Source organism: Nostoc sp. 2RC, assembly GCF_014222165.1.
In the GTDB taxonomy this organism is placed as follows: Bacteria; Cyanobacteriota; Cyanobacteriia; order Cyanobacteriales; family Nostocaceae; genus Nostoc; species Nostoc linckia.
In genome coordinates this window covers 1-56,629 of the sequence record NZ_JACKZU010000008.1, presented here as the reverse complement: position 1 = coordinate 56,629, position 56,629 = coordinate 1, and the positions used below count along the sequence as shown (strand labels likewise).

Below are 56,629 nucleotides of genomic sequence, written 5' to 3'. Positions count from 1 at the left end.
CGTGCTAGTTGCAGTACTTGTAATAGTACACAAATACTATGATTTAGCGATCGCCTGTGCCAGTTGCGTAAGTCCTGAACTTTATAACAGGTTTCACCATCAAAGACAGTTATTAAACTGGTTAACCCTAAATCAATTCCTGATATCTTCCCTTGCTTGTTGTTTGTTAAATCTCCGGTTTCAAATAAGATTGCAGCAAAATATTTATCTGTACTTGTTTTAGAAACACTTACAGATTTAATCTTACCATTAACATTCTTTGAAAGACTCGCTTTAACAATACCAAGCTTAGGTAGCTTTAGTCCATCATCTTTAATTGAACAACTCTCAGGGAATCGAATTGATTGCTTGGAATGTTTACTCTTGAACTTAGGGAATCCACTACGTTTTACAAAGAAGTTTTTAAACGCAGTTTCTAGATTCTTGAGTGATTGTTGTAGAACAGCAGCAGTTGGTTCTTGTAACCATTCATAATCAGCCAGTTTCTTCAGCTGGGTAAGGTCTTTAGCCATTTGGCAGTAAGTCATGCCTTTACCCGTTTGTTCGTATTGAGCATTAGTTTTATTGAGGTAGAAATTCCAAACAAAGCGGGAACATCCAAAGCTTTTAGCCAAGGACATCTCCTGTTCTTTGTTGGGGTAAATTCTGACCTTCAATACATCTAACATCAATAAGATTTTGAGAAACTATCGTGAGGCAGTGTGCAGAACAGGGGGTTTCCCCCATGTAGCTTGCTTCCCCGTTCGCGGTAGCGTCCCGTAGGGAAGGGGTACAACTGCCGTGTTAACATACTACTTACCGCTATGTCTTGTCAATACATGTACAATCATGGTTTCAGGTCTGTTTATAGGCTTAACGCTCATATCGTTCTAGTTGTGAAGTACCGCACAAAGGCTATTAATGCAGAAATACTAAACAGGTTAAAAGAAATAATCACAGATACCCTCAAAAAGTGGGACTGTGAATTACTGGAATTTAATGGCGAACCAGACCATGTACACTTATTAATTGATTACAAACCAGACAAACCACTCTCAACACTGATTGGAAATATCAAGACAGTGAGCAGTAGATTAATCCGCAAAGAGTTCCCCTGGTTGGCTAAAAAATACTTTTACAACAAGCCTTATTTTTGGACTGGTGCGTACTTTGTGGCTAGTTGTGGTGGTGTCACAGTTGAGCAATTAAAGAATTACGTCGAGAACCAAGAACAACCAAAACAATGATTCGCTGCGCTCAATTTTATATTGGTCGCAATTCATCATCCCGTTAAGCTTTGCTGTAACGGGAGTCCTCTTGCTCCATTAAAATAGAGAAAGATTACTTCATTTTGCTTGTGACAATATCCACTCAAATACTACCACTAGTTAAAGAGCCGGAACGACTGGAAAACCGTCTTGCAGAAATTCCACCAGAACCAGGGGTTTATTTCATGCGGGACAAAAGCGATCGCATTATATACATAGGTAAATCGCGTAAGTTGCGATCGCGGGTGCGTTCCTATTTCCGGGATGGATACAACAAAAGCGAACGCATCGCCACAATGGTAAAATTGGTGACAGAAATTGAGTTCATAGTCACTGATACAGAATCCGAAGCCTTGGCCCTGGAAGCTAATTTAATTAAGCAACACCAGCCATACTTTAACGTCCTGCTCAAAGATGATAAAAAATATCCGTATCTCTGCATCACTTGGTCGGAAGATTATCCACGGATTTTTATCACTCGAAAACGCCAGTTAGGCAAAGAAAAAGATAAGTTTTATGGCCCTTATACCGATGCTGGTTTGTTGCGAGAAATTTTACGTTTGTGTAAGCGCATCTTTCCCCAGCGACAACGACCCCAACCACTTTTCAAAGACCGTCCTTGTTTGAATTATGATTTAGGACGTTGTCCGGGTGTGTGTCAACAGCTAATTTCACCAGAAGAGTATCGCAAAATTGTCCAAAAAATCGCGATGGTGTTCCAAGGTCGGACTCAAGAGTTAATTGATATTTTGACTCAACAAATGAACACTGCTGCTGAGGACTTGAATTTTGAATCAGCAGCACGAATTCGCGATCAAATTTCTGGGTTAAAATCGCTGACGGCTGACCAAAAAGTATCCCTACCAGATGATACAGTTTCGCGGGATGCCATTGCCTTAGCAGCTGACGCCCAACACGCCTGCATTCAACTCTTCCAAATTCGTGCAGGACAATTGGTGGGACGCTTGGCGTTTGTGGCGGATGCTCATGCAGAACCAGGAGCAATTTTACAACGAGCCTTAGAAGAACATTACCAAACTGCTGACTCTGTGGAAATACCCACAGAAATTTTAGTACAGCATGAATTACCGGATGCAGAAATCTTGGCAGATGTGTTAACTGAACGTAAAGGTAGAAAAGTGACGATTTTGGCTCCTTTGCGGCAAACTAAGGCAGAATTGATAGAGATGGTAGAGCGAAATGCCCACTATGAATTACAAAGAATGCAAAAACTGGGCGATCGCAATCACCAAGCAATGCAAGATTTAGCGACTATTCTAGATTTACCAGATGTACCCCACCGCATCGAAGGTTATGACATTTCGCACATCCAAGGCTCAAATGCTGTAGCTTCCCAAGTCGTGTTTATCGACGGGTTACCCGCCAAACAGTACTATCGCCATTACAAAATCAAAAATCCCACAGTTACAGCCGGACATTCGGATGATTTTGCTAGTCTAGCGGAAGTTATTCAACGTCGGTTTCGCAAGTATGCTGAAGATCCGCAATTAACACGTTTGGGTAATCCTGACTGGCCCGATTTAATTATGATTGATGGCGGTAAAGGTCAATTATCTTCAGTTGTTGCTGTTTTGCAAGAAATGAATTTATTGGAAGACTTGCGAGTTGTGAGTTTAGCGAAGCAGCGAGAAGAGATTTTTTTACCAGGAGAATCTCAACCATTAACCACTGACGCAGAACAACCAGGGGTACAGCTATTGCGACGACTGCGGGATGAAGCGCATCGATTTGCAGTGACTTTCCATCGTCAGCAACGCAGTGATAAATTAAAGCGATCGCGTTTAGATGAAATTCCCGGTTTAGGACATCATCGACAAAAGCAGCTACTAGGACATTTTCGCTCGGTTGATTATATTCGCCAAGCAACAACCGCCCAACTCGCCGAAGTTCCCGGAATCGGGCCGCGTTTGGCTCAAGAAATTTACGATTATTTTCATCCATCTTGATATAAGCCAAACAATGCAAGGATTTTAGATTGGCCTCATACCTGTTCCTTGCACGTTACTGCTGTTTAATAGAGAAAATTCTCACTGGGGATGCCCACAATTTTGTAAAGTATTTTCAAAATGCGTTTCAAATGCTCTTTTATTACCCGTTTCATCTAAATAACGCACTTTGAATTTGATAACTATGACATCAGGAGCATCATATCCAAATATCCGATTTAAAAATGAAGCCTGTCGAATCTCATAAGGCCCACCAGGATTGATAGAACAGCAGTCTGGATTTTCTTTGATATATTCATCAAAACTTTCATATTTGATGTAGTTGTAACTGCTTCGTCCTAAATCTGTTCGCTCATTTTGATAATCAAAAACCATTCGGAACCTTTCTTCATCGCTTAGATAACGCATCTTGGCGAAGCAGAATCCTGAATAATTCAACCCAAAGTATGCGAATAAAACGCTTAATGGTATTCCTATCAAAACTAGAACAGGTAAAAGAAAGGTACGGTCTATCATTATATTTTGGCAATGAAATTATTACAGCGTTTTTCATCTATTTGAACCACAATTTTCGATAGGGACGCACAGCTAGCTGTGCGCCCCTACAACGTGGTCTATTTACCTGAAAATTGCTGTAAGTTAAATAGTATCTAAAAAGCAATAAGGTTCAATTAAGGATTTTTACTACGAGCCAGAAATTTCAGGACACCATCAGTAGTGAGAGTAAGATTAAAGCGATCGCACTTCTGGAGAATTACCAACGGCGTCGGGAATAAGTACGTTGGAAATTTTGAGTTCGAGATACGTGGAAATTCGGACACGTTGTAAAGTTATGTTACGCAAATTGGCTAAACCGTCTGTACCCACTCCGTATGTTTCTTTCGATGAAATATTATCTGGTCAGAATTTAATCTTATAAATCTCGTTAGTAAATATTAACTAAATCTTAAGACAGATATTTTGTAACCAAAGATACAGTAATTTTTGAATTTTAATTTTTGAATACTAGAATGGCTTTTTTTGTTTTTGCCTACAATCATTAAAAATCAATCTCTCTCAAGGTATTAACCATAGGGATCACTCAATCTCTAAACGAAATTTATTAAAAATTTAATTTATGTATCTAAAGTAGGAGGGTAAAATCACGTAAATTTGAGGATAATAGATTTAAGATATCCAAAATTTTTCAAACATGAAATTTTGTTTAAAATCATTAGCTAATTTCACAGCAGTTTGTTAAGTTGGGTCGAACCAGAATTTTTAACTGGTTTAAGTAGCAGTTTTAGCAAATAAAAAATAATTCCAACCAGGGATCTTAAAATGCAGACAGTACAGAAGATTTACTGCCCAAATTGTGGTAGCCAAGCGGAGCGTTATTTTATTACTGATAATGAATTAACTCGGACACAATGCCCAAGTTGTGATTACTTGATGATTAGCTGCACTCGCACTGGAAAAGTAATTGAGGCTTACGCGCCAGGAATTCTTGCAAGAAAGTAAAAATTAAAAATTACTCACACGAATTTGTGTTGGCTATTGTTGTTGTTGCTGGAGATATCGGAGAGCTTCTAATGTGTTGACCTGGGGAAATTGTGCATAAAAATTACTTACACTCCAGAAAGGTTCCGGTGTTTTCAAAACAATTATGCGATCGCCCCATTGATTCAACCAAGGTAGCAATTTTTGTGGTGCTAGCGGAGTACACAGCCAAATTGCTCTAGGTGAAAGGGCCTTGATGGCACTGGAAGCAACTGCCATAGTCATACCTGTGGCAATGCCATCATCAACCAAAATTGCCGTAGCATCCTTTATATTCACTTGAGGACAAGCAGAAATTAATTGCTCCTCTAGGGACTGAGCTTGCTTAATAGCTTTAGTTAAAGCCGCTTCTCGCCAGCGCGCATCATGTTTGGAGCTAAAGAGTTTTTGCTCAGTCCAAAGAATATTTCCAGAACTAGTGACTGCGCCAATAGCCAACTCTGGGTTTTCTGGATGACTAATTTTTTTAGCTACAACTATGGTTAAAGGACAACCCAAAAAACGTGCTATTGGTGCTGCTACTGGTATACCCCCCCTTGGCAAAGCATAAACGATTGGTATAGGCTTTACCCCAGAATCAATGGTTTGCTGAGTCAAAAGATCGTGAATTACTTGCGCCAATTCTTCACCCGCATGGATGCGATCGGCAAAAAGTGGGGTATATGACATGGTTTCCCCTAGCGTCTTAGGACGGCACTGCCTTTATCATGACTGAATTTTGTCTGAAATTAACTGATAGAATAAGATTTGTATAAATAATTAAGTATTCCCATCAGTCTCTAACTAAGGGACTTCCAAGTAAAAAAATATTCCACTGTTATTGTTGACGGTTAACAGTCAACCTTCAACGCATTAACTGGAATAATTTATTATTTGGAGTTCTCTAAAGACAAACTTAAATCAAATAAGACTGCTGGTGCTGATACCAAAATCATAAATTTTCATGAGCAGCGAAAATCAACTCAGCCTCTTCGACGACTCAAGCTTTAACCAACAAGACCTAATTCCCACAGACGCTAAGATTTCTATCCCTCCCGGCACCTATTCCACCATGACTGAGTTGGCGCAGCATTGCGATCGCTGCCACCGATGTGTACTGGGAAACACTCGTACCCACGCCGTCGTTGGACGCGGTAACCTCAAAGCCCCAATAATGGTTGTAGGAGAAGCCCCTGGCCAAAATGAAGACGAAACGGGTTTACCATTTGTAGGCAAATCAGGACAATTGCTAGAGAAAATTCTCGCATCTGTGAATTTGAGTACTGAGCAAGATGTATACATTGCCAATATCAATAAATGTCTCGGTGGTTATACGAGAATCATCACAGAAGAAGGTTCTAAACGACTTAACTGGATTGTCAAAAATCAGTGGTCAGGTAAAGTGTTGAGTGTCGATCCTAATGGCAGCTTGGTTTGGAAACAAGTAACTGGTTGGTATCGGTCTAGGCTTGCAGGAAGGCAGCTTTACCAAGTCTTTTTTTCAGATGCTAAATCTAACAATAAAGGTGAAGTTGGGTATATTGCCACAGCAGATCATCCAGTACTTACCCGTAGAGGCTGGATTCCCGTTGAAGAATTACAAGACGATGACTTAGTTGCAACTGGTACACCTGCTCCGGGAAGCAGAGGGTTGCAAGTATTACTAGGGTCTTTACTAGGTGATGCTTGTATTAGTTCCACTGGTCAGTTTTTGGAGAATCATAGTATTCAACAAGCAGCTTATTTAAAACTCAAAGCAAGAGTATTAAATGGTTTTCGACCACAGGTAAAAGAATATCTAGCCAAGTCACAAAATGGCAAAACTTATCAATCTCTGAGTATGGGACTGGCAAAAACTTATTATTTGCACGACCTACGCGAGGAATGGTATCCCAATAATAAAAAAGATTTTCCCATAACAGCACTAGAAAAACTAGATAACTTTGGGTTAGCTATTTGGTACATGGATGATGGTTATTGGCGAAGAAAAACCAAAGATGGGCAAATAAGAAAAAGTATCGACGTTGAAATTGCTTTAGGAAACATCACACCAGAAACGGCTCAAAAAGTTGTTAAATATTTTGAGACTCAAGGCTACAAAACATACGCAGTTTTTAAGTCTACTTGGAGACTATTTTTTAGATATGGTGAAGGCATTCGCTTTTTAGAAAATATTGCTGAATACATTCCTGCCTCTATGCGATATAAATTGCCAGAGGAACTGCATAGTATTCCATTTAACATAGAAGTTTATCAAGAAGAAGCAGTTGTCACCTACTGGAAACCAGTTATTAAAAAACTATTACCACCAAAGCCAGATTTTGACGTAGTTTACTGCATTGATGTTGAAGACACAGCCAATTTTGTCACACCCGCAGGTGTTGTACATAATTGCCGCCCACCTGAAAATCGTGTGCCTACTACACAAGAAATAACGGCTTGCAAACCCTACTTACTAGAACAAATTCGCCTAGTTGATCCGAAAATCATTCTGTTAACGGGTGCAACTGCCCTCAAAAGTTTAACTGGCGATAAACGGGCGATTACGAAAATTCGCGGACAGTGGCTAGAGTGGGAAGGGCGTTTGTGTATGCCAATTTTTCATCCTTCCTATTTGCTGCGTAACCCTTCCAAAGAAAGAGGTAGCCCGAAATGGTTGATGTGGCAGGACATCCAAGCCGTGCGTGCCAAGTTAGATGAAATCACAAAAACCACCTGATGTTAGTGGATTCATAGCAGACTTTTTTCACGATAGAACCTTGATAACAGTAATTACACATAATTATTTACGTGTCGATACTGACTCTAAGGGAATGAAAAAAGTCAAAATAAAAATTTTTAACCTGCGTACATTTGGCATAACTTTGGCATAACATCTACATCCTATAAGAGTTTTTAACTAGGTCAAACTCTCACAGCAAAATATCTTTAAGTGCTTTACATCTCCTTTATTACTGACTAGACCTCTCAAGTTTGATGAAATCCGGAAAAACGATTTACGCAACTGAAGCTATACTCTAGCTCTCGTCAGCTTATTAAGCTTGAGAACATTAGCAAAGGAGAATAAGTATGTGGGGCTTAATCGTATTTTTAGTAATTGTGCTGGGTTTGATAGCTTTCATCAAACGTGCTGATTCATCTAGTAAAAAGAGTTATCGTAAAAGTCATAAAGGTAACTTTAGTAATTCTTCTAGTAATAGCAGCAGTACTTCGTCTGTTGATGATACTCAAATATATTATCCCAGTATTTACCAAAGCTACAGTACTAGCTATGATGACCACAAAAATCATAGCTGCGAATCTGGCAACAGTAGCTATGATGACCACAAAAATCATAGCTGCGAATCTGGCAACAGTAACTACAATCACAGTAACTATGACTACAGCAGTAGTTATGATTCCGGCAGTAATAGCTGTGACTCTAGCAGTAGTAGCTATGATTCCGGCAGTAGCAGCTATGATTCCGGCAGTAGCAGCTATGATTCCGGCAGTAGTAGCTGTGATTCTGGCAGCAGTAGCTGGGACTAAAGTGACAGTTATGAAAATCAAACTCTAGGCTTGATTGTCCGGTTACGCACACTTCCAGCCTGACAATCGCGTAACCAAGCTTGAACTCCTTGAGCGATCGCACCATTACTACTATCACGTGGCGGAGATAGTGGCTGTTTTTTTGAATAAGAACCAGTTTGAGAAAACATCATCACTATACGCCAACCAATTTTAGTTTTAGTCAACAATAGCCAATGAAATTCTTGTAATTCTACTGCGGTCTTACCAATATACTGACGCCCTAAGGTGGTAAAAAAAACTTGTTCAACTCCCGACATAGAACTTTCAGGAGCATCTTTACTATATTCTTCAAGGTTAAGGGGTAGGGGAGTAAATTCAGGTTTTCCTGCTACCAGGATATAACTGTATACATCAGCGCTGCGGTTGCGACGGCGGGCGCGTTGAATGACGCGGTTAGTATAACTGGGCAAATCTTGTAATAACTGCGTAGTCAATGTTTCTAAATTTTGCTCGGAACAGGAAGATTTTGCCCCAGTATCTATGTTTCCCTCCTGTGCTAGCAAAGAGGGGTTAGGGTTAAAAAGTAAAAAGTAAAAAGTAAAAAGTAAGAAGATAATCCCCATAAATAAATTTATACGGCTTACTAGATTTTTTATTTATCTATGGGGTTTACCCTTGTTTTATTGCTAATTTCTGGCTTCATGCGATGGCACTCAAATCCTCAGAAATTCTCTTCCAAGCTAGTTCTGGGTTAGCAGCAGTGGTGATGGGACGCCCAATCACTAGATAATTTGCCCCTGCAACAATCGCTTGTGCTGGAGTGAGCGATCGCTTTTGATCCGCTTTATCTGCCCAAGTTGGTCTTATACCGGGACAAACTAACAAAAAGTCATCTCCACAACTTTGCCGTAGTTGTACCACTTCTTGAGGCGAACAAACTACCCCATCTAACCCTGATTCTTGAGCCATGAGTGCCATTTCTAAAGCGTATTCTGGCAACTCTAAGGGAATTTTTAAGTCAAAAGCCAGTTGCCGAGCCGAAATGCTTGTCAATAAAGTAATAGCAATTAACTTCGGTGGTTTTACACCCGCTTGTGCTGCTCCTACTTGTGCCGCCTCTGTTGCTGCTTTCAGAGCTTCTCTACCACATGTAGCATGAATCGTCAATAAATCTACTCCATAACGAGCTGCACTCCGACAAGCACCCGCGACAGTATTGGGGATGTCGTCAAACTTTAAATCCAGGAAAATGCTTTTTTGCCGAGACTTGAGCATTTCCAGAATTTTTGGCCCGGTGCTGGTAAACAACTCTAAGCCGACTTTGAAGAAACTGACATCCTCAAGTCGATCCACAAGGGCGATGGCACTTTCTTCGTCTGGCACATCCAAAGCCACAATCACTCGTTGTTGAGCCAATTCCCCACTCCCCATTCCCTACTCCTTATCTAAAGCACTAAACGCACAAATTTATTTTTGCCGACTTGTAAAACTTTACCTTGTAAATCACTAGTAGCTGCGAAAGTGGTATCGATATCAGAAATGCGATCGCCATCTAAGCGTACTCCACCTTCTTGAATTTTCCGCTTGCCTTCCCCTGTACTTTTACACAAGCCAGTGACATTAAGAAGATAAGCTAACTTCACGGGAAATTGCGACACCCCAGCTAAAGAGAATTCTGGAACTGCACCTTGCTTACCGCCGCTTTGGGCAGCTTCTTTGGCTTCTTGGGCTGCTGTTTCCCCGTGGTAATATTTCACAACTTCCCATGCTAAAAGTGTTTGGCGATCGCGGGGATTTTCTGGCAATTTGTCTAAAGGTAAATCCGTCAATAGTTCAAAATATTGTTCCAATAGCCCATCAGGAACTCCCTGTAATTTTTGATACTTTTGTCCTGGGTGTTCTGATAAGGCAATATAATTACCTAATGACTTGGACATTTTTTGCACGCCATCAGTACCAATTAAAATCGGCAGCAGCATTCCAAACTGCGGCTTTTGACCAAAATGACGTTGTAAATCTCTGCCCACAGCAATGTTAAATTTTTGATCGGTTCCTCCTAATTCCACATCCGCCTTCACAGCAACAGAATCATAACCTTGCATCAAGGGGTACAGGAACTCATGGATAAAAATCGGATTCTCTTTTTTATAGCGATCGGCAAATCCTTCTTTAGCTAACATTTGCCCCACCGTCATGGTGGAAAGTAACTCCAAAATTTTCTCTAAGTTTAGCTGGGAAAGCCATTCGGAGTTATAGCGCACCTCTAACCGTCCTGGTGTGTCAAAATCCAAGATAGGACGTACTTGGTCAAGATAAGTCTGGGCATTGTGGGCTACTTCTGCTTCTGTAAGCTGACGACGCACCTCTGATTTACCAGTCGGATCGCCAATGCGTGCCGTAAAATCGCCAATAATTAGAACTGCTGTATGACCAGCATCTTGAAAAGCTCGCAGTTTTCGTACTGGTATGCTATGACCTAGATGAATATCAGTGCCTGTGGGATCGATTCCTAATTTAATCCTCAAAGGTTGGTTTGTAGTTAATAAGCGCTTTTCTAGACTTTCACTGTTATTATCAGCTGGTTGTGGGAAAACTTCTACTACACCACGACGCAACCAATTCATATCTTGCGTCATACCAGAAAATCCATCGTTAGCTATGCTTTGTACACTAGAAGTTAAGTTGGTTATAAGCACTTGCAATTTATCCACTTTCTCATCTGCCAAACTACTATAATTGCAAAAAATTAACCGCCTTGCTTCGCCCAATTAATTACAGTTAAATTTACAAGTTGAGGAAGTGAAATCGCCGTGTCGTCGTCTAGGACTTTTGAAGATAAGCAGCCGCAACGTCGGGCTTCATCAGGTTTCGAGTTTTTGAAGGGAGTCGGCCAGGTAACTGGCGGTACTCTGCTTTCAATCACCATGCTGGCAAGTTCCATTGTAGCCGGAGGACTGGTTGGTTTAGCCATTAGTTTCCGTAATTTGCCAGATGTCAGACAGCTACGTAATTTCTTTCCTTCAGAAACGACTTACATTTATGACATTAAGGGTAAACTTTTAGCTAGTGTCCACGGGGAAGCCAACCGAGAAGTAGTTCCCTTAGATAGAATTTCCCCAAATCTCAAACGGGCAGTATTGGCAAGTGAAGATAGCCACTTCTACACTCATCACGGTATTAACCCCACTGGTGTTGGACGTGCAGTAGTAGTTAACGCTGTAGCAGGTGGAGTCCGCGAAGGTGGCTCTACTGTTACTATGCAGTTAGTAAAAAACTTATTTTTGACTCGCAAGCGTGCCTTTACCCGGAAGTTAGCCGAAGGAGTGCTAGCAATTCGGTTAGAGCAAATTCTTACCAAAGACCAAATTTTAGAAATGTACCTCAATCAAGTATATTGGGGTCATAACAATTATGGTGTACAGACTGCCGCACGCAGTTACTTTAATAAGTCAGCAGAATATTTAACCTTGGGCGAGTCAGCAATGATGGCTGGTTTGATTCAAGCACCAGAAGAATTCAGCCCGTTTGCGAGTATGAAGCTGGCAAAACAGAAACAAAAAGAAGTACTGGGACGAATGCTGGAAATGAATTGGATTAACCAGCAAGAGTACGACGATGCCCTCAAGCAAGAAATCAAACTTGGCAAAATCAAATCCTTTCAAGGTAGTGCCCTACCTTATATAACCAATACTGTAGCGCAGGAGTTGGCTAAAAAGTTTGGCCGCGAGGCACTGCTCAAGGGTGGAATGCGGGTACAAACTACGGTTGACGCCAATTTTCAGACTATGGCAGAGGAAACTGTCGTCAAGTGGCATAAATCACTGCTGGGGCAGGGATTATCGAAGAATCAAATTGCTTTGGTGGCTATCGATCCGCGCACGCATTTTATCAAAGCCTTGGTGGGTGGTGTAGATCCGAAAGTCAGTGAATTCAACCGAGCAACTCAAGCTCAGCGACAGCCCGGTTCTTCTTTTAAACCCTTCGTCTACTATACTGCTTTTGCTACTGGTAAATATGGGCCGGATACAACAGTGGTAGATTCTCCAGTTAGATATCAAGATGGTAGTGGTTGGTATTCTCCCAGGAATTACGATGGCAGTTTTAGCGGCCCGATGCCAATTCGCACAGCTTTAGCGCAGTCACGGAATATTCCTGTGATTAAAATTGGTAAGGCTGTGGGGATGAATCGAGTTATAGAAACCTGCCGTACCTTGGGGATTATGAGTCCAATGGAACCCGTGACCTCCCTACCTCTGGGGGCAATTGGTGTCACGCCATTAGAAATGGCTAGTGCCTATGCTACCTTTGCTAACTATGGTTGGCAGTCTGCACCTACTGTAATTGCCCGCGTTAGTGATAGTAGTGGAAATGTATTACTAGATAATACTCCTAAACCGCAACTAGTTCTCGATCCTTGGGCTTCCGCAGCTATTATTGATGTGATGCGAACAGTAGTTACCAGTGGTACTGGTAAAGGTGCTGCTATAAATCGTCCCAGTGCTGGTAAGACTGGTACAACTTCCTCGGAAAAAGATATTTGGTATGTTGGTACTGTACCCCAGTTAACTACTGCTGTTTGGGTAGGAAGAGACGACAACAGACAATTAGCTAGCCGTGCTACAGGCGGCGGTATGGTTGCTCCCATTTGGAAAGATTTTATGGAAAAGGCACTCAAAAATGTGCCCGCAGAAAACTTTAAGTCACCTTCCCAGTTTCCCCGTCCCAAGTCTAATTAGAGTTAGGAGTTAGGAGTTAAGAGTTAGGAGTTATTAAGTAACTCCCACCTGATATTGGTTTACCTCTAGTTAAATGAATTTTTCCAAAATTAAGCAAAATTATAATTTTGGATAAATTAAGCAAGTAACAAAGCTTTCAAGACTTGATTCACATAAATTTTAACTCCCAACTCCCAACTCCCAACTCCTAACTCCTAACTCCCAACTCCTAACTCCTAACTTGATGTTAGGGCTGTTTTTCTAGCTCGGCTTTCATCCGTTCTAAAGTGAGGTGCATTTGGTCAAACATTTGTTGGGGAGTAACACCAAACTGACCTAACTGGGTTTTCAGTTGCTCTACTGTCATTTGTGCCATGAAGTCTTCTGATAGCTCGAAGCGCTTCATAAAGATGCGATACCGATCCATCATGGCTTCCATTTGCTCAATAAATAACTTTTTGCCCTCGCGGTCAAATTTCCCATAGCTGTTGCCAAGCTTGATAAGTGCTTGATAATCATCAAACAACTGCTTTGCTTCTTGCTGAACTATTTCAGAATCGAAGAATCCCATGTTGCCTATATAAAACTGAGCGCCCAGACTCAGTAGCTTAATAGTTTGACTTCTATTTTTATTCTAGTCTAGGGGAGTAATCTAGTGGACAAGCTTCGGTTTGAGTACGGTTTATTACCGAAATTTCAACACTTGACTTGAGAACGTTTCCCGTTTTTAAATCCACCTAATAAAGCTGCAATACTCAAAGCTTTAGCAATTGATTTCGGATTGCGGTTTTCACCAGGTTGAATTTTCAATCTGGTAGCGCATTTCAAAGCTAGTGAATGTTGGGGGTCAAGTTTTAATGCTTGAGTAACGTAAACCCTAGCCATCCCTAGTAATTTCTGTCGCAGATGTACAAAACCTAATAAGGCGTGATAATCACTATTATGAGGCTCTAACTTGATGGCATCTCGCAGTTCTTGGACAGCTAGCGTCCATTTTGTTAGTTTAATATATTCAATAGCTCGCTCGTAGTGGCGTTGAGCGTAATTTTTCAAAACTGGTTTGACATTAGTTTCTTCACTTAATGTCACTTGAACTGGTTTAACTTCTACCTTGGAGATAATGGGGAGAGGTTCTTGAGGTAGCAATAGATTAGATTTATGCAGCTGTAAATAAACTAAATTCAGTATCCTGATTTGTTGGGTTACTTGATAAAACTGATGTAGTGATTTGTATTGAGCTTCTGCATAGCAGGCCATCGCTTCTTCGTAAAATAACTCTGCTTGTGGTGCAGTCATTTCCCGAATCTCTTGGAATAGGACACTTTCAGAAGACAAAGCTTGCTCCTTCAACACTCTTGCTTCTGAAAGTAGCATGGCTATGGCACTAAAGCGCTTGTGTTGATTTTTCAACTGCTCGTAAGCTGGATTGATTAAATGGCTAAATATTGCCGTTGCTAATTCTTGGTCTCGGTTGCTGCTTTTGGTATGGCGATCGGGATGTAGCAGTTTTGCTAAAGTGTGATAGCGTTTGAGAATCTGGCGATCGTCAGCAGTCACAGAAATTCCTAGCACAGCATAAGGATCGCAAAGCTGTTCAGTCCATTTCGGTGGTAGGAAAGTTTGTGACATTGTAGTAATCCCATCGCTTAAAAACTAAAAATTACCATCAAAGCCAAATGCCCACTCATGTGACACCTACTCAAGTTGATTGTCAAACTTTAAATCCTGGGGTTTTCCACCCAAAAATCATCAAGACAAGGTAGACTAGTTGACTAAAATAAAATTAGATGACCACTATTTAAGTAAAAACTTAGCAATATATTCAAAATGATTGCCACCATTATATTTCTTGATTGCAAATTTTGAATTCGTAATGGCTATTTTATTGTAGGAACTGTGGTACTGGTATATTTTTTAAGAATATGTTGACTAAGCGCAAGAGCCGAAGTGTTGCTGCTGTTCTAGCTTTTTCTGGCACGCTGACAATTTCCGGATTACATAAATTTTATTTGGGACAGCACCTGTGGGGTATTTTGTATGTCTTGCTTTCGTGGACGCCTATCCCCAAGGTAGCTAGTGCTATTGAGGGAGTTTGGTATCTAGCCCAAGACGAAGAAGCTTTCGATCGCAATTTTAATCTCGGCAAGTCAGCTCTCAGGAATTCACAGCGAGTGAGTAATCAAGTAGGAGCAGTTGCTGATGCTTTGCGCGAACTTGATGCTCTACGCCAAGATGGACTAATTTCCGAATATGAATTTGAGCAAAAACGCCGCCAACTGTTAGACCAAATTTCTTGATATTAGCGACAATCATGAACAATTGGCTACCTTTCAATTTGAAACTGCAAAAACTCCGTGCCAAGTTGCTCAAAGATCCCTACTATCGGTTGCAATCTGGGGAAGAAATCCAGATCGCCGCACAATTAGGCATTCGCATTGATGCTAATCAAGCAACTGTAGATGATTGGTTGCGCTTACCTGGTTTATCAATTCACCAAGCGCGATCGCTTGTGGAACTTTCACGTTCTGGTGTGAAATTTTACTGTATTGAAGATATCGCTGCGGCTTTGAGTGTACCTTCCCCGCGACTCGAACCATTAAAACCGCTATTAAATTTTAATTATTATGACCACGAATCTTTAGATTTTCCAACAAATTTAATTAATCCGAATACAGCAACAGTTGAAAGTTTAGCAAAAGTTCCCTTTATCGATTTGTCTCTAGCGCAAGCAGTGGTGCAAAATCGCCAATCTGCCGGCCCTTTTCATAACTTGGCTGATTTCCAGCGACGATTAGAGTTACCCGGTGATGCGATCGCTCAACTAATGTATTTTTTGCGTTTTTAATTGCTGATTTATAAGTAGCCAGTTTTAATCACAAAGAACTGACTACTTACTAATTAAATCAAGCCAATGCGATCTAGAGGCCAAAAGCGAAATGTTGCCCGACCAATGATATTTTTTCTGGGTAAAAAGCCCCAATAACGAGAGTCGTTACTGTCGTTGCGGTTATCTCCCATAACGAAAAATTGGTCTTCTGGAACTTTGACTGGTTGAAACGGCTGATTTGCTGGTTCAGCAATGTAGTCTTCTGCTATGGGTTGGCCGTTGATATAAACTTGGCCCCGAACAACACTAATTACCTCACCAGGCTGACCAATCACTCGCTTGATGAAGGCTTGGTCTTGGGGATATCCTCGACGTTGTAGTTCTGCGGGTGGCCCAAAAACGATAATATCTCCAGTTATGGGGGGGTGAAAATGATAGGAGATTTTTTCCACCACCAAGCGATCGCCAGTATGTAAGGTGGGTAACATCGAATCAGAAGGTATGTAACGAGGTTCGGCGATAAAAGTCCGAATTAGGAGTGCCAAACATAAGGCGATGGCCACTAAAATTAGATTTTCTTGCCAACTACGCCATACTTTTAAAGGCGCGCGCTCTTTTTGTGCATCACTTTCGTGAGGAATCATAGAAATTTTTAGCCAGTTAAAGAAGTGGAACAAATACCTTGAATATTTTGCTTTCAAAGGTATACTAATAGGCAAACTGAGTTTCTCATTAATTAATACATAGATTAAATAATACAGTTATTACATCTACCAAAACTATGCAAAACTGCCGAAAGTCAACTATGACCTGTTTCAGGGAACATAGGCTGGAGGTTAACCCTCTTAGATAGACAATTAAAAATTTTAATTCTAATTGCTGCAATTATAAGGCAAGTCACTAAATAAATTTCAGCTTTGCTTCCTCCTGCTAAAAAAAGCTAGTTGCCGACTGTAAAACTATATAGCCAGTCGGTTTTTTCTGCGAGAGCAAAAGTTAACTAGATTCAGTGTAATTAGTCAAGAAACATTCGATTTAAATAGAATATTTAATGTTTTAATGGTTTTGTGACAGACTATTAAGATTTTCACAAATTGTCGAAGGAAGTGCGGTGAAGTTACGTAATTTTACGGTAACAACGCATATTAAATTGTAATATCAATAATGTATAAGCCTCTTTAGTTATCAAGAGTAACGATAGCAGATAAAAAGTCAGTAGCAATTTTTACTAAAGTTTCAACATCAAAAATAGAGTTAATCCGCTAATACAATTATTTTTGCTAAATAAGTAAAAAGTATCCAGATTAACGACTAAGTGCCCCTCGGCAATGAGAAACTATATTGAATTAATTTCCGTCTCTGTATTTGATAAAAATTACAAAGTAATATTCTCTGAGGTGAAAATTTAATTTTTTCTTAAAAGGGAACCAATGTCATTAGGCAGTAAAATATATTTTATAATTTTTATAACTAAATACTTTATTAAAGTGTTTTTTCAAACAACTTACACTTTGTGAGTTGTTCTGTAAATTAATTAAATATAACTTTCCTGTAACAATGAGAGCTTGCAAAAGATAAGATTTGTAGCCTTGACAGTTTAAATTGAACTGATTTGGTATCCATCGAAAGTATATTAGTGGCCTAGCTAGTAAAAAACAACAGTACATTCAAAACTTTTCTTAAGAGGATTTACACGTGTGGTGAATTATCTAAATTATGCTCCTTCCAAAGACTAGCAATGGTAACCAGTAAGTGCAGACTCCATTGTTTATGATTCAGTGGAAATTAAACATTTAATTTTCAATTCAACTTGTAAAATCTGTGTCATTGATTCTAATTTTCAGAATTATACAAACCATTGGTTTTTTAAATATCTAAAAAAATATGTGCTAGAACGTACTGTCATATACGTAGGATGGTTTTCTTGGTGAAGGAGCTAGATGGTGGAAAATAATAAGCCGTTTTTTTGGCCAGAAGGGATATTAATTGGGTTACTTGCTTTGGGTGGTGTTTTTAGTGTTGGTGTCATGATGCTTCTCAGACCAAATACTTCGGAAGCTCAGATTAGACCAAATATTAGTGTCAATAATGTATCTGGAAACACAGGAACTCAGCAGCGCATTGAGAAATTTAAGGGTGCGATGTTGACGATTTGGCAACAACAAGCACAAATAAAAGGCTTCTCCTACCCTGTACCATCCCGTTTTCAAGGAACGATAATTAAAGAAGCAAAATTTACTCAACCAGAGAAAGTCATTGCTCTTACCTTTGATGATGGCCCTTGGCCTCAAACTACAAAACAAGTACTAGATATTCTCAAATCAAATAATATTAAAGGGACATTTTTTGTTGTTGGGCAAAACCTAAAAAATTATCCAGAATTAGGCAAAGAAATCGTAGCTCAAGGTCATGTGATTGCCAACCATACTTGGCATCACTGGTATCACTTCTTTAATCAGCAGGCAGCTGCCTTTGAAATCGATCGCACAACAGACTTAATTTATCAAGTTACAGGAGTGAAAACAACTCTGTTCCGTCCTCCCGGCGGGATGATGCACAATGGGCTAGTTGGTTATGCCAAAGCCCAAAAGTATACTGTAGTAATGTGGTCAGCTGACTCCACGGACTATAAACTACCAGCTGTACCAAAGTTAATTAATAATGTCATCAAAGATTCTAGACCTGGCGGCATTGTGCTAATGCACGATGGTGGTGGTAATCGTTCTAGAACTGTGCAAGCTTTACCAGAAATTATTAGTAATCTGAGAAAGCAAGGTTATCGGTTTGTTACTGTTCCAGAACTGTTGGAAATAGAAGATAAAGAGATACAGTTACTTGTTAAGAAAAAGTAATAGTTATTAATTATGAACTTATTGCCCAATAGTAATTGACTAATACTAATTTCCGTTTTATTGAAGTTATAAGCTACAGATCCCCTACCTCTTAAAGAAGTCGGGGATCTTTGTTGTTGGTTAATGACTACTGGTGACTAAACTGAATTCAGTTGTTTCTTTTTGAGGATCGGCCTCTGGACTATCAGCTTCCGAAGGCGGAACCAACTGCCAGAATTTGGGCAAGAATTCTTGCCAATTTTGCAGAATTTTCTTCGCTTTTGAAGAACCAGTACGTTCTGCATGAGTTTTGATTAACTCTTGCAACTGCTTTGCACCTGCTTGGGTAATCACTCGCTGCATTTTGACAATTTCTGGGTTGACTAATTCAGGGAAGGAACCGTCTTCATCTAAAAAGTATGCGAGTCCACCGGTCATTCCAGCCGCGACGTTACGTCCTACTTTACCAAGAACGACAATCACCCCACCGGTCATGTACTCACAGCAGTGATCCCCAGCGCCTTCAATAACTGCTACACCTTTGGAGTTTCTCACAGCAAAGCGCTCTCCTGCTAAACCATTGGCAAATAATGTACCGCCAGTAGCGCCATAAAGACAGGTATTGCCAACTATGACGTTTTGCGATGAATTGTAAATGGCATCAGATGGAGGTTTGATGATGATTTCCCCACCATGCATTCCTTTACCTACGTAGTCGTTTGCCTCTCCTTCCAAGGTCAGAATGATGCCTGGGAGGTTGAAAGCGCCAAAGCTTTGTCCAACACTACCTGTGAATTTGAGATTAATTTGTCCTTCAAAACCGCTATCGCCATACTGGGAAGCGATCGCCCCTGCTAATCTAGTACCTACTGTTCTGTCAGTGTTGACTATGGGGAAGGTCTTGGTAACACTGGATTGGTTTTTGATGGCAGCTTGAATGTCAGCATCAGCAAGGAATTTATCATCCAAAACTACGCCGTTGCTGTGGACTTGTTCATGCACTAACCAGTGACGATTTTCTCTGCTGTCTGGTAGCTGGAGTAAACAGTTGAGATTTAGGGATTGGGTTTTGGTAAGTTTTACCTCTGGACGCATTTTCAACAAATCTGCACGTCCGATAATTTCTGACAAAGAACGGTAGCCGAGTCGTGCTAATAAACTCCGCACTTCTTCGGCAATGAAGTAGAAGAAGTTGACGACTTGTTCTGGGATTCCTGTAAATCGCTTGCGGAGTTCTTCTTTTTGAGAAGCTACTCCCACAGGGCAATTATTCGTATGGCAAATACGCGCCATAATGCAGCCTTCAGCAATCATGGCAATGGAGCCAAAACCGAATTCTTCAGCACCCATCAATGCACCTATTACCACATCCCAGCCACTCTTGAGGCCGCCATCGACGCGTAAAATCACCCGATCGCGCAAACTATTTTCCATCAAAACCCGATGCACTTCACTTAAACCTAGTTCCCAAGGCGAACCTGCATGTTTAATAGAACTGAGTGGCGATGCACCTGTCCCACCATCGTGACCAGAAATCTGGATAATATCAGCGTTGGCTTTAGCTACACCCGCAGCGATCGTGCCGATACCAACTTCTGCAACCAGTTTCACCGATACTTTTGCTTTCGGGTTAATTTGATGTAAGTCAAAAATCAGCTGGGCTAAGTCTTCAATGGAATAAATATCATGGTGCGGTGGTGGCGAAATCAGCGTTACACCAGGCTTAGAGCGCCTTAACATGGCAATGTATTGGCTCACCTTTGGCCCTGGTAGTTGTCCGCCTTCCCCAGGCTTGGCACCTTGGGCAATTTTGATTTCAATTTGCTGGGCGTTGACTAAATACTCTGGGGTGACACCAAAGCGTCCCGATGCAACTTGCTTGATGGCACTATAGGCGCGATCGCCATTTCGCAAGCCTTTTAAATGAGGTAGAGTTGGTGAGTGTCCAGATTCATCTACATCATCTAGGACTGTATAGCGCACTGGGTCTTCGCCGCCTTCCCCAGAGTTAGATTTGCCACCAATGCGGTTCATGGCGATCGCTAAAGTTTCATGTGCTTCTCTTGACAAAGCACCCAAGGACATGCCTCCAGTACAGAAGCGCTGGACAATTTCAGATACTGATTCTACTTCTTCTAGGGGAATTGCAGGGCCATCGCCTTGAAAGTCGAGCAAGTCACGCAAAGCCGTTAGCGGTCTGCCTTGGAGGTGCTGTTTGTAAACTTCGTAGTGGTCGTAGTTTTTGCCATCTAAAGCTTTATGCAACGCCTTCACCATTTCCGGGCTATTCATGTGGTACTCGCCCTTAGGACGATACTGTACAAAGCCCAGGTTTTCTAATTTGTTAGTTGTCAGTTCGGGGAAGGCTTTGCTATGGAATGAAAGCACTTCTAAAGCCAGTTCGCTAACACTCAAACCACCAATGCGGGAAGTCGTACCACAAAATCCCAAATCGATTAAATCTTTACCAATACCGATGGCTTCAAAAATTTGCGCTGCTTGATAGCTGGAGAGTAGGGAAATTCCCATTTTGGAGAGAATTTTTAATAAACCTGACTCTACTGCTTTGCGATAATTTGCTAGTGCTTGCTCCAAGGTAATAGAAGCAACTTTTTTTACTTCCATCAACTTTTTCGTTTTGGGGTCTGACCACCAATCACGCACTGTGTCCAAAGCCATATACGGACAAACAGCACCTGCCCCATAGCCAATTAAACAAGCAAAATGATGCGTACTCCAGCATTGGGCGGTATTGGCAATCAGGGATGTTTTCATTCGCAACCCTTCACGAATCAGGTGGTGATGCACAGCGCCCACTGCTAACAGTGGAGGAATGTAAGTGTATTCTGTGTTGATACCCTCGTAGCCCTGGTTATTAAGGGGGGTTGGGGGTATTTTGTCGCTTAAGATTAAAATCTTGGCACCTGCCCGTACTGATTGTGCGGCTTGTACTTGTAATGCTTCTACAGCAGCTTTTAATCCTTCTGGCCCGTTAGCAATGGCAAATAAAGTTGATAACTCAGCTGTGGCAAATCCTGATAACTTAATCGCTTCTAATTCTGTTTCGTTCAATACTGGCGACTCAAGTTTCAATCTCCGAGCATATTCTGGCTTTGGTTCTAATAAGTTACCTCGTTCGCCCAACTCGACTTTCAAAGACATCACCAGCTTTTCCCGTAGAGGATCGATGGCTGGGTTGGTTACCTGAGCAAAGCGCTGTTTGAAGTAGTCATAAAGTAGGTGGGGCTTTTCTGACAATACTGCTAGGGGAATATCATCTCCCATACAGAAAGTGGGTTCAGAACCTGCGATCGCCATTGGTTGAATCACCATTTCCACATCTTCTGTGGTGTAACCAAAAGCTGTTTGCTGCTGGAGTAAACTTTGCTTGTCAATATGCAATTGCCCTTGCTCATGACCATTGCCATTTGCTGATGAGGTCTGAGTAATGACCAATGATTTCAAGTCTTGACGGTATTGTTGCAGCCATTTTCCATAGGGATGCTGCTTGGCGATGCGTTGCTTAATCTCCCAATTTTTCAGCACTTCATGATTTACTAAGTCCACGGCAATCATTTGCCCTGGGCCTAGTCTACCTTTTTCTATAATCTTGGCTTCTGGGAAGTCCACTACTCCTGCTTCAGAGGCCACAACAATGTAGTCATCTTCGGTAATTAGATAACGAGCTGGTCTTAATCCATTTCTATCTAGTGTCGCTCCGACTTTTTGACCATCACTAAATACTAAAAGTGCTGGGCCATCCCAGGCTTCTTGTAGACCGCTGTAATACTCGTAGAAATCAACAATTTCTGGATATTCGTTTAAAGAAGGCTGATTTTTGTAAGCCTCTGGAACCATAATCATTAAAGCTTCCAAGGGGCTGCGTCCAGAACGCACCAGCAATTCCAGTACGTTATCTAAAGTAGCTGAGTCGCTGTTATCAACGTGGACTAATGGCTTAAGTTCGTTAATGCCATCGCCCCACACTGGATGATTCAGGGTAGCTTCTCGTGCCATCATCCAGTTGATGTTACCCAACAAGGTGTTGATTTCGCCATTGTGACCCAAAAGTCGCATTGGCTGAGCTAGCGGCCACTTGGGCATCGTGTTGGTACTAAAGCGGCGGTGATAAGCAGCAAAGGCACTTTTATAAGCTGGATTTTGCAAATCTTGATAAAACTCACCCAATACAGCCGAACGCACCATACCTTTGTAAACAATTGTCCGGCTTGACAAAGAGCAGATGTAAAATTCTTCTGAGACGTTGTGTCGAGCTTTTTCAATGCGGCGACGAGTAATGTACAACTGACGTTCTAGTTCATCGCCGCTTTTATCTTCACAGGCGAAGATTACTTGTTCGATCTGGGGTTGATTTTCTCTTGCTTGTATACCAAGTAGATTAGGTTGTACTGGCACTACTCGCCATCCCAGTACAGTCAATTTTTCTTGGGCAGCTACTTGTTCAACTAGCTTCCTAGCTTTTTGAGCAGCTTGTTGGTCTTGTGGTAAGAATATCATCCCCACAGCTTTGTTGCTAGTACATCGCAATTCCTGGTCTCTTTGGGAAAACTCTTGTTGCAACAACTCCCAAGGAATAGCTGTCAATACTCCCGCACCATCTCCAGAATCTTGGTCTGCACTACAACCTCCCCGATGTTCTAGACAGGTTAAAGCAGCTAAAGCTTTTTCGACAATTTCGTGGCTGGCATGATTTTGGCGATGAGCAATGAAACCTACACCACAGGCATCTCGTTCCTCTACTAACCACCTTTGCCCCTGGCTGGTATTTCTTGAGTCAATGTCTGCTGTGATTTTCTGGTCTTGATTCATCGATTTATTATTCATACCATGTACCTGAACTATTGAGTTACCAATTTTGCCACTACTTATGAGAAAAATTTTTCAATTTAGCGGAGCCAAAATACATCAACACTACTGAAAATTTAGGGAAAAAAAATTTTAACTTCGGTTTTACTTTTTAGTTAACCTGCGTTAAAATTGTTACGTAATTTTATGTATTTATACTTTGATCCGACAAGTCATTTCTGCCAAGACATTGTGATTGCCCTGACATTTTTTCTCTTATACTGTGAAGCTAAGTATTTTCTCAATTCCCTCTTTCCAGATGCACACTAGCTACTTGCTTTGGCTCATTTTATATAAATCACTTAACGCTGCACTAAGTTTGAAAATCAAAATTATCCCGATCCAGCAATAAAATCAGCGTATTACAACATATACCCATTTGACAATTCCCAAAAATTTCTCTTTACCAGTTGCCACCTGTGTCACTAGCAATTACGCCCCATTGGAGTAGCAACAGTCGCAACTAACAATGAGGATTAAATATCCTAATCCAGTTTTGATAACCAACACTACCGTGTATAGTGCGGCCGCTATTAGTGCCAGTTAGAACACTTGTTTACAGTCGTTTAGGCAGCTAAATTACTTTTTCTCTTTACAAGAGACAACAATCCAATATATAGATTATCATGTTTTTTCGCAAAAAAACTGATATTTTTATCTTTGCAAATAATTAGTTAGTTTATACCTTGGGTGATAGTTTTGAAAAATACCTAGTAAATTATGGTAAAAGTGCCGAATTGTTGCCAACAACAATACTCCTGTGTGATGTCACTAATTGGGAATGCGAAGTTAATGCAAGCTACTTTGTCATCACTACTTTTGACAGTGGTCTGCTTAGCTACTACCCATGTTAACGCCCAGGAGTCCCTAAAAAACGATCGTCAAATACCAAGGTTAACTTCACAGACGCCGACATCTCCTTTACCAGCAGTGTCATCGCCTTTGTCTGGTAATCAAATTTCTCTAAATGGGCGTACCTTGTCAGGAACTTGGTTACAGCGACCTGGAACAGCCAAACAAATCACAACTCACATCAGTGACGGCGCATTCCGGCAATTAATAGGAGTAAATTTTTTAAACAGTAGCGATTGGACTAGGCAACCAATACAATGGTTCTCTTTGGCGAGCAAGCCATTAGTTTTAAGCACTACGCTACTAAAGGGATATCGCTATCTAGATATTACGAATTTTGCCCAAGCAGCGGGATGGCAAATCCAAGCCAATGGTAACACCTTAGCGATCGCCACCCCAAAAGCCCAAGTAACTAACATTGTTCAAAACCAGCAACCTTCAGATGCAAATCTTCCTCCTTTGCAACCAACTCGGATTGTTGTCGATTTAGATCGTCCAACTCCCTGGCAAGTTGCACAAGGAGCAACTGTGAAAACAATTCCCAGTGCATCCCCAGACCCAGACACACCACCACCAAAATCCACCACACCACCAAATCGCGAGTGGACGGTTACCCTGGATGCAATGGCCGATCCCGCATTAATACAACGCTATACTCCCCAACCACCACCAACACTACTACCAGATCTACTCAAACAATTATCGCCACTTACACCACCAATACCAGCCCCAGAACCATTAATTCAAAAAGTAGAAGTGGTGAAGAACCAAACCATTATTCGCTTGAGCGTTCCCTTTGGTTTATCACCTCAAGTGAATACTGTAGCAAACCCCCATCGCCTGATTATTGACATTCGACCCGATCCTTTAGAAGAGCGGGATATTACTTGGGCACCGGGATTACGCTGGCGACAGCGTTATATTAACTTGGGCGCAGAACGCTTTCCAGTGGTTTGGCTAGAAATTAATCCCCGCAGAGTTGGGTTAACCTTAAAACCGATGTGGGTTAGTCCTAACACACTTATTGGTACTGCTCCCTTAATTCAAACAGCACAACGTTACTTAGCGGTAGCTGCAATTAACGGTGGTTATTTTAACCGCAATAACAGATTACCCTTGGGTGCGATTCGCCGAGATGGTCAGTGGTTATCAGGCCCTATTCTCAACCGAGGAGCCATCGCTTGGAATAATTCCGGTCAATTTTACTTCCATCGCCTCACTTTAGAAGAAACTTTGATCGCTACCAATAACCAACGCTTACCAATTCTCTTTCTCAATAGTGGTTATGTCCAAAGTGGTATTGCTCGTTATACTCCTGCTTGGGGAACTACTTACACACCTCTAACAGACAATGAAATTATCCTAGTAGTACAAAAAAATCGAATTACTAATCAGCTACCAGGCGGCAAAGTTGGCGAGCAAGCGATTCCTATTCCTCTGGATGGGTATCTGCTAACCTTACGCGCCAGCGCTACTGCTAGTGCCTCACAGTTACCTGTTGGCACCACAGTCAGCATTTCCAGCAATACAACTCCTGCTGATTTTAATCGTTATCCCCACATTATCGGAGCAGGGCCGCTATTAATCAAAAATCGTCAAATTGTCCTTGATGCCAAAGCTGAAAAATTCAGCAATGCCTTTATTGCAGAAAAAGCTATTCGTAGCGGTATTTGCACAACGCCAACAGGCACACTAACAATCGCTGCTGTCCATAATCGTGTGGGTGGTTATGGCCCTACCTTGGCAGAACACGCCCAACTACTGCAACAAATGGGGTGTGTGGACGCCCTAAATTTAGACGGTGGTAGTTCCACCAGTCTTTACTTAGGAGGACAACTACTCGACCGTTTTCCGAGTACTGCTGCCCGCGTTCATAATGGTATCGGTATTTTCCTACAAAAATGAGGAATTGGTATCGGACAATGTGTATTTGAAATAGGGATTGAGTGTTTGGGATTGAAGAATGTATTTTTAATCAATTTTAACGAATATTATTCTTTATTCCCTATTTCTCAGCCCTTTTTTAAAGTTTACAACAAGCCGTCATTTTGGTTGATGAAGACTTAGTGTAGACCTATATCTTTTAATCAGTGACAGTTTACACCATAGGGATTGATTTTGTTATCTTTAGCAAAGTGCAACAAAATTCTGGTTTTTCAGGTAGCGAGATAGCACCAGAATTGTTCATCAAAATTTTAAGATTACTGATGGTTTGTTATGTCTTCAAATGAGGTTACTATGGCTCGATATCAAGAAATTACACAGACTGAGACTCTACACATATCTCCAGCTATTAGTTCCAAAAGTATTGCTACCACTGAGTTACGTCCTTGGGGTGCTTTTACAGTCTTGGAAGAAGGACGTGGATACAAAATCAAGCGCATCGAAGTCAAGCCTGGACACCGCCTCAGTTTACAAATGCATCATCATCGCAGCGAACACTGGATTGTCGTCTCTGGTACAGCTAGGGTAATTTGTGGCGAGCAAGAAGTATTATTGAGTAATAATGAGTCAACTTATGTACCCCAATGTACAGCTCACCGTTTAGAGAATCCTGGCGTGATTCCTTTGGTGTTGATTGAGGTACAAAATGGTGAATATTTAGGCGAAGACGATATTATTCGCTACCAAGACGATTATGCTCGTACCAAGGATTAGAACCAAAAGAGCGTCATAGAAGCTCTAAATTGAAAATAGAATGTATTTTTGTGCAAATCGTCTTTAGTAACTACTGCATGTTATGAGTTCCTGCCTAGTTAAGGTGGGGAGTGCATTATTTTATTGAAGAAGACACAAAAAGTTAGGCAGTGACGCAATAGCAGTCCTAGCGGTTTACGTCGGTTGCGTTAGCGACGCAGGAGCGTCACTGCCGAACCCAAAGGGTCATATAAATGTAGTAATATGTAATAAGAGCCATAAATCTGTTGAGTAAGTATTTAGTGAAGTCAAAATCGATCGCCTTCATCTGAATAAAGCAAATAACTCAACATTTACCACCTCTAAAACAAAATTGCTCGTTGACAAAAATGTTCATTTGTCCTTTAAAGTTTAAATTTTAGTGTATAAATAAGTTATCTCGATATGCGATTTAAACCGTATTTATACATATATTTTGGTAAGTGGAGCATTTTTGAGTCAACCAATCTGTAAAATAAACGTAGGTTATTCAGTTGCAAAAACGAATTTCATGATTCATCTGAGTCAAGCAGCCGCGAGTGAAATCGTGCGAATTAAGTCCAAGCAGCAGCCAAATGTCTTGTTTCGATTAGCAGTAAAACCAGGTGGCTGTTCAGGTTTTTTTTATGATATGTCCTTCGATGAAGCAATAAAAGTTGGCGATCGCATTTTTGACTTCGACGAACTGCAAGTAATTGTAGATGCCCAAAGCCTAAATCAACTCAACGGTTTGACAGTAGATTATTCAGAAGACTTGATGGGTGGTGGTTTTCGCTTTCATAATCCCCAGGCGATCGCTACATGTACCTGTGGCAATTCTTTTTCCATAAGTAATTAGTCATTGGTAATTACTCATTTGCGCTTTACAAATGACTAGGGACAAATAACAATTGACATAAAACCCAAAAAAAAGATATAATCAGGATTTGTTAAAACTTAGACCATAAGCAGCTTTACGCGCTGTAACTCATGCCAACAATACAGCAGCTAATACGTAATGAACGCGAACAAGCGCGTCAGAAAACCAAGTCCCCGGCTCTGAAACAATGCCCCCAACGTCGGGGAGTTTGTACCAGAGTATACACGACCACACCAAAGAAGCCTAACTCAGCTCTACGCAAAGTAGCAAGGGTAAGACTTACCTCTGGTTTTGAAGTTACAGCTTACATTCCAGGGATTGGTCACAATTTGCAAGAACACTCAGTTGTCATGATTCGTGGCGGTCGGGTTAAGGACTTACCAGGCGTGAGATACCACATTATCCGTGGCACCTTGGATACAGCCGGAGTCAAAGACCGCAAGCAAGGCCGTTCCAAGTATGGAACCAAGCGTCCCAAAGAAGTGAAAAAATAGGATTAGGCGATTAATCGCGCTAAACACGATTAATCGTCTGTTCTAGAAAGGCTCAGGGAAAAAAAAGCGAACGCCACTTGTGTTCTTGCAACAGTCATCAAGACTGTTTTATTTGTTTGAAGCAATCAAGCAAGCTACACCCTACACTCAGCGAGCAAGTGTAGAATTTCTGAGGAGAATGCTGTAAAAATAGCAGAATTCTCGTTTAGACATTAAGGTTTAGAATCTTGTCGCCTTGAGTATTCAGTTGCTCTTAGCAAGTCAAGCAATTTGAGATTTGTGATTTGAGATTGATCGAAATTTCAAGAAAATGAAACTTACACGCTCTTGATTTTTGATTTGTTCTAACCGTTAGGTTAAGGGCATATTAACGAAAAATTTTAATCCAAAATCCAAAATCCAAAATCCAAAATTGGCAGCTGTAACGCTCAAAAAAATGAGGAAGTCTGAGGGTTGGGTTCCACCGCTTTTAGTTTCCGGTGTCTGATAGCATATAAAATCGTTGCCAAATCCGAATTAAAGGTGAAGTATGTCTCGTCGTGGTGTAATTCAAAGGCGCCCAGTTCCGTCTGACTCCGTATATAATAGTCGCCTTGTGAGCATGATGATCAGGCGGATCATGCGTCATGGCAAGAAATCCCTTGCTGCCAGAATTGTTTATGATGCATTAAAGACCATTGAAGAACGCACTGGTAATAATGCCTTAGAAACTTTTGAAAGAGCGGTGCGGAACGCTACGCCTTTAGTAGAAGTCAAGGCTCGACGAGTAGGTGGAGCAACCTACCAAGTACCAATGGAAGTGCGTTCCGAACGGGGAACTACCCTAGCACTCCGTTGGCTGGTGCAATTTTCTCGCTCTCGGCCAGGGCGCACAATGGCGAGCAAACTAGCAAATGAGTTAATGGATGCTGCTAACGAAACTGGAAATGCAATTCGTAAGCGGGAAGAAACGCATCGGATGGCCGAAGCTAACAAAGCATTTGCACATTATCGTTACTAGCTAGAAAAACGATATATCGTAATCCTCAAGCGGTATATCGTCAGATTTACAAAAAAGGCGGTTTTCCGTAAAAGTATAGAATCTTAACAAAGAGTAATATACAAGATATCATGAGGCCAAAACAATAGGAGGTAATTGTGGCACGCACGATCCCGCTAGAGAAAGTACGCAACATCGGTATTGCGGCGCACATAGATGCGGGCAAAACAACAACAACAGAGAGAATATTATTTTACTCTGGGATAATTCATAAGATTGGCGAAGTTCATGAAGGAACTGCCGTCACAGACTGGATGGATCAGGAGCGGGAGCGGGGAATTACCATTACTGCTGCTGCTATCAGTACCAGCTGGAAAGATCATCAAATTAACATTATCGATACTCCGGGTCACGTAGACTTCACCATTGAAGTTGAGCGTTCCATGCGCGTGTTGGATGGTGTAATCGCGGTATTTTGTTCTGTGGGCGGGGTACAACCGCAATCTGAGACAGTGTGGCGTCAAGCAGACCGCTACAAAGTGCCTCGGATCGCCTTCATTAACAAGATGGATCGTACAGGAGCGAACTTTTATAAAGTTCACGAGCAAATGCGCGATCGCCTACGGGCAAATGCGATCGCTATTCAACTACCAATTGGTAGCGAAAACGACTTCAAGGGGATTGTTGACTTGGTAAGGTTGCGTGCCTATATCTATAACAACGACCAAGGAACTGATATCCAAGAAGCAGATATTCCCACCGACTTGCAAGAATTGGTAGAAGAATACCGTACCAAGCTCATCGAAGCAGTAGCAGAAACCGATGACGATCTGATGACTAAGTACTTCGATGGAGAAGAACTTACAGAAGATGAAATCCGTACTGCTCTACGTAAAGGTACAATTGCAGGTACGATTGTGCCAGTACTTTGTGGCTCGGCATTTAAAAATAAAGGCGTACAGTTAATGCTGGATGCAGTTGTAGATTACCTACCTGCACCAAGTGAAGTGCCACCAATTCAAGGCATACTGCCGAATGGCGATACTGTTGAACGGCGGGCTGATGACAACGAACCCCTATCAGCTCTGGCATTCAAGATTATGGCCGACCCTTACGGGCGTCTGACATTTGTTCGAGTTTATTCTGGTGTGCTGAAAAAGGGTAGCTACGTCCTCAACGCTACTAAGAATAAGAAAGAACGGATTTCTCGCTTAGTTCTGATGAAGGCAGATGAACGGCAAGATGTCGAAGAATTGCGTGCGGGCGATTTGGGAGCAGCCCTGGGATTGAAAGATACCTTGACAGGTGACACGCTCTGTGATGATGGTTCGCCAGTCATTCTGGAATCTCTATTCATTCCTGAGCCTGTAATCTCGGTAGCGGTTGAACCCAAAACCAAGAATGACATGGACAAACTGTCCAAAGCTCTGCAATCTCTCTCAGAAGAAGACCCAACCTTCCGCGTCAGCGTCGATCCAGAAACTAACCAAACCGTAATTGCTGGGATGGGAGAACTACACCTAGAAATTCTGGTAGACCGGATGTTACGCGAATTCAAAGTGGAAGCAAATGTTGGTGCCCCCCAAGTAGCTTACCGCGAAACAATTCGTAAGCATGTAACCAGAGTTGAAGGTAAATTCATCCGCCAAAGCGGTGGTAAAGGTCAATACGGTCACGTAGTGATCGATTTAGAACCCGGAGAACCAGGCACCGGCTTTGAGTTCGTCTCCAAAATTGTTGGTGGTGTCGTACCTAAAGAGTACATTAGCCCCGCAGAACAAGGAATGAAAGAAAGTTGTGAAAGCGGGTTTTTAGCTGGATATCCGTTGATTGATGTCAAAGCGACGTTGGTTGATGGGTCATACCACGATGTGGACTCTTCAGAAATGGCTTTCAAAATTGCTGGCTCAATGGCAATGAAAGAAGCTGTGCTTAAAGCTTCACCAGTACTATTAGAGCCTATGATGAAAGTTGAAGTGGAAGTTCCTGAAGATTTTATGGGGAACGTCATTGGCGACCTCATCTCTCGTCGGGGGCAGATTGAAAGCCAAAGCACTGAACAGGGACTCTCGAAGGTGGCATCTAAAGTTCCACTGGCGACCATGTTCGGCTACGCCACTGATATCCGGTCGAAGACCCAAGGTCGGGGTATCTTCACAATGGAGTTCAGCCATTATGAAGAGGTACCCAAGAGCGTAGCTGAAACTATCATTGCAAAAAGCAAAGGGAACGCTTAATTAAAAAAGGAAACAAGGATTCATGGCACGCGCAAAGTTTGAAAGGAATAAACCCCACATTAATATCGGTACAGTTGGTCACGTTGACCACGGTAAAACTACCTTGACAGCAGCCATCACAATGACCTTGGCGGCTCTGGGCCAAGCTGTAGCTAAAGGCTACGACCAAATTGATAATGCGCCAGAAGAAAAGGCACGGGGTATTACCATCAATACCGCTCACGTAGAGTATGAAACCGAAAAGCGGCACTATGCTCACGTAGACTGTCCCGGACACGCTGATTATGTGAAAAACATGATTACTGGCGCAGCACAAATGGATGGTGGCATCCTTGTGGTTGCTGCTACCGATGGCCCTATGCCCCAAACCCGCGAACACATCCTTTTGGCAAAACAGGTAGGCGTTCCTAGTTTGGTTGTTTTCTTGAACAAAGAAGACTTGATGGATGACCCAGAACTTTTGGAACTAGTAGAACTAGAATTGCGGGAATTGCTTTCTAGCTACGATTTCCCTGGTGATGACATCCCCATCATCAAAGGTTCTGGTCTGCAAGCTCTGGAAGCAATGACCAAAAATCCCAAGACCCAACGGGGAGAAAATCAGTGGGTAGACAAAATCTACGAATTGATGGATGCTGTTGATTCTTACATCCCGACTCCAGAGCGGGATATTGATAAGCCTTTCTTAATGGCTGTAGAAGACGTATTTACCATCACAGGTCGTGGTACAGTGGCTACTGGACGTATCGAAAGAGGCAAAGTCAAGGTCAACGATACTGTAGAACTAATTGGTTTGAGAGAAACTCGTACCACCACCGTCACCGGGATCGAAATGTTCAAGAAAAGCCTTGATGAAGGCTTGGCTGGGGATAACGCCGGTGTACTGCTACGCGGTCTGAAAAAAGAAGACGTAGAGCGCGGTATGGTAATAGCCAAACCTGGTTCGATTACGCCTCACACCCAATTTGAAGGTGAAGTTTACGTATTAACTGACAAAGAAGGTGGTCGGAAGACACCATTCTTTGCTGGTTACCGCCCTCAGTTCTACGTGCGGACAACAGATGTGACCGGCACCATTAAAGCCTTTACCTCAGATGATGGCAAAGATGTAGAAATGGTGATGCCAGGCGATCGCATTAAAGTGACTGTAGAATTGATCAACCCGATCGCTATTGAACAAGGAATGCGCTTCGCTATTCGCGAAGGTGGTCGCACCATCGGTGCTGGTGTCGTCTCCAAAATTTTGAAATAGCACCTTTTTGCTCATAACAAAGGAGCAGAGATGGTATACTTCCACTCTGCTCCTTTCTCTTCCTGGAACTAAAGGCAGTAGGGAGTAGATAAATAAAGATACCGAAGCTCCCTTCCCCGTTTACCTGAGTCCCAACTCCCCATTCACCACTCCCCTAATTACGCAGAACCTGGACAACTAAAGATGGCAACTCTACAGCAGCAGAAAATTAGAATTCGCTTACAAGCTTTTGACCGCCGCTTATTAGATACATCTTGCGAGAAGATTGTAGATACCGCTAACCGCACCAATGCTACAGCGATCGGGCCTATTCCTTTACCTACAAAACGCCGAATCTACTGCGTGCTGCGATCGCCTCACGTAGATAAAGATTCGCGGGAACACTTTGAAACCCGCACTCATCGCCGGATTATTGATATTTACCAGCCATCTTCTAAAACTATTGATGCTTTGATGAAATTGGATCTTCCATCTGGTGTAGATATCGAAGTCAAACTTTAATTAGTTATTAGTCATTAGTTATTGGTCATTAGCAATTTGTCAGTAAGGACAAATGACAAAAACTAATGAAATTAGTATGAATATTTACTTTGCCCTGAAGAAATATATCTCAGGGCTTTTTATTTAGCCGCAGAACAAATGATAGAATGTAGACAAAGTACGGGAAAAGCAGAGAAAAATAAATTTTAAAGATTAAGTTTATACCAAGGTAACAATGGCATCATCTTCTAAAATTGCAGTCCGCGAACTACCTCTGTTCCCGTTACCCGAAGTAGTTCTGTTTCCTACTAGACCATTGCCCCTGCACATCTTTGAATTTCGCTACCGAATCATGATGAACACGATTTTGGAAAGCGATCGCAGGTTCGGTGTTTTAATGTTCGATCCAGTTAAAGGTACTATTGCAAACACTGGCTGCTGTGCCGAAATCGTTCATCATCAGCGACTGCCAGATGATAGGATGAAAATGCTGACCTTGGGACAGCAAAGATTTCGTGTATTAGAATACGTTCGTGAAAAGCCATACCGCGTTGGTTTGGTAGAGTGGATTGAAGATCATCCACCAACTAAAGATTTACGGCCTTTGTCTTCAGAAGTAGAACAACTGCTGCGGGATGTTGTACGTCTGTCAGCTAAATTAACAGAACAAAATATTGAGTTACCAGAAGATTTACCAGATCTCCCCATCGAGTTATCTTATTGGGTAGCAAGTAATCTCTATGGTGTTGCCGCAGAACAACAGTTATTACTAGAAATGCAAGATACTGCAACTCGTCTAGAGCGGGAAGCAGAAATTTTAACTTCTACTCGTAATCACTTGGCAGCTAGATCTGTTCTGAAAGATACATTTAATGATAAATGATGAGTAGTTATTAGTCATTGGTTATTTGTCAAATGACAATTGACAAATGACTAAAGAATACTTGCTGGTAAAACATTGTAAGTTCCCAAAATTCTGAGAATTTCTGTATGGCTAGTTAATTCTGCTAAAGCAGATTGCATTTGTATTTCATTAGCGTCTGCTTCTACATCAATAAAAAACAAATATTCCCCTAGCGATCGCTTTGTTGGACGAGACTCAATTCGACTCAGGTTAATTCCTAATTCAGCAAAGATCTGTAAAGGTTTGACTAATGCTCCTGGGATGTTGGCAGGCACACTAAAAGCTAGAGATGTGTGACTATAAGTTAGTTCAGAAATCTGATATTTAGCGTCTGGTATTCCCTGACTTATTACCCAAAAACGAGTAAAGTTTTCTGGATAGTCATTAATACCGCTGGTAAGGATGGGCAGATTGTAGAGTTGAGCTGCTCTACTAGAGGCGATAGTTGCTGTTGTTGGCTCTTGTTCTAATCGCTCTAGTGCTTCGGTTGTAGAATTATTGGCAATAATCTGTACTCTTGGAAGGAATCGCTCTAACCATACCTGACATTGTGCTAAAGCTTGGGGATGAGAGTAAACAGTTTGAATATTATCTAAGCTAGTGGCACAGGAAATTAAATTATGGACAATGGGTAATACCAAAGCCAACTGAATTCGCAACCCATCTAACTGCCAAACTGTATCTAGTGTCATAGTGACGCTTCCTTCAATCGAATTTTCCACAGGTACAACAGCCAAATGGGCTTGACCTTTAGCAACCGCGTGCAGTGATTGGGAAATACTGGGATAAGGGCATAAAATAGTTTCAATTACCGTATTTTTGGCTAGCCAGTTCACATAAATAACAGCAGCTTGTTCGGAATAAGTGCCAGTTGGCCCTAAATGTGCGATCGATATAGTCATGCCATTAGCCTTGAGTTGATAGTTTCACTGGTACTGGATGTTGAAAAGAATTTGTAAAAAAGAATTTTATTCTAGATATTTTTATCCCAAATAAATGAACTCAAAAAAATAAATAACAGCACATGGTCGTTGAGGGATGGTAGTCAACAGTAGTAATTGCATATTTTTTTACTTTAAAATCCGTCAATAAAGTATTCATAGCAATTCTCTAATAGTCAGATTTGCAAATGGTTGTTTGCTTAAATTTATCTGAAGATTAAAGATAAATTTTATTAGCTGATGTAATTTGTATCTGCATAACTGTATATTTTTGTCAATATTTATTTAATCCGAACTTTTTCTCAGAAAAGATAATAATGAGCGTACCAACTTTTTGGCGATCGCGTATAGGTCATCAACAAGTATAATTTTGATGGTAAATAAAGTTTTTACTTTTATGTCATCAGATATAAGTTGTTAAAAAATATTAAAATTAAGAAACATATATTTTTATTCGCTCATGGCTACCCGATTTAGTGCTTCCCAATCGGTTGAAATAGCTGTTCAAGAGGAGCCTATTCCAATTCAGTACTATTTGCGTCAGCCTCAACGTCTAGTTAGGGCGTTGGTTGACAATAGTCGCATTCAGCAACTTTCAGAAGAGATATTTCGCTTAAAAATGCGTCCGCTGACTTTTATGTCACTGAGTATTCAACCGACTGTGGACATGAGAGTTTGGGCAGAATCAAATGACATCATTTATTTGCGATCGCTAGGTTGTGAAATTCTGGGTTTCGAGTACATTAATCAGCGCTTTGCTCTCAATTTAAAAGGGCATTTATCTCCAAAAGAGGTAAGCACAGGTACTCGCTTGCAAGGAAGAGCTGATTTAGAAGTACAAATAGATTTGCCACCGCCATTTTCCTTGACTCCCAAGCCAATTTTAGAGGCTACTGGTAATGCTTTGCTTAAAAGTGTGCTATTAACGATCAAGCAACGCCTATCACATCAGCTTTTGGCAGATTATCGCTATTGGGTGAAATCACAAACGAAAAATCAAGGAATTGACGGTGACAGCAGTGAATTGCCGATATTCAATGCGGAGTAATTATTATACTTCTTGCATAAGTCGGGAAAAAGGGAAGGGGAAAGAGGGTGCATGTTTGGTATTTTCCCTTTCCCCTTTCCCCTTTAACCTTTGACCACAAGAGTCCAAAACGGACTTTTGCACTCTTACTCCATGAGCTGCGCTCACAAGGATATTCTCATGTCCAATGCCCTATTTTTAATGCAGGTCTATTGTATTAATCACCATTAATTACTTTAATTTGGCAAGGACGAAATGACTTGCGATGTAAGGGAGATGCGCCGTATTCTTGCAGAGCAAGTAAGTGCTGTTGGCTACCATAACCCTTGTTACACTCCAGGTTGTACATAGGATATTTTAATGCTAAACGCATTATCAGATCGTCACGCCATACTTTGGCAACAATACTGGCAGAGGCAATAGCAAGCGATCGCTCGTCTCCTTTGACTATTGTTTGTTGGGGTACTGGCAAATCTTTGATTGATTGATTTCCATCAATTAAGCACAGTGCAGGCTGTACTTTTAACTTCAGTACAGCCCGCTTCATCGCTAGCAGCGTTGCTTGCAAAATATTTATCTTGTCAATTTCCGTAGTGGAAGCATACCCAATTTTCCAATCTACAGCTAGCCCACAAATTTGCTGTGCTAGCTGAATCCTTCTTTGACTAGACAACTTTTTACTGTCTTTAATTTTAGCTGCCATTAGTTTTGGCAAAGCATAATCTGGCAGGATTACGGCTGCGGCCACCACAGGGCCAAATAAAGCACCTCGCCCTACTTCATCGACACCTGCAACTAGCCCAGAAATCCCTGAGAAGGTAGAAAACTCCAGCCAACTGGATTCTTCCAGAAGTGCTGGCGAACAATCAGCAGCTGTTTGCTGTGTTTCTACCATAAGGCAAATTAATTGTCGTCCATCGCTGAGGAACGACGGCGACGGCGACGGTTGGCTGTGGTGGTGCTACTTGCATCACTTTCATCTAGGTTTGCCACGGGTGTCGAAGGGCTGTCAGTAAACCCTGATAGTTCAGTTGTCTCTGGGATTGAGGATTTTTGTTCTGGCTCAACAATTTTTGGTATCGGTACTTTACTGGGAGTTAGTTCAGATGTTGCTCTTTGAGCAATAATTGGTTCTGGGATTGATTCAGTCGGCATTGTTGACTGTTGTCCGGGCTGAATCACGTTAATAATCACAGATTTGGGATTTTTAACTTCTTGCTCTAATTTCACCAAGGGAGAGATTCCCATCAAGGCAAACATATCCTGTTCTTGGAGTGTCATTTCTACAGTCCTAATTTCCGGTGGTTCCACCACTGGTTTGATTGGCTCTGCCTTGGTAATTTTAGTGCGCTCTATTCTTTCACTCCAACCTGGCTTACCAAGATTAGGTGAGGGAATTTCTGGTGTCACTCCCAGTTCTGGCTCACCATCAAGGTCTAAGTCTGGCTCGTTGACAAAAGCTAGTGGATTAGTACCAGTCCGGGTTTCATCTTTGCCGTTTAATCCGTTAATACCACCAATTCGACTGCGACGAGTCCGGGTACGACGCTTATTATCGTTAAGTTCTTGATAACTTGGATGATTGATGAGATTGAGATTACTCAATTCCGAATCACCATCAAATGGTTCCCCAAATCCATCATAGGTTTCTCGTGGTTCTGGAATGCGGGGAGATGGCTGACGGGGTTCTCTGTGAGGCAGAGGAGAAACAAAACGCTCGCGCTCTGGCATTTCTGTTGGCGGTGGAAATCGGTTTTCGATTTCTCCCGGCAGACGCACGGTATGTCCTAAACCACCACAGGTGGGGCAAGTTTCACCAAACAATTCGTAAATATTTTGACCCTGACGCTTACGAGTCAACTCTACCAAACCTAGTTCAGTTAGTTGAGCAATCTGGGGACGAGCTTTGTCTGCTTTGAGTGCTTTATTAAAGTGTTCTAGGACTTGCAGCTGGTCGCGTCGTGATTCCATATCTATAAAATCAACGACAATCACCCCAGCAATATTTCGCAGACGTAACTGCCTAGCAATTTCTGTTGCAGCTTCACAGTTTGTCCACAAAACCGTTTCTCTAGCTGTTGCCGATCGCGTAAACGAACCTGAGTTAACATCAATTACTGTTAATGCCTCAGTCGGTTGAATGATGATGTAACCTCCAGAAGGTAGGTCTACCCTTGGTTTGAGGGCTTCTCTAATGGCGGCGTTAATCCGGAAATACTCTAAAATTGGCGAGCGATCGCGATGATGATCGATTAACAGTCCTTGGGGTGTTTGGCCTCCACTCCAGTTCTGTAAATACTGCTTAACTCGCTTCAAACCAGTGCTGGAATCCACAACAATCCGATTCACATCTGCGCCGTACATATCTCGCAATACGCGCTGAATGAAATCATCGTCTCGGTTGAGCAGTGCTGGGGCACGGGTGGAATGGGCTTCCTGTTGGATTGCCTCCCACTGCTTTTGCAGCACCTCTAAATCTTCCATAATCGCTTCTTCTGGCTTGCCTTCTGCTTCTGTACGCACCAGCAAACCCATTCCCGCTGGTTTAATCAAAATTGCTAGCGCCCGCAAACGGTTGCGCTCGCTTTCACTTTTAATCCGTCGGGATAAATTTACGCCTCTGCCATAGGGCATCAGCACTACATAGCGTCCTGGTAAGGTGATATTACCTGTTAGCCTCGGCCCTTTTGTACCCGTTGGCTCTTTCATCACTTGCACCAACACCTTCTGTTGTGGTGCTAATAGTTCTGTAATTGCCGCTGCGGTACGCTTTAGCTTTAATGGCCCCAAGTCTGTAACGTGAATAAAGCCGTTGCGTTCGGGGTCGCCAATGTTGACAAAAGCAGCATCTATTCCAGGTAATACGTTTTCTACTACTCCTAAGTAGATATCGCCTATTTGATGATGACCGGTAGCAACCACCAGTTCCTGTATCTGATCTTCAGAAAAAACCGCAGCAATTTGGTGCTGCTCCGCGATAATAATTTGTTTTGGCATTCAATTTCCTCAAAAATTGGCAGCACTAACAGGTCTAGAGGTTTGTTGTATCAAGTCCGGTTGATTACTTATTAATGAAAGCTCCTGGCATCCCCGTGTCTTTTGAGACAATCTTACTGCTATCATTTCGTACTCCAAAGGGAGAAATCTTTAGCTTTAGCTCAAACCTCTTTTGACACGGCAGCTACCAACCTATCTTGCGGGAACGGAAACGCCAAAGGCAAACAAGTCGGAGAACCCGTTGTTAGCACATGCCTCGTCTTTGCGTCAGTTTTCATTTTCAGTGAAATTCCAGTTCGATATTATACCTTTTATTCCTGTAAGTATCAAAAGACGCTACTGGTAATAACCATCGTCAAGCAATTTTGGATTTTAGATTTACGATAGCGCAGAGTAAAACCTTCTCCTTCCCTAAGGGACGCTAACGCGAACGGCAAGCTTCTCTACGAGACGCCGACGAGTAGCGTCTTTTGGATTGAAGCAGAACACAAGGGTAACAAGCTTAAGGATTTTAGATTGATGATTTAACATTACTTCCACCTATAAAGGCGGGGCATAAACGAAAAAACAATCTAAAATCTGTCTTGAAAAGCTTTGACTAGAGGTTTCCTCCACTCAAATGCCAACCTACAAATACAAAAACCCACCCAAACGACTGACTCAAATTTTGTCTCGGACACGCTACGCGAATGCAAAATCTAAAATTGAAAATTGCAAGTCAACCCTAGCTTCTCAGTTAAATAGCTATTGGTACTCATAAGAGCTTTCACACGCTTGATTATTCCAGAACGGCTGCATATTCATATTGTTTAAGCAATTAAATCAACCGTCAGTGGTTGATTTGTGATGTAATACCCTCTTTCAAAGAGAGTTATCAGTTGAGAGTACTAAATCCTGAGTTAAAAGTTAACTCAGGATATTTGATTTGAGAGTAACCTACTGAAGTCGTTAACAAAAAAAAACTACTTCTATTTTCCATTCCCCAGATTTATCCTTAGGGTTATATTCAGCAATACCAGTTGCTACTCTGCTTGAAGTTGCTCTGGCCTGCGGCAAACTGCGCTTTGGCTTTGCGCGTCTGTGGGCGTCTATAAGTCGGCATAGCCGATGGCAGTTGGTTTCACAGCGAGTTATCCAAAGGAGTACAACTCTACAAGAGTAAAATACTGGCTCTTAGGCACTACTGTGGATTAGACATTCAGCAGTTGTTTAAAAAGCATGGAGTTAGAGAACCTAACCGAGCCTGCTGTTCGTTACTGATTCACAAGTTAGCTATAGAGAGAGTGTGTGTTCTTTAATCTGCCTCAGTTTGTCTGGGATAAAATCCTAGAAGTTGCACTCTAAAATCTTTGCTTTCGCCCCCTGAATGCGAGGGTAGTGAACCAGCTAATTCAATGCAGCGCCAGAAAATTTCTCTTCATCTCATTCTAACGCAACCTTGCTAAAAATCAATTCCTATGATGTGCTATCTTATGACAACTACTAGCAAGTTGCCATAGAGGGATTATACCCCTAAAACTAGGCGATTGCGGTGGATGTGTTGGATTTGAAACTCTACATTGGCTACTGCCTCTAGCATAAACACCATTTGTTCGGGACGTAAGAGCCAACCATTTTGGCGGTAGCTGCCTACATAACGAATAACAGATATAGATTCTGCTGTGTTTTTGTGGGTTTCTACCAATTCCAATTCAAACAAGCGATCGCGCAGATTTATTAACTGGCTTTTGCCTGATTTGGTTGTTTGCTCGTACCAGAATTCGTCTTTGGCTTTAATGCTATCAATCCAGTTGTGCCATTGTGCAGGGGTCACTTCATTTGCTGCTGCCACAGTCATTAAATACTCTGCGGCTTCCAAAAGTTGGCTAGCGGCTTTCGCTTTTACATCAATTTGCGCCACATTATATATAGGTATGTCTATGGGCATTTCTTTCGCTAATTTTTCTTGAAAAGTATCAACTGGTACTGGCATTGTTAATTCAAAATCCGCAATTTCACCACTGCTAGTTGCTCCTAAAGCTAAAGCCGTGGCTAGAGAAATTCGCGGCATTGGATGAAATCCACCAGTGAAGGCAATTGGCAACCCTGCTCGCCGCACAACTCGATCGAATAAACGGATTAAATCGAGATGGCTCACCAAAGCCATGTTTCCTTGTTTACCAAACCAAACTCGTATTCGTTGTGTTCTAGTGGTGTTAGGGACAAATTCGCCAGCGAATTTTGGCACAGCAGGTGGTTCAATGACGATATTGTGGCCAAAATCAGTGCCACAAACGCCACAGTGAGAACAGCCTTCAAAGGAGCAGTCGGGTACAATTGCGGCTGCTAAAGCGCGTTCCAAGTCTTCTTTAAGCCATTTTTTGTCAATGCCGGTATCAATATGATCCCAAGGTAGAGGAGCATCGAAGGAGTGGGGAGTCGCGAGTCGCAAGTCGGGAGTTAGGAATTCTCCACTCTGCTCCTCTTTTTGAAATACATTCCATTCGCCGTTTTCAATTTGGCGGTACTTCCAATCTAGACCAGCTTGGGCGATCGCATCTTCCCAAGCAGTGAAAGCTTTATCTAAATTGTCATACCACGAATCCATACCTGCACCCAATTCCCAGGCGCGGCGTACTACTTTGCCCAAAGTGCGATCGCCTCGCCCGATAAAATCTTCCATTGCCGAAATCCGGACATCGGTAAAATTTGCCTTTGCTCCCTTTATCCGACGGAATTCCTGCCGCAGCAGGTTTTGTTTGCGCTTAAATTCACTGGTAGAAACTGAGTGCCACTGAAATGGTGTATGCGGCTTGGGGGTAAAGTTAGAAATTGTCAAATTAAAGTTTAGGGGTTTTCTGCCTTTGCCCCGACACTCACGCTGTAGCCAACTTACTGTTTCAGCAATGCCTAAGACATCAGCATCTGTCTCACCTGGCAAGCCAATCATAAAATACAGCTTAATTTTGTCCCAGCCTTGCTCCCAAGCGGTTTTCACTCCCCGCAACAATTCTTCATTTGTCAGACCTTTATTCACGATGTCTCGCATCCGCTGAGTTCCAGCTTCTGGAGCAAAGGTCAGTCCACCTTGCCGCGTACCTCCAAGGATATTAGCAATATTTTCATCAAATCTGTCTACTCGTTGGCTGGGTAGAGTCAGAGAAATGTTTTCATTTCTTAAGCGATTTTTAATTTCCATCCCCACCGCTGGTAGGGATAAATAATCAGAACAACTCAAGGAAAGTAAGGAAAATTCATTGTAACCTGTTGCCCGCATCCCTTGTTCAATTGCTTCTACCACTTTATCGGGTTCTACATCCCGTGCCGGTCGAGTCAGCATTCCTGGTTGACAAAAACGACAGCCACGAGTACAGCCACGGCGAATTTCAATGGTCAAGCGGTCATGTACTGTTTCTACATAGGGAACCAAGCCAATAGAATATGCTGGGATGGGAGTTGCAACTCTTCGCAGAATTTGTTTGGGAACATCTGGACGCAGAGGATGAACTGAGCCATCGTCTGCCATCTCGTAAAACTGAGGCACGTATACGCCCGGGATTTGTGCCAAGTCTAGTAACAATTCTTCCCGGCTCAAAAGAGCTTTTTTGCCTTCTTCTAATACCAAACCAATTTCTGGTAGTAATTCTTCTCCATCTCCAAGAGCGAAAAAGTCGAAGAAGTCAGCGTAAGGCTCAGGATTTGATGTTGCTGTCTGTCCTCCAGCAAAAATCAATGGGTAAGGAGAGGACGCAGTGAGGAAGTTGGAGTCTTGGCGGTTCCCGTCGAGTCCAAACTTCCGAACCCGAAGGGGGACGTGGGGATGGAGAGACGCGGTGATATTTTCTTTATTCTCCCTGTCTTCCTGTCCTCGCGTAAGAGCGTCTCTTCTCTCTTGCCATGTTAAAGGAATTCCCGCCAAATCCAACATTTCTAGGATATTTGTTGCACCCAGTTCGTAACTGAGGCTAAAGCCTAAAATGTCGAATTCTGTTAGCGATCGCTTTGACTCTACTGCAAATAACGGTGTATTGGTTTCCCGCAATTTAGCTGATAGATCTTGTCCTGGTAAGTAGGCGCGATCGCACAATTGACTTTTTTGGGCATTCAAAATGTTATATAAAATGATGTGCCCTAAATTCGATGCACCGACTTCATAGACTTCTGGGTAAGTTAACACCCAGCGGATTGTAGTCGTTTCCCAAGGTTTGTGTACTGCTAAGCGCTCGTTACCCAAGTAACGCCCTGGTTTTAAAATATCCGGTGTTATTAGCTTTTCAACTGCAACAGCCACTGTGCTATCTTCGAGCTACCTTAATTACAGTTAGTGAAGTACCTACACTGACTTTCGGTACAGTGTAGGCTTCCCGTGTCATTTGCCGTTGCTTTGTTGGGGACATTGTAAAAACAATGTGCGTTACCAAAAACGCTCCAAGACTTACACAGCATTTGGAGGGGTTTCCCCCTTTATCCAGTCAAAACTGGAACCCAGGCATCCGCCTTCCGCAGGCAGAAACTTTTTGATTTAGCTAAAACCCAACATTAGCATCGAATCAGGGCTTTGAACAAAATTTATTGTTGCAACTTATAACTCCTTTACATAAAGTCCACTCCACACGTGAATTTTGTTTGTTTTAGATAGTTTTTATATGAATTTATGTTGCAGATAAGTCAGCTTCGCTTTCTAAAATTTCAAAAACTCTATCGAGCTGCGTCAGTTCAAAAATAATCTTCACTGAGGGAGCGATATTGCAAAGTCGAAAACTCCTTTCTAAACTCAAAGCTAGTTTGTGTACAGATAATAATGCCATCAACCCTGCGCTGTCTAAGGATTCTACTGCCCCTAGATCTACCATCAAGATGGAAATATCATTTTTTGTTAGCTCTGTGGTCAGATCTCGTTCAACTTCTAAAGCGTTTGCAGCATTCAAAGAGCCTTGTGGTTGAATAACCGCAATTTTGGGATACTGAAGCACTGCTTGCATGGTTACATCCTATGAGAATTATTGAAGCGTCAAGGTAAGAATTATTTGAACATAAACTTTTTTTTGTTGCATCGACCATATGTCTTAGGTTTCTTTGCTGAATCTTTATTGCTTTCCTATGTCTGTTTAAAGATTGTCATAATTCCAGTTTAAAATGTGTTCATATATACTTTTTTTTTATCTCAGTTCAAAAACAATCAACATAGACAGCAGTAAAACAGAAAAATTATCCGTAACTTTCCTGAGGAAACTTGCCTAGTCTATAACTTAAGCTAATTTAGCCAAGTCTTAACGGTAGGTTAAATCTCACACTTTACTGTTACTGATGATATTGATGATATTAGCCAAAATCACCACAAATTGTTTGTCTAGTTAATCTAAATTGTGATCTATATCACTAAAGAAAGTAATATGCGATCGCTTTTTATACTTAGAATTATCTGGAATAATTAATATCATAATAGACGTGGGTTATTACTTATGAGAACTAGGTACGCTATTCGTAAATTAGTAGAAAAAGCTCTTGATATTAAAAAATTAACTCCTGAAATAGAAAATGAAATTAACTTAGAATTGACTCAACTTGGTTATATTTCTGACGTTGACTACGAAGCTTTAGAATTATTAATGTCAGAGATGGATGCTGGTCGGATTCAGTTGGTTTCTAGCCTTGGATACTAATCCTCTGTCTTCAGGTATAGAGGTTTTTAGCTGATGAACTTAATTGAATGATAACCAGAGCAATCAAACTTTAAAAATAGTTATGATGGCTCGCTCATGGCTCAGGAAGAAGATCCTTATAAAGGCGCTGTTAACGGTGTACTTTCTGGAAATACGACGGCAACAGTAAGGGCACAATCATTAGTTTTATTTTTATATGAGATTGATTATTTAAATACTAAGGTGGCGTAAACTGTGCTAAAGACCATCTTGATTGTGCATTCTTCATAAATAGCCATGCAGTTCGCTAAACGCCTAGAAAAAATTCCTCCCTATCTGTTTGCTGAAATAATCCAGAGGCAGAATGAACTCATTGCTCAGGGAGTTGACATCATTAATATGGGTATTGGCGATCCAGATAAACCGACTCCTAATCATATTCTCCAGGTAATGCATCAGGCGATTGAGGATGCTTCTATGCATAACTATCCGCCCTATCGAGGTACGAAGGAATTCCGGGAGACAGCAGCTAAGTGGATGGAAAATCGGTTTGGTGTAACGGGGTTGAACCCCGATACAGAAATTGTTTCTTCAATTGGTTCTAAAGAAGCAATTCATAATACTTTCTTAGCATTTGTGGAACCAGGAGACTATACATTAATACCAGATCCTGGTTATCCTGTGTATCGAACTTCGACAATCTTTGCTGGTGGTGAGTCTTTTGCTATGCCCTTGAAGGCAGAAAACGGTTTTTTGCCTGATTTGAGTAGCATACCCGAAGAAGTAGCTCACAAAGCAAAGCTGTTGTGGATTAATTATCCAAATAATCCCACTGGGGCGTTGGCAACACTAGAATTTTTGGAAGAATTGGTAGCTTTCTGCAAGCAGTATGATATCTTGTTATGCCACGATCATGCTTATTCAGAAATGGCATACGATGGCTACAAACCACCTAGTGTGCTGCAAATTCCGGGTGCCAAAGACGTGGCTCTGGAATTTCACAGTTTGTCTAAGTCATACAACATGACAGGTTGGCGAGTGGGTTTTGTTGCTGGTAATTCTGTGGGAATTCAAGGATTAGCGCAGGTAAAAACTAACGTTGATTCTGGGGTATTTAAGGCAATTCAACAAGCGGCGATCGCAGCTTATTCTAATACCACAGAGACAGAACTCCAAGCCATTATGTCGGTTTACCAAAATCGCCGTGACATTATCATCAACGGATTGCAATCTCTAGGTTGGGCAATTCAGCCTCCTAAAGCTACCCTTTATGTCTGGACACCTGTTCCTGGAGGATATTCTTCAATAGAATTTGTGAATTTGCTACTTGACAAATGTGGCATTGTTGTACCTCCTGGCAGTGGTTATGGTGTATATGGGGAAGGCTTTTTCCGAATTGCTTTAACTATCTCTGATGAACGATTGCGAGAAGGAATTCAACGGATGAGAGATGCTGGTATTCGTTATGTGTGATTGGGGACTGGGGCAAACAGGGCAAAGGGCAAGGGAAAAAGGGGAAAGTAAAGATCCCTGATGTAACCTTTTCCCTTTTCCCTAAGCGAAGGGTTTTACCCAATGCCCTACGCCCCATGCCCCATGCCCAGTCCCTCTTGATATGCTTGCCAAAGTTGATGAATAAACTGATTGAGTTGCTGTTTGGCGGTTGAGTCAAGCTCTGTTTTTGGTTGTTTTGCAAAAATTTGGCTCAATAAGGTGATTACTTCTGTGTCTAAAGCTGGTTGAAATAAATCGGCAGGCCAGAGTAAGTCAGATGCATCGCGTAAATCGGTAATCATGGGGGATTCTTCAATGATGGTGACCATTAATAAAGGACGCACCCAGCACAACTGGCGAGAAACTACAAATTGAATGACTTCTGCATATAGATTTTTCTCACCATGCTTCAAAGACACAATTTGTCCCGGTTGAAGAAAATCTAAGTTAATGTCCATCATTTAGACAGTTTGGGTGGCAATAAAAATTGTTTTGTAAGTTGTTGAATTTAAAACTGAGAATGTGCTCCTTTGAAAGGAAGCTTCTGTAACATTAGGGTAGCACTCTCACGGCAATGATGTCTTAGAGATATGGTTTATCAGTACCTACGCAAAACTAATGGGACTAATCCCCAACAGCAAAGGGTTTTCTGGCATAGTATCTCGACGGAAATACTATAGAATAGGTAAATAACTGTTAAGCCATCGCTAAACAGAGGCTTTGTTGTAGTGAATTAACGATTAAAGAGCAAAGAGCAGTGTCAGTTGAAACCATAGAAAAGCGTTCTACGTCCCGCAAGCTCGCGCCTCGCTATCGCGTTTTGCTCCATAACGATGACTACAACTCTATGGAGTACGTGGTACAGGTATTAATAACCACTGTGCCGAGCCTTACTCAACCCCAAGCTGTTAGCATCATGATGGAAGCCCATACTAATGGAATGGCTTTAGTTATTACTTGCGCTCAGGAACATGCTGAGTTCTATTGCGAAACATTGAAAAGTCACGGTTTAAGTAGCACGATTGAACCTGATGAATAGTTATTAGTCATTGGTCATTGGTCATTAGCGATCGCTGACTGAATTTTGTATGAAAAAAAACCTTGTCCGTTTAGCCGAACGCCCTGCCCCTATTAGGCTGGGTTATTTTATTGGGATTTTATTGCTGCTATGGTTGCCCTTAGCCGCACCAATTTACTTACTAATCAATGATTCAAATTTAGTAAGTATATTGACAATAGTATTATTATATGCATTATTTATTACTCTGTTGAGGCTATGGGGTAAGCATGTCTATCAGCAACCCCAAATTCTCGGACATTATGGCTTAGAATTCACGCGGCAAAACGGTGTGGATTTAATCCGTGGTTTGGCTGTGGGGATAATTAATATTCTGATACTTTTTGGGGTACAGGGTTTGTTGGGTTGGTTAGTATGGCAACAACCAAAAGTTTTTTTACTAAAAGTAATTTTAGAGGGTTTAATTGTCGCTTTGGGCGTTGGTTTTGCTGAGGAATTACTATTCCGAGGTTGGTTGCTAGATGAATTACAACGAGATTACAGTCCGCCTGTGGCATTGTGGACAGATGCAATTATCTTTGCAACTTTGCACTTTATTAAACCGTTAGCAGTAATTATTCAGACATTACCGCAATTTCCAGCTTTAGTATTGCTGGGGTTAACGCAGGTATGGGGAAAGCGTTGGCGCAGAGGACGCTTAGGTTTTCCCATTGGTTTGCATGGTGGTTTAGTCTGGGGTTACTACATTATTAATGTGGGAAAATTAGTTAAATATTCTGGTCAAGTTCCTGATTGGGTGACTGGTGTGAATAATAATCCTTTACAAGGAGTGATGGGAGTGTTTTTGATGAGTATACTGGCGTTTTTGATATGGGGGCGAACAAGAAATTCATAAAATATTTAATATTAAACATTTATTGATTAGTGTTAATACTGGCTTTTAAAAAGTATATAAAACTAGCATAATTGCTAATGACAGCGCCTGTTTTTTATTAATAATCTTTAAAAGAATACTTTTAAAATATTATTGGTCTGGTATGAAATCGAATCGAAAACTAATCAGATTTTTTGTTAAAGCAACATGTGCATCTATTGGATCTGTTGTAGGGGGTTTCGCAGGAGGAGCATTTGGATTAGCTTTAGGTGAATTTATTGTTCCTGGACTGATTGAAGGGATAGCAGATACTGCTGCTGAACAAACCTTTCAGTTTGTAGGCGGAATCGTTGGGACTGCATGTGGTGGGTTACTAGGTGAGGAAGTCGCGGAAGTTATTAACAGCGATAACAGCAATATAGAAGGTGGTAGTGAGCCAGATGTTGTAGTCTAAATATTTAGAATAAGGTATGCACGTAGGGACACGGCAATGCCGTGTCCTTAATCATATTTGTACTTTAATCAATTGAAAACTGTTAATAAAATTTTATGTACAACAGGTTTATTTGAAATACCTGTATATAGATAAGTTCAATTGGAAAATTAGATGTACAACATCTAAGTACAGATTACCTATATAATCGTCACCAAATAGTATTCACATTAGATAATTTGATTTTGCTATCTCGACTAATCACTGGTACTCCCAGATGTAAGGCTGTAGCAGCAATAATGCGATCCGGTAGATCTGGTACTTGTGAGCGATTGACTAAGGGTAAGGTTTCGGCTATCTGCCGATTAAAGGGAACTTCAACCAGTACAGCATCAGTTGCATCAATAGATGCAAGCAGCCGTTCAAGTGTCAGTGGAGAAATACGCCCTTTCTCGCTCAAATATACAATTTCGGCTAAGGTAATGGAAGAAAAAGCAACTTGATCGCCAGAAGATGCTATCTGAGCTATGGTATTTTGGGCAGTTATTGATAGTCGCAAATCACCAAAAATGTACCAGATGACTGTATGGGTGTCAGCCACAGCACGCAACATTAAATATCCTCCCGTGGAAAGCTAGCCCATTCCTCACTACGGACTGCATCAATTTCGTCTGCTGAAGGTGCTTTTCCTAAATCAGCACATAGTCCCCACAATGATTTGCGGGCAATGATAGACGATTGCTCTGTTAATTCGCGTTCTATATCAGGAGCAATTTGCTGGATTAAACGTACTTTATCCACGGTTGAAAGTTGCTTTGCTAGTTCAATAACTTCTTTTAAGCTCACAAATTTTCACCTGCTTCACCTGAAAAAATTTTAACAGTAGCTAGATACTGCCTTTTTGAGTGCAATATTTACCCCCGCGTTTCAACCACTGTACCCACCACACACGCTTTATCGAAATTAACGCCTCTTAAATTTGCGCCTTCTAACTCTGCACACAGCAAATTTGCCCCGGAAAAATTCGCCCCTGCCAAATTAGCACCGCGCAAGTCAGCTTCTTCCAGGTTTGCTTCGCTCAACAATGCCCCTTGCAAATCAGCACGACTCAAGTCTGCACCTTTGAGATTTGCCCCAGTTAGGTTTGCACCGCGCAAGTCAGCACCGCGCAAGTCCACACCTTGGAGGTTGACATTCATCAAGTTGGCACCACTAACGAAAGCACCCGCCAAAGATACATCGCTGAGTCTGGCTCCCATCAAGTTAGCACCCCGCAGATTACTACCCCGCAAGTCAGCGCCTGTTAAATCTGCTTGCATGAGGTTTGCTCCCATAAGGTTCGCCCGCAAGTCTGTTCCTTGCAGGTTCGCCCCCATTAAATTCGCCCCTTCTAAATGCCCGCCTTCGAGTTTGGAAGCAGCGAAGTTAACACCCACAAGGGTAGCACCAGCAAGATTAATTCGGTTTAAATCTAGTCGGGAGAGTTCCTCGTCTTCTAAGTTTGCCCCTGGGAGTTGTTTGAGTTTTCCTAATTTGATAGCTTCAATATTCATTTGTAGTAAGTACCAATCTCTTCACTTGTCTTGCTGTGGCTATCCCATTGGGAATCAAGTAGCCAAACGCCGCTACTAACTTTGGGTGTCATGATGGGTAAATCGAGTCCCTGTTGTAAACCCATAACTAATAAAGCTAGGGTATCTATAAGTTTAGGGTCAAAGCGGTTTGATTGTTGCTGTCTGCATTCATCTAAAGCTTGAGTAAATATTTCTTGGCGACTTTGATTTGAAGATTTTCGCTGATTTACTCGCCATTGAAAGTCTGCCAATAATGCCAAAATTCTCGACTCCAGGGGAATTTCATCTCCAGCTAAACCTGCTGGTTCCCCTGTGCCATTCCACCATTCGGTTTGATGAGTAATAATTTGAGCAACTGCTCGCAGTCGTGGCATGGTTCGCAATACCTGTGCCCCTGGTATTAAAGGACAGCTAGGGGCATCTTCTTGAGAATGTGTTGGTATTTTACCAGAAGTCAAAACGCTTTCTGCTTTTTGTAGTGGATCTATGCGGTGCAACAAAGCTGCTAGCCGCAATCTCTTAATCTGCCATGCAGGAAGATCTAAAAGCTGCGCCACAACTTCGGCAAGTGCTACTACTTCGGCTGCTGCCATTGGATTGTTGACATCTGCTATATCTAGGAGTTGTGCCATCCGCAAAAATGCTTGAATTTCGTTAGAAACTAAGTTCCGGTCTAGGGTTTGTTGACCAAGGACTGTGGGGATGGATAAATTGTCTTGCCCAGTCTGGAGATAATCGACTACGCGGGAGACAACTGCACCTAAATTTTCTAATCTAGCAGTAGATGGTACGATCGCCTCTCTATGGGCAATGAGTTGATTCGCCAGTTCTGGGTTATATTTTTTGATGTGAGCGATCGCTATTTCTGCTGTCTCTTGCACTAATTCTGGTTCAAATGTCCACAAGCCGTAGAATTTCCGCTCTAAGTCTGATGTCGGTATGCCACTACTGCCATAATCAGCCTCTGATAATTCTTGACAAATTACCATTGCTGTGTATTTCGGCGACAAAATAATTAAGTGCCACTCCTGTGCTACTGGATCTGTTGGATCTAATGCTACTAAGTCTACATTAGGTAGCAGGCTTGTGGGATGTTCCGCAAAGCCAGCGTCAGGGGCAGCCATAATTGCAATTTCGCGGCTACGTTCAGCGATGTCTGCATATCGTTGGGCTTCTTGCAGATACCATTTACCCTGTTGGAAGGCTGTGATGACTAGCGGGCGATCGTCGTCTGCTAGGATATGGTCTTCTAGGGCATGGCACAGGGACACTAGGGTATTTTTGTAGTACACCCCGAATCGAATTGGCCTGGTGCTGTGGCGATGGGCTGTTTCCAGCTGTTGTAGAATTGAACCTTCTAACATGAGTTTGGGATTTTATAAAAACGAACCGCTTCAGGCGCTAAGGACGTTGAGGAAGAAAGGGGAGAAATTCAAAATTCTTAATTCTGAATATCCCCATATTTTTTTATGTTTTCTAGGATACACCTGCTAGCTGTTTTTCTTTCCTCTCTATGGGTGAAGAAAGTGCTGTTTCTAAGTCGGCACAACCGAGTTTTTCTTCTAGAATGTTCATGACTTCGCGTCCGAAGTCGTTGGGATTTTGCCGCCAAGCTTGTAAACAAACTTCCCCAAAAAAGGAACCAAGGGGTTCGGGGTTCCAGAGGAGCTTTTTAGCTGTCCACGGCATCAAACTCATGGGGTTATATCCTGGTTTGAGAATGCCTTGTTTGAGGGCATATTCCTCTAAATGAGTATGGGGTTGTAGTCCAATGAAAAAGATTGCCGGTTCGACTTTATCAGCACCAAATATTCGCTCTAGTTCCCGGTGGTAAGCAATGGTTTGGCGGATGGTTTCGGGACGTTCGTCAATGACATTAAAGGAATAATTAACGGAAACCAAGTCATTGAAACCAGCAGCTTTTAAGTCACGACAGTTTTGTAAAACGGTTCGGAGGTTATAACCCATTCGCATTTTCCGCACGAGTTCTTGGGAACCACTGGTGATGCCAATTTCAAAGTAATTCATCCCGGTTTTCACCATCAATTCACACAATTGCGGTGTTAAATTGTCAGCTCGAATGTAAGCCGCCCAATGGATGTCTGTCATACCAGAATCGACGATTTTTTGCAAGAGTTCTATAGCATCGTCGATAAATTTGCGGGCGGGGATGAATTGGGCATCGGTAAACCAGAAGTTGCGAATGCCGCGATCGTATAATTGGCGCATCTCGGCAACTACTTCATCTGCTGGATTGATGCGTACTTGTTTGCCTTCCACAACTGTATAAACGCAATAGCAACAGTTGTGAGGACAACCACGCTTCGTTTGTACGCCTATATAAAAGTCTTGCTCTTGCAGATAATAGTTAAACTCCGGCCAGATACTTTCGATATAGTCGTAGTTGCAAGCTGTTTTTTCTATGGGTGTGGGTTGTTCGTGAATTAGGCGTTTTCGTGGTTGAGATTCTCCCACAACATAACAACGCTCATCTCGAAACTCTTGGCCACTTAAAAGTTTTTCCAGCAGAGTTTCCCCTTCACCCACAGAAATAATTGTTCCTTGGGGTAAGCTTTTACCCAACTGTTCGTAAAATACACTGACTGCACCGCCACCCACAACTGCACGAGCATCAGCATGATATTTTTGGGCACGCTTTAAACCACGTTTGATTAAGCCCAGGTTACGCCACAACTCTACATAGTAAGCGATGAAGATTCGCAAACCGCCCAATGCCCCACGTAGTTTTAATAGAGGATTCTGGGCGTAGTAAAATTCAAAAGCGTTTTGTAGCGGGTTACCGCCACGCCCGCCCACTGGGGCATAAATTTGAATATCCCGCCAAGAAAATACTAGTAGTGTGGGTTTAAATTCATCGATACACCGATCCAAAGCCGAGGTGTAGTCTAAAGGTGGTACTGTTCCCAAATCAAAGATGCGCTGTTCGATGTTGGGAAATTGCTTGTGGACGCCATCGCTCAAGTACACAACCCCAATGGGAAAGATGGGGTTACAGGGAAGGCGAACATAAAGAATTCGATTTTCCATTGTGGGTATTTTGACTGCCATCTTGCCAATGCTGGGAGAGAACGAGGAAAAACTTCAGTATTTAAGGGGGATTTTTGTTTTGGTGCTTTTATCTATCAGAATTTCACTTGACATTGAAGCCGATTATTGGTAAACATCAAATTTTAGTTTCCAATTGTCAGCATCAATAAAGTTACTTTCCACACAAAATGCATATGACAGACAGAGATTTATGAAGATATTTTTCATATAGCTTTACGATAACATTGAGTTTATTCATTAAGCGACCATCTGAGCGTATTAATCTTGGAATAGATCGAACAGCAAAACTGACTTGTTCGCAAAGAGGAAAGCAAAGGGATCATCGTCAGATTAATGTCCTATTTATCTGGCTTGGCAAAATTAAAGCTTTGATGCTGAGTAAAAATATCTAAAGCTTTTACACATAGTGTATAATTGCGAAAAAGGCATAAATAATTACAAAATTTTCATAACCATAAATATTTCTTTAGGTAGAAATAATCTACAAATATTCAGTTGGTATTCACAGTTACAGCAACTGGGGATCAGTCAGTGCTAGGCTTGAAAAGTCTAATGTAAAATTGTGGCGTAAAGCTCCTCAGCAGTTATGGCTCAAATTTTAGATCCTCTACCACCTGAGCAATCGGGGAAAATTCTCTGCTGCTACATTAATGCCACGAGCAAAATACAGGTAGCTCGCATCTCTAATATTCCCAATTGGTATTTTGAAAGGGTTGTTTTTCCAGGACAACGCCTAGTGTTTGAAGCTCCGCGAAAAGCTCAACTGGAGATTCATACGGGTATGATGGCTAGTGCAATTTTATCCGATAAGATTCCGTGCGATCGCTTGATGCTCGATGAACCTAGCTATTCTGAGTTAGATACAGACTCATCATTTGGAAAAGAACCAATAGATACCAAAGCAATGGTGCAGCAACTTAAAACAAATACCGGAGATAGTATAAAACCCTTACAAGTCGCTGGTTTAGCAGCTGTTGATTAAAAAAAACAATTTGGCTCAATTTCAGGGTTGCTGAATTCAGCAGCCTTTTTTTATTAGTCATTAGTCATTAGTCATTAGTCATTAGTCATGGGGCATTGGTCATGGGGCATTGGGAATTGGGCATGGGGCAGAGGGTAAAAACTCATCTCCCCATCTCCCCTGCTCCCCTGCTCCCCCTGCTTCCTTGTCTCCCTTGTCTCCTCTACCACCTACATAGCGATTGATGGAAGTCCTTTAATTCTCTTCCCAATGCCCAATGCCCCATTGTCATCTACAATCAATCTTATGAATCTGCCTTCATTTCTTTGGTTGTGGAAAATCGCCGCCTGGTCGATGGGGTTGTCCTTGCTGGCATACCTGATGTTAGCAGTCACTGGCGTTTGGATGTTTCAAGCGAGGACTTCGCTGCAATTTCCTTTTATTCCGTTATTTATGGGCGGAAATAGAGGAGTGCGATCGCTACACTATCTAATGGGTATCAGTATGGTAAGTTTAGTGCTACTACTGCTGGCCATCGGCATTGTTGGCACTTTGGGTCATTTTGGTTCTCTGGGACACTCCTCACATTTGGCCGCTGGATTGATTGTGGTAGCGTTGGTTTTAGTCTCTGCTTTCAGTGCAATCCAAATTAGTGCTAGACGACCTTGGGCTAGACCTTTACACGTGGGCGTAAATATTATTTTATTTGTGGGATTTGCCTGGGTATCCGTTACAGGCTGGAGTGTCGTCCAAAAGTATTTACCTTAAACGAGGTAAGACCAAAAGCTATCCTACAATGAAGAAAAGCATTGTAATTGAGCCGTGACAGCAAATTCAGCCAATACCTCAGCTTCTGTTTTTCAACTTTCTCCTTTGATTCGGATAACGCTGCTGAGTCTATACATAGCACTCACAGTTCCATTACCTTTTTTATCCCAGGTAACAGCCGCACCAGTACCTCCAGCATTATTGTGGATAGGAATTGGCATTGGCTTTGTTGGCTTGTACGCAGTGTTGACCGAACAAGTCCTAGTGGACGAACAAGGAATTCAAGTTACTTACCCCCGTTGGGTACCCCGCTTTTTTCGTAAAGGCTGGTTTTTACCTTGGTCAGAAGTCAAAGAGTTAAAACCTCGGAGTACTGGTCAAGGAGGTCTAGTTTATTATTTTCTCAGCCAAGATGGCAAAGCTTATCTACTACCAATGCGTGTAGCTGGATTTGCTCGTTTAGTGCAGATTGTCCAAGCAAAAACCAACATCGACACTACAGACGTTCGTCCTTTAGCACAACCGTGGATGTATGCGATTTTACTAGGTTTTACACTATTGTTACTGTTGGTTGATGGTTGGGCGATCGCCACAGCTTTAACTATAAAATAGGGCATAGGGCAAAACCCTTCGGGTAGGGAAAAGGGAAAGGGGCAAAGGGGAAAGGGAATAAACCCTACATACATCCCTTTTACCTTTCATGTTTTCCCCTATCTTTACCCCTTTTACTTTGGCGAAGCCATATCCCCACTCCCTACTCCCCATTCCCCTTGAATAGTGTCACAGCAAAAGCCATACTCAGGCTAGAACAAGTTAATCTGTTTACAAAACTGAAAACCCAAGCTTCAGGGAATCAGCAGGGATATCCGATATTGCAGGATATTTCCTTTGAAGTATTGCAGAGCGATCGCATTGCCATTGTAGGCGCAGTGGGCGCAGGGAAAACATCCTTATTACGCCTGATAAACCGTCTCATGGAACCCACTAGCGGCAAAATTTATCTTGAAAATCAAGAGTATCGCCAAATTCCCGTTATCCAGTTACGTCAGATGGCGACACTTGTATTACAAGAATCAAAGCTGTTGGGGATGACAGTAGGGCAAGCTTTGGCTTATCCTTTGATTTTGCGTGGTTTGTCCAAACAGACAATTGAGCAAAGAGTCAATTACTGGAAAGAACAACTCCACATTCCTAGTGAATGGTTAGGTCGAACAGAGGTGCAACTTTCTGCCGGACAACGACAACTAGTAGCGATCGCTCGTGCCTTACTCATCCAGCCTAAAATTTTACTATTAGACGAGCCAACATCTGCCCTAGATGCTGGTGCAGCTTCCCATTTAATACAAGTCTTAATCCAGTTGAGTCAAAACCATCAAACAACGATTTTGATGGTAAATCAACAACTCGATTTAGCCCAAATGTTTTGCACTCGATTATTACACCTACACCAAGGTCATCTATCGGCAAATCAAAAAGTTTCTCAAATCAACTGGAATGAATTACGAGAAACCTTGATGAAAGCGCAATCTCAAAACGATTTTGAATTTTAGATATTGGGCATTGGGTATTGGGCAAGCAGGAGGTGTGGGAGGTGTGGGAGGATGGGGAAGAAATCTTTCCCCCCACACTCCCCACACT

General features: G+C 41.9%; 50 protein-coding genes and 3 pseudogenes. 31 read left to right on the top strand and 22 right to left on the bottom strand.

The window, feature by feature from the left end:
• The coding region (locus GNE10_RS02345) for a transposase (protein ID WP_260446723.1) at positions 1-620 on the bottom strand (620 nt) is incomplete at its 3' end.
• 183 nt (positions 621-803) lie between these two features.
• Between GNE10_RS02345 and tnpA the strand changes: the two genes are divergently transcribed.
• Together tnpA and uvrC are read left to right on the top strand one after the other, a co-directional pair.
• Positions 804-1,226, top strand: a complete 423-nt coding sequence (gene tnpA, locus GNE10_RS02340) for an IS200/IS605 family transposase (RefSeq protein WP_260446722.1) — start codon at positions 804-806, stop codon at positions 1,224-1,226.
• Between the two features lie 110 nt (positions 1,227-1,336).
• A complete protein-coding gene (uvrC, locus tag GNE10_RS02335; protein WP_185563478.1) occupies positions 1,337-3,214 on the top strand; it encodes an excinuclease ABC subunit UvrC in 1,878 nt (625 codons plus the stop codon).
• An 81-nt stretch (positions 3,215-3,295) separates the two neighbouring features.
• Here uvrC and GNE10_RS02330 read toward each other — a convergent pair whose 3' ends face one another.
• Both GNE10_RS02330 and GNE10_RS02325 read right to left on the bottom strand, forming a co-directional pair.
• Positions 3,296-3,730, bottom strand: coding sequence for a hypothetical protein (locus GNE10_RS02330; protein ID WP_185563477.1), 435 nt, complete (start codon positions 3,728-3,730; stop codon positions 3,296-3,298).
• A 213-nt stretch (positions 3,731-3,943) separates the two neighbouring features.
• Entirely contained in the window at positions 3,944-4,081 is a 138-nt protein-coding gene (locus GNE10_RS02325; RefSeq protein ID WP_185563476.1) for a hypothetical protein, read from the bottom strand.
• 453 nt (positions 4,082-4,534) lie between these two features.
• Between GNE10_RS02325 and GNE10_RS02320 the strand changes: the two genes are divergently transcribed.
• Positions 4,535-4,714 (top strand): zinc ribbon domain-containing protein, encoded by a 180-nt coding sequence (locus GNE10_RS02320; RefSeq protein WP_099066776.1) that lies wholly within the window; start codon positions 4,535-4,537, stop codon positions 4,712-4,714.
• 33 nt (positions 4,715-4,747) lie between these two features.
• On the opposite strand, the gene GNE10_RS02315 is transcribed toward GNE10_RS02320, so the two are convergent.
• Positions 4,748-5,422, bottom strand: coding sequence for a phosphoribosyltransferase (locus GNE10_RS02315; protein ID WP_185563475.1), 675 nt, complete (start codon positions 5,420-5,422; stop codon positions 4,748-4,750).
• Positions 5,423-5,696: 274 nt separating this feature from the next.
• Here GNE10_RS02315 and GNE10_RS02310 point away from each other — a divergent pair.
• From GNE10_RS02310 to GNE10_RS02295, 4 genes and pseudogenes are all read left to right on the top strand, one after another.
• Positions 5,697-6,086: pseudogene (locus GNE10_RS02310) on the top strand (uracil-DNA glycosylase family protein); the annotation flags it as partial.
• Between the two features lie 48 nt (positions 6,087-6,134).
• Positions 6,135-6,815 (top strand): annotated as a pseudogene (locus GNE10_RS35710) (hypothetical protein); the annotation flags it as partial.
• Positions 6,816-7,046: 231 nt separating this feature from the next.
• A pseudogene (locus GNE10_RS35705) lies at positions 7,047-7,451 on the top strand (uracil-DNA glycosylase family protein); the annotation flags it as partial.
• Positions 7,452-7,859: 408 nt separating this feature from the next.
• Positions 7,860-8,288 (top strand): hypothetical protein, encoded by a 429-nt coding sequence (locus tag GNE10_RS02295; RefSeq protein WP_185563474.1) that lies wholly within the window; start codon positions 7,860-7,862, stop codon positions 8,286-8,288.
• Here the strand turns inward: GNE10_RS02295 and GNE10_RS02290 are convergent.
• From GNE10_RS02290 to tyrS, 3 genes are all read right to left on the bottom strand, one after another.
• Positions 8,278-8,865: a hypothetical protein gene (locus tag GNE10_RS02290; RefSeq protein WP_099066773.1), complete on the bottom strand. Its 588-nt coding sequence runs from the start codon at positions 8,863-8,865 to the stop codon at positions 8,278-8,280. The two genes, GNE10_RS02295 and GNE10_RS02290, sit on opposite strands and share 11 nt — an antisense overlap.
• A 76-nt stretch (positions 8,866-8,941) precedes the next feature.
• Positions 8,942-9,673 (bottom strand): orotidine-5'-phosphate decarboxylase, encoded by a 732-nt coding sequence (gene pyrF / locus GNE10_RS02285; RefSeq protein ID WP_185563473.1) that lies wholly within the window; start codon positions 9,671-9,673, stop codon positions 8,942-8,944.
• Positions 9,674-9,687: 14 nt separating this feature from the next.
• The gene (tyrS, locus tag GNE10_RS02280) at positions 9,688-10,878 is read right to left on the bottom strand and encodes a tyrosine--tRNA ligase (RefSeq protein ID WP_185563481.1); all 1,191 of its coding nucleotides are present in this window, start codon (positions 10,876-10,878) and stop codon (positions 9,688-9,690) included.
• 174 nt (positions 10,879-11,052) lie between these two features.
• On the opposite strand from tyrS, the gene GNE10_RS02275 reads away from it, so the two are divergent.
• Positions 11,053-12,978 carry a transglycosylase domain-containing protein gene (locus tag GNE10_RS02275; protein ID WP_185563472.1) on the top strand — a complete coding sequence of 642 codons (1,926 nt, stop codon included), beginning with the start codon at positions 11,053-11,055 and terminating at the stop codon, positions 12,976-12,978.
• A gap of 226 nt (positions 12,979-13,204) precedes the next feature.
• Here the strand turns inward: GNE10_RS02275 and GNE10_RS02270 are convergent, their stop codons facing one another.
• Both GNE10_RS02270 and GNE10_RS02265 read right to left on the bottom strand, forming a co-directional pair.
• Positions 13,205-13,528: a DUF1825 family protein gene (locus GNE10_RS02270; protein WP_096536737.1), complete on the bottom strand. Its 324-nt coding sequence runs from the start codon at positions 13,526-13,528 to the stop codon at positions 13,205-13,207.
• Between the two features lie 125 nt (positions 13,529-13,653).
• The gene (locus tag GNE10_RS02265; protein WP_185563471.1) at positions 13,654-14,586 is read right to left on the bottom strand and encodes a DnaJ domain-containing protein; all 933 of its coding nucleotides are present in this window, start codon (positions 14,584-14,586) and stop codon (positions 13,654-13,656) included.
• Positions 14,587-14,879: 293 nt separating this feature from the next.
• Between GNE10_RS02265 and GNE10_RS02260 the strand changes: the two genes are divergently transcribed.
• Together GNE10_RS02260 and GNE10_RS02255 are read left to right on the top strand one after the other, a co-directional pair.
• Positions 14,880-15,254 (top strand): NINE protein, encoded by a 375-nt coding sequence (locus GNE10_RS02260; protein ID WP_099066769.1) that lies wholly within the window; start codon positions 14,880-14,882, stop codon positions 15,252-15,254.
• A 14-nt stretch (positions 15,255-15,268) separates the two neighbouring features.
• Positions 15,269-15,802: a ComEA family DNA-binding protein gene (locus tag GNE10_RS02255; protein WP_185563470.1), complete on the top strand. Its 534-nt coding sequence runs from the start codon at positions 15,269-15,271 to the stop codon at positions 15,800-15,802.
• Positions 15,803-15,855: 53 nt separating this feature from the next.
• On the opposite strand, the gene lepB is transcribed toward GNE10_RS02255, so the two are convergent.
• Complete coding sequence (gene lepB, locus GNE10_RS02250) at positions 15,856-16,428, bottom strand: signal peptidase I (protein WP_185563469.1); 573 nt, start codon at positions 16,426-16,428, stop codon at positions 15,856-15,858.
• 1,299 nt (positions 16,429-17,727) lie between these two features.
• On the opposite strand from lepB, the gene GNE10_RS02245 reads away from it, so the two are divergent.
• Positions 17,728-18,636, top strand: a complete 909-nt coding sequence (locus tag GNE10_RS02245; protein ID WP_185563480.1) for a polysaccharide deacetylase family protein — start codon at positions 17,728-17,730, stop codon at positions 18,634-18,636.
• A gap of 120 nt (positions 18,637-18,756) precedes the next feature.
• Here GNE10_RS02245 and gltB read toward each other — a convergent pair whose 3' ends face one another.
• Entirely contained in the window at positions 18,757-23,460 is a 4,704-nt protein-coding gene (gene gltB, locus GNE10_RS02240) for a glutamate synthase large subunit (protein ID WP_185563468.1), read from the bottom strand.
• Positions 23,461-24,201: 741 nt separating this feature from the next.
• On the opposite strand from gltB, the gene GNE10_RS02235 reads away from it, so the two are divergent.
• The 9 genes from GNE10_RS02235 (at position 24,202) to GNE10_RS02195 (ending at position 34,193) form a co-directional block, all read left to right on the top strand.
• On the top strand, positions 24,202-26,238 hold the full coding sequence (locus tag GNE10_RS02235; RefSeq protein ID WP_185563467.1) for a phosphodiester glycosidase family protein: 2,037 nt from the start codon (positions 24,202-24,204) through the stop codon (positions 26,236-26,238).
• 333 nt (positions 26,239-26,571) lie between these two features.
• Positions 26,572-26,991: a cupin domain-containing protein gene (locus tag GNE10_RS02230; protein ID WP_099066765.1), complete on the top strand. Its 420-nt coding sequence runs from the start codon at positions 26,572-26,574 to the stop codon at positions 26,989-26,991.
• Between the two features lie 529 nt (positions 26,992-27,520).
• Complete coding sequence (locus GNE10_RS02225) at positions 27,521-27,847, top strand: iron-sulfur cluster assembly accessory protein (protein WP_185563466.1); 327 nt, start codon at positions 27,521-27,523, stop codon at positions 27,845-27,847.
• Between the two features lie 131 nt (positions 27,848-27,978).
• On the top strand, positions 27,979-28,362 hold the full coding sequence (rpsL, locus tag GNE10_RS02220; protein WP_099066763.1) for a 30S ribosomal protein S12: 384 nt from the start codon (positions 27,979-27,981) through the stop codon (positions 28,360-28,362).
• Positions 28,363-28,891: 529 nt separating this feature from the next.
• Entirely contained in the window at positions 28,892-29,362 is a 471-nt protein-coding gene (rpsG, locus tag GNE10_RS02215; RefSeq protein ID WP_099066762.1) for a 30S ribosomal protein S7, read from the top strand.
• A 137-nt stretch (positions 29,363-29,499) separates the two neighbouring features.
• The gene (gene fusA / locus GNE10_RS02210) at positions 29,500-31,578 is read left to right on the top strand and encodes an elongation factor G (protein WP_185563465.1); all 2,079 of its coding nucleotides are present in this window, start codon (positions 29,500-29,502) and stop codon (positions 31,576-31,578) included.
• Between the two features lie 22 nt (positions 31,579-31,600).
• The gene (tuf, locus tag GNE10_RS02205) at positions 31,601-32,830 is read left to right on the top strand and encodes an elongation factor Tu (protein ID WP_185563464.1); all 1,230 of its coding nucleotides are present in this window, start codon (positions 31,601-31,603) and stop codon (positions 32,828-32,830) included.
• A 183-nt stretch (positions 32,831-33,013) separates the two neighbouring features.
• The gene (gene rpsJ, locus GNE10_RS02200; protein WP_008232935.1) at positions 33,014-33,331 is read left to right on the top strand and encodes a 30S ribosomal protein S10; all 318 of its coding nucleotides are present in this window, start codon (positions 33,014-33,016) and stop codon (positions 33,329-33,331) included.
• 214 nt (positions 33,332-33,545) lie between these two features.
• Positions 33,546-34,193, top strand: coding sequence for an LON peptidase substrate-binding domain-containing protein (locus GNE10_RS02195; protein ID WP_099066759.1), 648 nt, complete (start codon positions 33,546-33,548; stop codon positions 34,191-34,193).
• 50 nt (positions 34,194-34,243) lie between these two features.
• Here the strand turns inward: GNE10_RS02195 and pheA are convergent, their stop codons facing one another.
• The gene (gene pheA, locus GNE10_RS02190) at positions 34,244-35,116 is read right to left on the bottom strand and encodes a prephenate dehydratase (protein WP_185563463.1); all 873 of its coding nucleotides are present in this window, start codon (positions 35,114-35,116) and stop codon (positions 34,244-34,246) included.
• A 499-nt stretch (positions 35,117-35,615) separates the two neighbouring features.
• Between pheA and GNE10_RS02185 the strand changes: the two genes are divergently transcribed.
• Positions 35,616-36,203, top strand: coding sequence for a DUF1997 domain-containing protein (locus GNE10_RS02185; protein ID WP_099066757.1), 588 nt, complete (start codon positions 35,616-35,618; stop codon positions 36,201-36,203).
• Positions 36,204-36,399: 196 nt separating this feature from the next.
• Here GNE10_RS02185 and GNE10_RS02180 read toward each other — a convergent pair whose 3' ends face one another.
• The 4 genes from GNE10_RS02180 to GNE10_RS02165 form a co-directional block, all read right to left on the bottom strand.
• Positions 36,400-37,077 (bottom strand): ribonuclease HII, encoded by a 678-nt coding sequence (locus GNE10_RS02180; RefSeq protein ID WP_185563462.1) that lies wholly within the window; start codon positions 37,075-37,077, stop codon positions 36,400-36,402.
• A gap of 8 nt (positions 37,078-37,085) precedes the next feature.
• A complete protein-coding gene (locus GNE10_RS02175) occupies positions 37,086-39,179 on the bottom strand; it encodes an Rne/Rng family ribonuclease (RefSeq protein ID WP_185563461.1) in 2,094 nt (697 codons plus the stop codon).
• 1,504 nt (positions 39,180-40,683) lie between these two features.
• Positions 40,684-43,449 carry a TIGR03936 family radical SAM-associated protein gene (locus GNE10_RS02170; RefSeq protein ID WP_185563460.1) on the bottom strand — a complete coding sequence of 922 codons (2,766 nt, stop codon included), beginning with the start codon at positions 43,447-43,449 and terminating at the stop codon, positions 40,684-40,686.
• Positions 43,450-43,810: 361 nt separating this feature from the next.
• On the bottom strand, positions 43,811-44,140 hold the full coding sequence (locus tag GNE10_RS02165; RefSeq protein ID WP_185563459.1) for an STAS domain-containing protein: 330 nt from the start codon (positions 44,138-44,140) through the stop codon (positions 43,811-43,813).
• A gap of 480 nt (positions 44,141-44,620) precedes the next feature.
• On the opposite strand from GNE10_RS02165, the gene GNE10_RS02160 reads away from it, so the two are divergent.
• The 3 genes from GNE10_RS02160 to GNE10_RS02155 all read left to right on the top strand — a co-directional run bounded on the left by GNE10_RS02160 (position 44,621) and on the right by GNE10_RS02155 (position 46,273).
• Positions 44,621-44,821: a hypothetical protein gene (locus GNE10_RS02160; protein WP_099066752.1), complete on the top strand. Its 201-nt coding sequence runs from the start codon at positions 44,621-44,623 to the stop codon at positions 44,819-44,821.
• 96 nt (positions 44,822-44,917) lie between these two features.
• Entirely contained in the window at positions 44,918-45,052 is a 135-nt protein-coding gene (locus tag GNE10_RS35700) for a hypothetical protein (protein ID WP_260446721.1), read from the top strand.
• A 45-nt stretch (positions 45,053-45,097) separates the two neighbouring features.
• Complete coding sequence (locus GNE10_RS02155; RefSeq protein ID WP_185563458.1) at positions 45,098-46,273, top strand: LL-diaminopimelate aminotransferase; 1,176 nt, start codon at positions 45,098-45,100, stop codon at positions 46,271-46,273.
• Positions 46,274-46,380: 107 nt separating this feature from the next.
• Here GNE10_RS02155 and GNE10_RS02150 read toward each other — a convergent pair whose 3' ends face one another.
• Complete coding sequence (locus GNE10_RS02150) at positions 46,381-46,752, bottom strand: hypothetical protein (protein ID WP_185563479.1); 372 nt, start codon at positions 46,750-46,752, stop codon at positions 46,381-46,383.
• Positions 46,753-47,051: 299 nt separating this feature from the next.
• Here GNE10_RS02150 and clpS point away from each other — a divergent pair, with 299 nt between their 5' ends.
• The 3 genes from clpS to GNE10_RS02135 all read left to right on the top strand — a co-directional run bounded on the left by clpS (position 47,052) and on the right by GNE10_RS02135 (position 48,640).
• Positions 47,052-47,333, top strand: coding sequence for an ATP-dependent Clp protease adapter ClpS (clpS, locus tag GNE10_RS02145; RefSeq protein ID WP_099066750.1), 282 nt, complete (start codon positions 47,052-47,054; stop codon positions 47,331-47,333).
• A gap of 49 nt (positions 47,334-47,382) precedes the next feature.
• Positions 47,383-48,207, top strand: a complete 825-nt coding sequence (locus GNE10_RS02140; RefSeq protein WP_185563457.1) for a CPBP family intramembrane glutamic endopeptidase — start codon at positions 47,383-47,385, stop codon at positions 48,205-48,207.
• A 142-nt stretch (positions 48,208-48,349) separates the two neighbouring features.
• The gene (locus tag GNE10_RS02135) at positions 48,350-48,640 is read left to right on the top strand and encodes a hypothetical protein (RefSeq protein ID WP_185563456.1); all 291 of its coding nucleotides are present in this window, start codon (positions 48,350-48,352) and stop codon (positions 48,638-48,640) included.
• A gap of 190 nt (positions 48,641-48,830) precedes the next feature.
• Here GNE10_RS02135 and GNE10_RS02130 read toward each other — a convergent pair whose 3' ends face one another.
• The 5 genes from GNE10_RS02130 to GNE10_RS02110 form a co-directional block, all read right to left on the bottom strand.
• Positions 48,831-49,232 carry a type II toxin-antitoxin system VapC family toxin gene (locus tag GNE10_RS02130; RefSeq protein WP_185563455.1) on the bottom strand — a complete coding sequence of 134 codons (402 nt, stop codon included), beginning with the start codon at positions 49,230-49,232 and terminating at the stop codon, positions 48,831-48,833.
• Entirely contained in the window at positions 49,232-49,465 is a 234-nt protein-coding gene (locus GNE10_RS02125) for a hypothetical protein (protein WP_185563454.1), read from the bottom strand. The genes GNE10_RS02130 and GNE10_RS02125 overlap by 1 nt, the downstream gene beginning before the upstream one ends.
• 68 nt (positions 49,466-49,533) lie before the next feature.
• A complete protein-coding gene (locus GNE10_RS02120; protein ID WP_185563453.1) occupies positions 49,534-50,172 on the bottom strand; it encodes a pentapeptide repeat-containing protein in 639 nt (212 codons plus the stop codon).
• Positions 50,169-51,557 carry a DICT sensory domain-containing protein gene (locus GNE10_RS02115; RefSeq protein WP_185563452.1) on the bottom strand — a complete coding sequence of 463 codons (1,389 nt, stop codon included), beginning with the start codon at positions 51,555-51,557 and terminating at the stop codon, positions 50,169-50,171. Before GNE10_RS02115 ends, GNE10_RS02120 begins: the two co-directional genes overlap by 4 nt.
• Before the next feature lie 112 nt (positions 51,558-51,669).
• A complete protein-coding gene (locus GNE10_RS02110; protein WP_185563451.1) occupies positions 51,670-53,262 on the bottom strand; it encodes a photosystem II high light acclimation radical SAM protein in 1,593 nt (530 codons plus the stop codon).
• 586 nt (positions 53,263-53,848) lie between these two features.
• Here GNE10_RS02110 and GNE10_RS02105 point away from each other — a divergent pair.
• From GNE10_RS02105 to GNE10_RS02090, 4 genes are all read left to right on the top strand, one after another.
• A complete protein-coding gene (locus GNE10_RS02105; protein ID WP_099066743.1) occupies positions 53,849-54,244 on the top strand; it encodes a DUF1830 domain-containing protein in 396 nt (131 codons plus the stop codon).
• Between the two features lie 285 nt (positions 54,245-54,529).
• Positions 54,530-54,991: a DUF4079 domain-containing protein gene (locus GNE10_RS02100; protein WP_185563450.1), complete on the top strand. Its 462-nt coding sequence runs from the start codon at positions 54,530-54,532 to the stop codon at positions 54,989-54,991.
• Between the two features lie 54 nt (positions 54,992-55,045).
• Entirely contained in the window at positions 55,046-55,603 is a 558-nt protein-coding gene (locus GNE10_RS02095; RefSeq protein WP_185563449.1) for a hypothetical protein, read from the top strand.
• Between the two features lie 158 nt (positions 55,604-55,761).
• Positions 55,762-56,541, top strand: coding sequence for an ATP-binding cassette domain-containing protein (locus tag GNE10_RS02090; protein WP_185563448.1), 780 nt, complete (start codon positions 55,762-55,764; stop codon positions 56,539-56,541).
• Positions 56,542-56,629: the final 88 nt, after the last annotated feature.

Coding starts and splice junctions, on each gene's coding strand:
- tnpA (WP_260446722.1), top strand. CDS start 804: ATGTCTTGTCAATACATGTACAATCATGGTTTCAGGTCTGTTTATAGG.
- GNE10_RS02330 (WP_185563477.1), bottom strand. CDS start 3,730: ATGATAGACCGTACCTTTCTTTTACCTGTTCTAGTTTTGATAGGAATA.
- GNE10_RS02320 (WP_099066776.1), top strand. CDS start 4,535: ATGCAGACAGTACAGAAGATTTACTGCCCAAATTGTGGTAGCCAAGCG.
- GNE10_RS02315 (WP_185563475.1), bottom strand. CDS start 5,422: ATGTCATATACCCCACTTTTTGCCGATCGCATCCATGCGGGTGAAGAA.
- GNE10_RS02290 (WP_099066773.1), bottom strand. CDS start 8,865: ATGGGGATTATCTTCTTACTTTTTACTTTTTACTTTTTACTTTTTAAC.
- pyrF (WP_185563473.1), bottom strand. CDS start 9,673: ATGGGGAGTGGGGAATTGGCTCAACAACGAGTGATTGTGGCTTTGGAT.
- tyrS (WP_185563481.1), bottom strand. CDS start 10,878: ATGACGCAAGATATGAATTGGTTGCGTCGTGGTGTAGTAGAAGTTTTC.
- GNE10_RS02270 (WP_096536737.1), bottom strand. CDS start 13,528: ATGGGATTCTTCGATTCTGAAATAGTTCAGCAAGAAGCAAAGCAGTTG.
- GNE10_RS02265 (WP_185563471.1), bottom strand. CDS start 14,586: ATGTCACAAACTTTCCTACCACCGAAATGGACTGAACAGCTTTGCGAT.
- GNE10_RS02260 (WP_099066769.1), top strand. CDS start 14,880: ATGTTGACTAAGCGCAAGAGCCGAAGTGTTGCTGCTGTTCTAGCTTTT.
- GNE10_RS02255 (WP_185563470.1), top strand. CDS start 15,269: ATGAACAATTGGCTACCTTTCAATTTGAAACTGCAAAAACTCCGTGCC.
- lepB (WP_185563469.1), bottom strand. CDS start 16,428: ATGATTCCTCACGAAAGTGATGCACAAAAAGAGCGCGCGCCTTTAAAA.
- gltB (WP_185563468.1), bottom strand. CDS start 23,460: ATGAATAATAAATCGATGAATCAAGACCAGAAAATCACAGCAGACATT.
- GNE10_RS02235 (WP_185563467.1), top strand. CDS start 24,202: ATGGTAAAAGTGCCGAATTGTTGCCAACAACAATACTCCTGTGTGATG.
- GNE10_RS02230 (WP_099066765.1), top strand. CDS start 26,572: ATGGCTCGATATCAAGAAATTACACAGACTGAGACTCTACACATATCT.
- GNE10_RS02225 (WP_185563466.1), top strand. CDS start 27,521: ATGATTCATCTGAGTCAAGCAGCCGCGAGTGAAATCGTGCGAATTAAG.
- rpsL (WP_099066763.1), top strand. CDS start 27,979: ATGCCAACAATACAGCAGCTAATACGTAATGAACGCGAACAAGCGCGT.
- rpsG (WP_099066762.1), top strand. CDS start 28,892: ATGTCTCGTCGTGGTGTAATTCAAAGGCGCCCAGTTCCGTCTGACTCC.
- tuf (WP_185563464.1), top strand. CDS start 31,601: ATGGCACGCGCAAAGTTTGAAAGGAATAAACCCCACATTAATATCGGT.
- rpsJ (WP_008232935.1), top strand. CDS start 33,014: ATGGCAACTCTACAGCAGCAGAAAATTAGAATTCGCTTACAAGCTTTT.
- GNE10_RS02195 (WP_099066759.1), top strand. CDS start 33,546: ATGGCATCATCTTCTAAAATTGCAGTCCGCGAACTACCTCTGTTCCCG.
- pheA (WP_185563463.1), bottom strand. CDS start 35,116: ATGACTATATCGATCGCACATTTAGGGCCAACTGGCACTTATTCCGAA.
- GNE10_RS02185 (WP_099066757.1), top strand. CDS start 35,616: ATGGCTACCCGATTTAGTGCTTCCCAATCGGTTGAAATAGCTGTTCAA.
- GNE10_RS02180 (WP_185563462.1), bottom strand. CDS start 37,077: ATGGTAGAAACACAGCAAACAGCTGCTGATTGTTCGCCAGCACTTCTG.
- GNE10_RS02175 (WP_185563461.1), bottom strand. CDS start 39,179: ATGCCAAAACAAATTATTATCGCGGAGCAGCACCAAATTGCTGCGGTT.
- GNE10_RS02165 (WP_185563459.1), bottom strand. CDS start 44,140: ATGCAAGCAGTGCTTCAGTATCCCAAAATTGCGGTTATTCAACCACAA.
- GNE10_RS02160 (WP_099066752.1), top strand. CDS start 44,621: ATGAGAACTAGGTACGCTATTCGTAAATTAGTAGAAAAAGCTCTTGAT.
- GNE10_RS35700 (WP_260446721.1), top strand. CDS start 44,918: ATGGCTCAGGAAGAAGATCCTTATAAAGGCGCTGTTAACGGTGTACTT.
- GNE10_RS02155 (WP_185563458.1), top strand. CDS start 45,098: ATGCAGTTCGCTAAACGCCTAGAAAAAATTCCTCCCTATCTGTTTGCT.
- GNE10_RS02150 (WP_185563479.1), bottom strand. CDS start 46,752: ATGGACATTAACTTAGATTTTCTTCAACCGGGACAAATTGTGTCTTTG.
- GNE10_RS02140 (WP_185563457.1), top strand. CDS start 47,383: ATGAAAAAAAACCTTGTCCGTTTAGCCGAACGCCCTGCCCCTATTAGG.
- GNE10_RS02135 (WP_185563456.1), top strand. CDS start 48,350: ATGAAATCGAATCGAAAACTAATCAGATTTTTTGTTAAAGCAACATGT.
- GNE10_RS02130 (WP_185563455.1), bottom strand. CDS start 49,232: ATGTTGCGTGCTGTGGCTGACACCCATACAGTCATCTGGTACATTTTT.
- GNE10_RS02120 (WP_185563453.1), bottom strand. CDS start 50,172: ATGAATATTGAAGCTATCAAATTAGGAAAACTCAAACAACTCCCAGGG.
- GNE10_RS02115 (WP_185563452.1), bottom strand. CDS start 51,557: ATGTTAGAAGGTTCAATTCTACAACAGCTGGAAACAGCCCATCGCCAC.
- GNE10_RS02110 (WP_185563451.1), bottom strand. CDS start 53,262: ATGGCAGTCAAAATACCCACAATGGAAAATCGAATTCTTTATGTTCGC.
- GNE10_RS02105 (WP_099066743.1), top strand. CDS start 53,849: ATGGCTCAAATTTTAGATCCTCTACCACCTGAGCAATCGGGGAAAATT.
- GNE10_RS02100 (WP_185563450.1), top strand. CDS start 54,530: ATGAATCTGCCTTCATTTCTTTGGTTGTGGAAAATCGCCGCCTGGTCG.